This window comes from Bradyrhizobium sp. Ghvi, from assembly GCF_900115265.1.
Lineage (GTDB): Bacteria > Pseudomonadota > Alphaproteobacteria > Rhizobiales > Xanthobacteraceae > Bradyrhizobium.
In genome coordinates this window covers 110,135-166,514 of sequence record NZ_FOVU01000001.1, presented here as the reverse complement: position 1 = coordinate 166,514, position 56,380 = coordinate 110,135, and the positions used below count along the sequence as shown (strand labels likewise).

Sequence of the window (56,380 nt, the reverse complement as noted above, 5' to 3'; positions counted from 1 at the left end):
AAGCCGCCCATGCCGCCGCCGGCCGGCATGGCGGGCGCGGCTTCCTTCTTCGGCATCTCGGCGACCATCGCTTCGGTGGTCACCAGCAGGCCGGCCACGGAGGAGGCGTCCTGGAGCGCGGTGCGCACCACCTTGGCGGGGTCGATGATGCCCTTCTCGATCATGTCGACATAGTCCTCGGTCTGGGCGTCGAAGCCGAAGGTATCGGACTTGTTCTCCAGGATCTTGCCAACCACGATGGAGCCCTCGACGCCCGCGTTCTCGGAGATCTGGCGAATCGGAGCTTCCAGCGCCTTCAGCACGATGTTGATGCCGGCCTGGACGTCGGCATTGGCGTTGGTGAGACGGCCGACGGCCTTCTTGGCGCGCAGCAGCGTGACGCCGCCGCCGGGGACGATGCCTTCCTGCACCGCGGCGCGGGTGGCGTTGAGCGCGTCCTCGACGCGGTCCTTCTTCTCCTTGACCTCGATCTCGGTCGCGCCACCGACGCGGATCACTGCGACGCCTCCGGCAAGCTTGGCCAGACGCTCCTGAAGCTTCTCACGGTCGTAGTCCGAGGTGGTCTCCTCGATCTGGGCCTTGATCTGGCCGACGCGGGCCTCGATGTCCGGCTTCTTGCCGGCGCCCTTCACGATCGTGGTGTTCTCCTTGTCGATCACGACCTTGCCGGCGCGACCGAGCATCTTCACCGTGACGTTCTCGAGCTTCATGCCGAGATCTTCGGAGATCAGCTGGCCGCCGGTCAGGATTGCGAGGTCCTCGAGCATGGCCTTGCGGCGATCGCCGAAGCCCGGCGCCTTGACGGCGGCGACCTTGAGGCCGCCGCGAAGGCGGTTGACGACCAGGGTGGCGAGCGCCTCGCCCTCGACGTCCTCGGCGATGATGACGAGCGGCTTGCCCGACTGCACCACGGCTTCGAGCACCGGCAGCATGGCCTGCAGGCCGGAGAGTTTCTTCTCGTGCAGGAGGATGTAGGCATCCTCGAGCTCGGCGGTCATCTTCTCGGGGTTGGTGACGAAATAGGGGCTGAGATAGCCGCGGTCGAACTTCATGCCCTCGACGATGTCGACTTCGGTGTCGAGCGACTTGTTTTCCTCGACGGTGATGACGCCCTCGTTGCCGACCTTCTGCATCGCCTGGGCGATCATCTTGCCGATGGCGGTGTCGCCGTTGGCCGAGATGGTGCCGACCTGGGCGACCTCGGAGGAGGCGGCGACCGGCTTGGCGCGCTTCTCGATGTCCTTGACCACGGCATGGACCGCGGTGTCGATGCCGCGCTTGAGGTCCATCGGGTTCATGCCGGCGGCAACCGCCTTGGCGCCTTCGCGCACGATGGCCTGGGCCAGCACGGTCGCGGTGGTGGTGCCATCGCCGGCGAGGTCGTTGGTCTTGGAGGCGACCTCACGCACCATCTGGGCGCCCATGTTCTCGAACTTGTCCTCGAGTTCGATCTCCTTGGCGACAGTGACGCCGTCCTTGGTGATGCGCGGAGCGCCGAACGACTTCTCGATGACGACGTTGCGGCCCTTCGGCCCGAGCGTCACCTTGACGGCGTTAGCGAGAATGTCGACGCCGCGCAGCATGCGATCGCGCGCGTCTCCGGAAAATTTGACGTCCTTGGCAGCCATGGTCTGCAATCCCTAATGTGTTCGTGGTGTGTCGTTGCGTTGTGGTATCAGGCGGAACGATGGATGCCCGGACCTGACGATCCGGGCATGGCATTCAGTGGCTGTTCAGCCTGACGGCCTTAGGCCATCACGCCCATGATGTCCGACTCCTTCATAATCAGGAGCTCTTCGTTGTCGATCTTGACCTCGGTGCCCGACCACTTGCCGAACAGCACGCGGTCGCCGACCTTGAGGTCGATCGGGATCAGCTTGCCAGCTTCGTCACGGCCGCCGGGGCCGACGGCGACGACTTCGCCCTGGGACGGCTTTTCCTTGGCGGTATCGGGGATGATGATGCCGCCCTTGGTCTTTTCCTCGGCGTCGATACGTTTGACCACGACACGGTCATGCAGCGGACGAAATTTGGACTTAGCCATGACGTTTCCCTTTGGAGGCTCGCTTTTCGATAAGCAGCGGAAGTGGGTGAGGGCGGCGCTCCCGTTCCCCCTCTTCCCGAGGATCGAACGGCGCGCTTAGCAATCGGTCTTTCCGAGTGCTAATAGTGCGCAGGGGATATGGCTTGGCTGCGATCCTGTCAAGCAAAGGTGGTTAAGCGATTGTTGAGGCGGATATAGGATGGTGGCACTGAAAAGTCGTTCGGGGGAGAGGCGTATCTTAGGACGTCATTGCCCTGGCTGCGGTTTTGCGCTTGGCTGCGGAAGGGGTGCGGCCATGGTCTTGTTCGGGGGAATGCCATGATCAGTTCGGCTCACGCGCGCACGGTTGCCAATCTGGCGGCCGCCTCTTGCCTGGCGCTGCTGCTCGGCGCCTGCGGCGGCGGCATGAGCCTGCCGTCCTTTTCGCCGTCGCAGCCGGCGCCGGAGGCCGAGCCCGGTGTCGCGCCGGAAATGCCGGCCTCGATCCGCGCCGACGAGATCGTCGGGCGCTGGGGCCTCGCCTCGTTCCAGAACCCGGCCGACCGCGCCCGCACCGAGGCGGCCGCGCGGGCCCAGTGCAAGAACCCCTACGTGATCGGCGCCGGTTCCTCCGGCGGCGTGATCATGCATCTGGCCGACCAGGCCACGCCGCAGGAACTGCGGCTGAAGGGCTCGCCGAGCGGCAAGAATTACATCGGCCCCCCCGGCCCGACGCCGGGCGAGCAGGACCGCGAGATCGTCTCCTTCGACGGCCGCGTCATGATCACCCGCTTCGTCGACAAGGACGCCGCCACCCGCTACGGCAACATGGTCTACGTCCGCTGCGCGCCGCGGGCGTAGCTCTCTGTCATTCCGGGGCGATGCGAAGCATCGAACCCGGAATCTCGAGATTCCGGGTTCGGTCCTGCGGACCGCCCCGGAATGACGACACAAGCCAAAAAACAAAAAAACGCCGGCTTCCGCCGGCGTTTTGCTTTTCCGTAGATCGCCTTCGCTCAGTCGAACAGCGCGTCGATGTCGTCCTGCGAGGCATGGCCGACGTCGCCGGCAAGCTTCGGGCCATTGAGGAGCTTCTCGTCCTCGCTGCGGTTGTCGACGGGGGTCGGCACATGGGACTTGATCGCGTCGACGCCACCCCAGATGTCCATCATCGCATTGATGTGCTGCTCGATGAACTTCATCGTGTTCATGACCTTGCTGATGCGCTGGCCGGTCAGGTCCTGGAAGTTGCAGGCCTCGAAGATCGATATGACGCGTTCCTGAATGTCGTCGGCGAGCCGCTTCTGCTGGTCCACCGAGTCCACCTTCGACATCGCGCTCGCGGCCTGGTCGATTGACTCCGCGGCTTCGAGGATCTGCTGGGTCGCCTGTTCGGTGCCGCCGACCACCGCGCCGAGTTCGCCATTGACCTTGGCCATCTCGCCGCCGTCGAAGCTCTTGCCGTGCAGGGTCGCGATCTCGCGCTTGGTGCGGTCGATGGCATCGTGGATGAGGTCGAGCTCGACCTTCAGCTTCTCGCACTGCTCGATCTGGGCGCGGTAGGTGTCCAGCAACGCGCGCGTATCCGCGACTTCCTGCGCGACGACAGCGTCGCTCGGCGGCAGCGCGGCATGGCTGCCTCTAGCCATCTGTGCGCGGATCGCACGCAGCTCGGTCATGATTTCGCTGTGCATCGGACCTGTTTCTTCAGTTACGTCCAGAATTGGCATCTCGCCACCGGCGATATCCTCGACACGAAAACGCTTGCGGTGAACAGCCATCAGGATACTCCCCCCACCTCACTCACGCGTCTTTGTAGACGGAAGCGATTTAACACGAGGTTCACAGCAGGAACTGTTGTGCGGCCGCGCGCGACGGCACGCAAACCGACGATTAACCATGAGGTTTCGCTCTTCATCGAAAATAAACGCTGATCGCCAAATTGCCTCTCGGCTCGCGACGTGGTGAATCGAAACGCCCGATACGTTTACCAAACAAAACGGAGTTTGCCTTTTATTGACCACGTCGAGGACGCGGAGATCAGCCAGCGCGTTCGGCGGCGAATGCAACGAGACGAAACAGTACAGAGTACGTCGATGTTCAAGAAAATGCCTGTCGCGCTGCTCGGCAGCGCTTGCGCCTTTATTGTCGGCACCGATTGCGCCAGCGCCTTCGACAATACCGTTCCGAACGATCCGCCTGCGGTGCTCTACCAGCCGCATGTGCCAGCGGCCCCGGTGCGCGTGGCCTCCAACGGCAACATGGGCGGCGGCTTCATCGAGTTCCTGTTCGGCGACGGCCCCGGGCGCGGCCCGGCCTATGCGCCGCAGCAGCCGATCTATCAGCAGCAGCCCGCCTACAACGATCCGCGCCGCCTGCCGCCAATGGGTGAGCCGCAGATGCAGGGTGGATATCAACAGGGCGGCTATCAGCAAGGTGCCAGCTACCAGCAGGAGGCGATCGATCCGCGGCAGCGTCCGTTCGATCCGAAATTCGAGAAACAACTTGTTGACTATAGCGGCAAGGAAAGTGCCGGCACGATCGTGGTCGATTCCAACAACAAGTTTCTCTACCTCGTCGAGGGCAACGGCCGGGCGCTGCGTTACGGCATCGGCGTCGGACGTGAAGGCTTCACCTGGACCGGCGTGAAGTCGATCACGGCCAAGCGCGAATGGCCGGATTGGACGCCGCCGGCGGAAATGCTCGCTCGCCGTCCCGATCTGCCCAGGCACATGGAAGGCGGCCCGGAAAATCCGCTCGGTGCCCGCGCGATGTATCTCGGCTCCACGCTCTACCGCATCCACGGCTCCAACGAGCCCTGGACCATCGGCACCAACGTCTCCTCCGGCTGCATCCGCATGCGCAACGAGGACGTCATCGACCTCTACGGCCGCGTCAATGTCGGCACCAAGGTCGTGGTGATGTGAGACGTCGCGCAATCGATGACGGTGTCAATTTCCTGCGCAGCACCGTCTGGCGACGCTCGCCATCGAAGGGGTCGCGTGCCGCCGGTTGCGGCGTACCTTCCCCAGCTATGGTCAACGCGACCTGACAAAGCCGCCTCGACCGGGCCGAGGCGCAACGGAGCGGCGGTGACCAGTTGAGGCACGGGAATGCGGTGCACGCGCGGAGCGGCTCGATCGCTGCAGCGATAGCTCCGCCCTCCTGACGCGTTCCTGCAGTCCGTCCAACTCGTTCAAGTCGCTGATGAGACTCGTCGTCACGTCGCTTAAGGTCGCGATGCGTTGCTGAAGTGGACTCATTTTTTTAGATCCCGCCGACGGTCAAGGAATGGCAACACGTGTGTGGCATGAGGAACGTGTTCTTCCAGTTGAACACCCATGTCCGAATTTGGAAATCCGGGAGTCTACGGCTGCACGTCTCAGACAGTGGTTTCGTCTCTCATGTTTAACTCACGCGCATCGTCTCGGCGCGATGCAACAACCCAGCGCAATAGTCATATTGTATTCGAAAGCTTCTCTGCGCGATGCGCAGTTGCAGCGAACGGGTGAGCTCTGCAGCAAAAAAAGCGGCCGCCGAGAGGCGGCCGCTTTGCATTTACCGGGCGGATTGCTCAAGCGTAATCGCTGCCGCCGTCGTCGCCGCCGCCGAAATCGCTGTCGTCGGCCATGTCCACGCTGTCGTCTCTATCGTCGTCGTAGTTCTGGTCGTTATCGTCGCGATCGTTCGAAGCCTGGTCGAAGAAGCCCTGGCGCGAGTCGTCGCGGTTCGAGCCGATGTCATTGAGGCCGGCATCGCGGGCGAGCGAGTTGCCGGACTGGTCGCCGCCCCAGGGGCTACCGCGCTCCTCGATGATGGTGGTGTCGCCAAAAGCCTGATGCGATCCGCCGCCGCCCATCATGCCGCGGATGCTGGAGAGCAGCAGCGAGCCGCCGACCACACCGGCCGCGGCCGCTGCCGCCGTGCCCAGGAACGAGCCTCCGCCACCGCCGACCGGCGGAGCGCCGTAGCCCTGACCATATCCCTGGCCTTGCCCGTAAGCCTGACCATAAGGCGGCTGGCCGTAGCCGGGCTGGGCCTGCTGCATCGCCTGGCCGCTATTCCAGACCGGTCGCTGGTCGCGCGGCGGCACGTTCGGAACCGAGCCGCGCGATTGGCCTCCGCCGAACAGGGTGTCGCGCATGGTATCCAGGAAGCCGCCGGACTGGGCTTTCTCGGGCGCCTGCGCCGCTTCCAGCTCCTGGATACGGTTGTGGGCCCGCTTCAGCGCTTCGTCCTGCAGCAGCGTGGTTTGCACCAGCGCATAGACCGCGCCCGGCGCCTTGCGTAAGCCGTCCGAAATCGCGGCGATCGCGTCGGGATCGCGCGGTGCATTTTCCAGTTTCGAAAGCCGGTCGAAAAGCTCGTCGACGAGTTGGCGTTCCTGCGGCGTCATGGTCAGTCTCCCTCGCGCGAAACAAGCGCAAGCGGGATGTAGGGTTCCATTGTGGCCCCAACAGTGGCGGCAGGATTAAATTTCGGTATGCGACAGACTGTCCCGCAAGGCTTGTCGTTCAAGGCTGGCTTTCGCCGGTTTCATGCCAATGTCACCTTGCTGGTCGCGAGAAGCCGCGCGAAGGCGTCGCTGGCGAGATAGGCATGCTCGCGCTCGCGGACATCGGTCATGGGATCGAGGCCGGTGAGCACCTCGTCGACGTAGCCGGGATGGCACATCACGAGGCCACCCTCGGGAAGGCCCTCCAGGAATTGCTGCATCAACTCGCCGAAATCGGCTGGGCGCGTGAAATCATAGGCGCCGGCAAAGGCGGGATTGAATGCGAGACCGGCGCGCGCCGCGCGGCGGCGGAATTGCGCGCTGAGGACATCGAGCACCATGGCTTTTGGCGAAGCCAGCCGCTGCGCCAGAGGTAGGTCGCGTCCGCCCTGCCGAACCCAGGCTTTGGGCGCGATCTCGCTGACGGCCTCGACGAAGCCGTCGCGCACTTGCGGAAACAGCTGCACGTGCTGATGGCCGTCGACGAAGTCGGGCGCCCGGCCGAAGGCTTCCGCGAACGCCAAAAGCTGCGCTCGCACTTCGTTGCGAAAGAATTCGCTGTCGAGGCGCCGCAGCAATCCTGCACGCAGCAGCTTTGGAAACGCCATGAACATGTCGCCGTCCAAGGGGCGAAAATGCATGGTGAGAGGGCGGAACGGCGCCGACAGCGTCACATGCAGTCCGATCGCGCAGCGCGGGCTTGCTTTCGCGGAGGCCTGAAGCGCCTCGATCTCGCGCTGCTCGATCGCGGGGCCGACCATCATCACAGACGTCGCATTGAGGCGGGCGCGTTCGATCAGGTCGCGGATGGCGCGATTGACGCCGGGGCTGATGCCGTAATCGTCGGCGCAGAGCCAGATCCGCCGCGGCGTCGCCGCCGCGCTCATTCGGCCGCGGTCCTGTTGGATGCGTCGCCGACGGTGTCGGCGTCAAAATGCTTTTCGCTGTGCTCGGCGACGAAGTAGATCGGACGCGCCTTCAGCTCGGAGAGGATCTTGCCGATATATTCGCCGACGATGCCGATCATGATGAGCTGCACGCCGCCGATCGTCATCAGGCCGACCACGAGCGAAGGATAGCCCGGCACCTGCTTGCCGGTCGTGAAAACCTCCCAGAGGATCGAGAGGCCGAACAGGAAGGCGACGCCGGCGAGAACGACGCCAAGCAGGCTGGCGAGGCGCAGTGGCGCCACCGAGAACGAGGTCAGGCCCTCGATCGACAGGCCGAGCAGACGTGCGGCATTGAAGGTGGTCACACCATGGGCGCGCGCCGCAGGCTCGTAGTCGACACGGATCTGCCGGAAGCCGATCCAGCTTGCCAGTCCTTTGAAGAAGCGGTTGCGCTCCGGCAACTGCCTGAGCGCGGTGACCGCGCGCGGCGAGAGCAGGCGGAAGTCGCCGGCGTCTTCCGGAATCTTCTGACGGGCGCCCCAATTGATCAGCGCGTAAAAGCCGTGCACGGCGACCCGGCGCAGGAACGTCTCGTTGTCGCGATGTGCCTTAGCGGTATAGACGACGTCATAACCGTCATCGATCCAGTGCCGCACCAACTGCTCGATCAGCGCCGGTGGATGCTGACCGTCGCCGTCCATGAACATCACCGCGCCGAGACGCGCATGGTCGAGTCCGGCCATCAGTGCGGCTTCCTTGCCGAAATTGCGCGACAGCGAGACCACCTGGACGTCGACCGCGTCGGCCGGCAGGCTGCGTGCGATCGACAGCGTCGCGTCCGCGCTGCCGTCGTCGACATAGACGACCTCGCAACCGAGCCGATAGCGTTGCCGCAAGGTCTTGGCGAGATCGCAGATGCGCTGGTGCAGGGCGGCGAGGCCTGCCGCCTCGTTGTAAACCGGGACGACAATCGACAGCCCCTTCGCCGCGGCATTCGCTGCGGTGGTCGTCAGGGCGGAAACGTCAGAGCCCAGCGTCATCGATCAAGGTTCCCGAGGCGTTCAAGGTCATCTCAACAGCATATGGTAGCTGCCGTTTGCTGTCGCTACGCTGAACGGAACAGCTCAACAACTTTGGGGTTCACCGCCGCAGGAACGCCTCGAGCTTGGCGAACAGCGGATTCTCCCGGTCGAACACGTAGTCGAGCGAGACCACCGAGACGGTCTCGGCGCCATGCTCGCGCAGGAAGCTCGCCAGCGCATAGAGCTGGCCCGGCGGGCAGTGCAGCGTCAGCATGCCCGACGAGGTCGGTCCGCCGAACGGGGCTTCGACGCCGAACCGGCTGTGCGCTTCGCCAAGAAGGGCGGCATCGCATTGCCGGAATCGGGTTCGCACTTCGCGATATTTGTTGGCGCGCGCCCGTGCCGCGATGTGGTCGAGGATCACACGCGCGGTTTCCATCGCCTGCGGCGACCAGTCGGCGTGCTTTGAGGCGACCAGGTTGGCCTGGCTGCGCAACATCACGCCGTCGTCGAGCACGCGCAAGCCGTTGGCGGCGAGCGTCGCGCCCGTGGTGGTGATGTCGACGATCAGCTCGGCGCTGCCGGCCGCCGGCGCGCCTTCGGTGGCACCCGCGCTCTCGACAATGCGGTAATCGGTGATGCCGTGGGTCTGGAAGAAGGTGCGGGTCAGGTTGACGAACTTGGTCGCGACCCGCATCCGCATGTGATGCTGCTCGCGGAAGCCGGTGGTGACGTCGTCGAGATCCGCCATGGTGCGAACGTCGATCCACGCTTGCGGTACCGCGACCACGACGTCGGCATAGCCGAAGCCGAGCCCGTCGATCAGGGACACGTGCTTGTCGGCGTCTGCGATGGTCTCTCGCACCAGATCTTCGCCGGTGACGCCGAGATGCGCAAAGCCGCGGGACAATTGCGAGGCGATCTCGCTCGCCGAGAGATAGGCCACCTCGACGTTTTCGAGACCCGCGATCGTGCCGCGATAGTCGCGGGCGCCGCCGGCCTTCGACAGCTTGAGCCCTGCGCGGGCGAAGAACCCTTCCGCGTTTTCCTGAAGGCGGCCCTTGGAGGGAACGGCCAGAACGAATGGCGCGCTCATGGCTTAAGCTCCCACCTTGCGCCCGATCCGGGTCAGCGCGTCGACCCAGACCGAGAAGCCGACCGCCGGAATCGGAGCCGGCGATCCGAGCTGGGTCATCAATCCATCATAGCGGCCGCCGGCGACCAGCGGTTCGGCGCCGTTGCCCCTGTGATGCAGCTCGAATTCAAAGCCGGTGTAATAGTCGAGCCCGCGGCCGAACGCGGTCGAGAAACGCGTGGTCTTCACCTCGATGCCGCGCGCCGCCATGAAGCCGACCCGGCTTTCGAACTGGTCGATCGCGCCGGCAAGGTCGAGCTTTGCGTCGGTGGTGAGCGCGCGCAGCTCCGCGACGGCCTCGTCCGGATTGCCCGTGATCGAGAGGAAGCGCTTCAGCACCGCGATTGCTTCGCGCGGCAGCGCGCCGCCCTTCAGCGTCGACTGTTCGAGGAAGCGGTCCGCGATCTCGGCCGTGGTGCGGCCGCCGACATTGGTGGTGCCGGCTATCGACATCAGATCGGTGACGAAAGCCAGCGCCGCCTTGCGGTCGGAGCCGGCGAGCGCGGCCAGCACGCCCTCATATTCGCTGCGGGTCGCAGTGGTCGCAGCCGCCAGCCGCTCCAGATCCTGCTCCAGGCTGATCTTGCGGTTGAAGTCCTTGACCAAACGGCGGCGCCAGACCGGATAAAGGTTGAGCGCGTCGAGCAGCGCATTGAACAGCGCCACGTCTCCGGTGCGGATCTCGACGTCGCGCACGCCGAAGGCAGCGGTCGCCTCCAGCGCCAGCGCCAGGGTCTCGGCATCGGCGGCGGCACGGTCCTGGCGGCCGAACGATTCGATGCCGGCCTGGAGGAATTCGCTGGGCTGGCCACCGCGGTAGCGGAACACGGGACCCAGATAGCTGAATCCGGCCGGCTCGCCGGCGCGGCCGGAGGCGAGGTAGTCGCGCGCCACCGGGATCGTCAGGTCGGGGCGCAGGCAGAGCTCCTCGCCGGACAGGTCGGTCGTCAAATAGAGGCTCTTGCGGATATCCTCGCCGGACAGGTCGAGGAACGGCTCGGCTGGCTGCAGGATCGCCGGTTCGGCCCTGACGTAGCCGGCCTGCGCAAACGACAACAGCAGCGTATCCGCCCAGGCGGAGCCGGCAGCATTTGAGGTGGCAGTCGCGGTCATCACAGGGGTCCATCGTCCCGGTGGAACCGGGCAGGGGGAAGGGGAGACGAGTTGGCGCAGCCCTTAGCATGGCCCGAAACCGGTTTCGACCTCCAAAGGATCAATCGCTTAACGGCGGGGCAACGCACGGGATCAGGCGGTTTTGCCGCCCCAATCGCCCAGCACCGCCTGCACCAGCGCCAGCGCCGCCACAGCGGCGGTGTCAGCCCGCATGATCCGCGGGCCGAGCGCCAGCCGCAGGATCTTCGGCTGGCGCAGCAGCAGGGCCCGTTCGTCCTCGGCGAAGCCGCCCTCGGGTCCGATCAGGACGTCGATACCTTGTCCGGGCTCACGGGCGCTTTGCAGGCTCTGGATCGGGTTTTCGAGCTCGGCTGCCTCATCGCAGAAGATCAGCAGGCGGTCGGCCGGGCGCTGGCTGAGGTAACGCTCCAGCGGCATGGGTTCGGCGACAGTGGCGATGCTCAAAATGCCACATTGCTCGGCCGCCTCGACCACATTGGCGCGCATTCGCTCGGTGTTGACCCGGGAGGCTTGCGTGAACCGGGTCAGGACCGGCCGCAAGCTGGCAGCGCCCATCTCGATGGCCTTCTGGACCATGTAGTCGAGCCGGGCATGCTTGAGCGGGGCGAAGACGTAGGCGAGGTCGGGCAGGCGGTCCTGGGGCCGGGTCGGCTGCAGGATGACGAGGCCATCCGGCCGCTTGCGGCCTTCGATTGCGGCCTGCCATTCGCCGTCGCGGCCATTGAAGGCCAGCACCTCGGCCCCGGCGGAAAGCCGCAGCACATTGCCGAGATAGTTGCTCTGGTCGCGGTCGAGGGCGATCCTGGCGTCCTGGGCCAGGGGGGCGTCGACGAACAGGCGGGGGGCGCGAAAATCGTGGGAGGGCATTGGTCAAAAGTCCGATTTGCCGCCGTTCTTAACCGAAAGCGGTCGGTTCGGGGGCAAATATTGCCGAAATGCTGCGTCGGCGCGCCGCGCTCTTGCCCTATTCAACGGGTTGTTAAGCCTCGGCGGGAATCGTAAAATCGCGCGCACGCTGGTTGCGCTTCAATTGGAAGACGCCGAACCCCGTAAGCTCCTGCCGGAGAGACTATCTTGATAATCCGTCGTTTGATGGTTCCGATTACTGCCGCCATGGTCATCATGGGGGCCGCGGGCGCGCATGCCCAGGGATTCCCGGCGCCGCTGCCGGGCCAGGCCGCAGCCGATCCCGCATTTCCGCCTGTGAACGGCCGCGCGCCGGTCGCCTCCGTCGGCGCCCCGCCACAGGCCTCGTTCCCGGTCAACGGCGCAGCGCCCCTCGGTGGCGCCGGCGCTTTCAGCGCTGCCCCGCCGACGCAGGCCGGTCCGGGTGAAGATTGTATGAAGGCGTTCACGCCCCTCCGGGAGGAAGCCGAGAAGCGCGGCAAGTTGATCAAGGCCGCGAGCGACCGTCACGCTTCGCCTGACGAAGCTTGCAAGTTGATCAAGAACTTCGGCCAAGCCGAGCTCAAGATGATCAAATACGTCGAGTCCCATGCCGCCAAATGCGGAATCCCGCCGAGTGTCGGCGAGCAGTTGAAGGGCGGTCACAAGAATACCGAGGCTATGCAGACAAAGGTCTGCAACGTCGCCCAGCAGATGGCGAGCCAGCCGCGCGGCCCGGCGGGCCCGTCGCTGAGCGAGGTGGTGGGATCGGGCTCGGCGCCGGAAGTCAATGTCGGCAAGAAGGGCGGCAGCACCTTCGACACGCTCAACGGCAACGTCCTCACCCGATGAGCCACGTGCCCGCCGATTTGAAGTTCCTGCAGCGCCTGCCGTGAACTCCTTCCAGGAACTTCAAATCGATAAACGGCACGTGAGCTGTGATTCATAGCTAGTGCCCTTATAGTTTTCGAAGTTCGTACCGGAATCGCAGCGATGGAATACGAACTTCGAAAAGTGGGCACTAGCGCATCAGCCCGTGTTGCCGATTCGACCGGCAACTGGGTCGATACGCTCGCGCCGCAATGGGCCAGGCCGTATCTGCGCCTGGCCCGCTTCGACCGTCCGATCGGATCCTGGCTTCTGTTGATGCCGTGCTGGTGGTCGGCCGCTCTCGCGAGCGGCATGGCGCACGACGTCCGCGGCCTGCCGCTGATGATCGTGTTGTTCTTCATCGGCGCCTTCGTCATGCGCGGCGCTGGCTGCACCTGGAACGACATCACCGACCGCGACCTCGACGACAAGGTCGAGCGCACCCGCTCGCGGCCGCTGCCGTCGGGGCAGGTGACCACGAAGCAGGCGCTGACCTTCATGGTCGCGCAGGCCCTGATAGGGCTCGTTGTGCTGCTTCAGTTCAATCGCTTCGCGGTCTTGACCGGCATTGCTTCGCTTCTGATCGTCGCGATCTATCCCTTCATGAAGCGCATCACCTGGTGGCCGCAGATCGTGCTCGGGCTCGCCTTTTCCTGGGGCGCATTGATGGGCTTCGCGGTCACCTTCGGACGCATCGACGTCACTGCGCTCGTGCTCTATGCCGGCGCGATTTCCTGGGTGATCGGCTATGACACCATCTATGCGCATCAAGATGCCGAGGACGACGCGCTGATTGGCATCAAGTCCACCGCGCGCCTGTTCGGCGTACACACGCACCAGGCACTGATCCTGTTCTACGGCTTGTCGGTGATACTGATCGGTGTCGCTCTGGCGTCAGGCGATGCACGCTGGCCGGCCTGGTTCGGGCTTGCGGCTTTCGCCGTGCATCTGGGCTCGCAGATCATGCGCCTCAGGATCGACGATCCCGAGCTGTGCAAGCGACTATTCTATTCGAACAAATATGCGGGCTCGTTGCTGTTTGCGGGATTGCTGGCCGACGCGGTGATGCGGGCGGCCTAGCTTCGCTCAATTCCTTGCGATGATCTCGCGTTCTTCGCGATGAACCGGCAGCTCGCGCGTCATGGCGGTACGGCGGCGCATCAGGAATTTCGGACGGCGGGCGCGGATCGCATTGGCGCGGCGGCGGCGGGCTGCCGGTTTGCGGGCGCCTTCGTCGAGCTGCGGCAGCGCAAAGATCTCGCTCCAGATCGCCCAGGCTTGCGTGAGTTCGTCGCCATCGACGCCGACCAGCAGCGGAACGGACAAGGAGGGATCGCGATGGACCAGCACGAGGGCCTGCGCCTCGTCGTTGCCGCGCAGCGCCACGCCGGTGAAGTCGCTGACGCGCACGTTGATCGCCATCTGCATGCCGCGAACGGCACGGCGCAGCACGACGCGTTCGCGATGAAGCTCGATCTGCCTCGTGTAGCCGTCGGCGCGCGGATCATGCGCGTCGAAGCGGACCGGAAGGGAAAGAGGGTCGAGCCGCAAGTTGCGGCTCGACCCGGCGGGGTTGACCCCGCATGTTGATGTTTGACGCCTCACGGCTTTCATTCTCCCCGCCAGGATTATGTTCCCGGTCGATGCGAGGACCTTAGCGCAGGGCTTTCCGAAACCGCTTAAAAAGGCTGGTTAATCCAGCGTCACCGGGCCGCATGATTGACAAGACCTTGGCGCACATGATTGACGAGACGTTGCGCGAGAGCTGCGAATCTGAGCTTTCTGCGGGCGGAAAATGCTTGAAGTCCGCGCCATCAGGGCACATCTGTGGGTTCCGGTCCCGAACCCCCGCCTCAACAGGATTTCGTTTGTGAACCCTTCACCAAGCTCGACGCTTTCGCCCAAAGCCAACCGCGACCTGTTCGATCAGTCCGCCCTCTCGGATCTCGCTCAGCGTCTGGTCGAGGCGGCGAAGCGCGCCGGCGCGGATGCCGCCGATGCGGTCGCGGTGCGCGGCATCTCGCAAGGAGTCGAAGTGCGCGACGGCCGCGTCGAGGAGTCCGAGCGGTCCGAAGGCGACGATGTCGGCCTGCGCGTGCTGGTCGGCCAGCGCCAGGCCGTGGTCTCGACCAACGATGTCAGCGGCGATGCCGTCACCAAGCTGGCCGAGCGCGCCGTCGCGATGGCTCGTGTCGCTCCATCCGACAAATATGTCGGCCTTGCCGACCCCGCGCTGCTCGCGCGCGATTTCCCCGATCTCGATCTGCTCGATCCCAACGTGCCCGCAACCGCCGAGCTCGAACGCCGCGCGCTGGAGGCCGAGGCTGCTGCGCTTGCCGTGAAGGGCGTGTCGAAATCCGGCGGCGCCTCGGCGTCATCAGGCATCGGCGGCATGGTGCTCGTCACCTCCACAGGTTTCCACGGCTCGTACCTGCGCTCCAGCCAGGGTATTTCGGCGACCGCAATCGCCGGCGAAGGCACCAGCATGGAGCGCGACTACGACTTCACTTCGGCACCGCACGGCGCCGATCTGCTGTCGCCACAAGCCGTCGGCCGTTCCGCCGGCGAACGCACGGTGGCGCGCTATAATCCGCGCAAGGTCGAGACCTGCAAGGTGCCCGTGGTGTTCGACCCGCGCGTTGCGGGCTCGCTGGTCGGCCATCTCGTCGGGGCGATCAACGGCGCCTCGATCGCGCGCAAGACCAGCTTCCTCAAGGACAAGCTCGGCCAGCAGCTGTTCGCCAAGAACATCCGCATCATCGACGATCCCCTGCGCAAGCGCGGCCTGCGCTCGCAGACGTTCGATGCCGAGGGCGTTGCGGTGAAAACAATCGCGCTGGTCGACGAAGGCGTGCTGACGACCTGGCTGTTGGATTGCGCCACCGCGCGCGAGCTCGGGCTCACCACCACCGGCCACGCCCATCGCGGCGTTTCGTCCTCGCCGTCGCCGGGACCCTACAATCTGCATCTCGAAGCCGGCACACCGACGCCGGCCGAGCTGATCGCCGACATCGGCCAGGGCTTCTACGTTACCGATCTGATCGGCTCCGGGGTCAACGGCGTCACCGGCGACTACAGCCGCGGCGCCTCCGGCTTCTGGATCGAGAATGGCGAGCTCACCTATCCCGTCAGCGAGGTGACGATCGCCGGCCACCTGTTCGAGATCTTCAAGTCGATGCAGCCGGCCAACAATCTCGAGTTCCGCTACGGCATCAATGCGCCGACGGTGCGCATCGAGGGATTGACGCTTGGCGGACGCTGACTTTTCCGACGCAAACGTTCTGACGCGCGACGCAGCGCTGCTGCAAGACACGGTGCGGGAGGCCGGCGCACTGGCGCAGTCGATGTTCCGCACCGAGTTGAAGAAGTGGACCAAGGGCGCGTCCTCGCCGGTCTCGGAGGCCGACATCGCCGTCAATGATCTGCTCGAAGCACGCCTGCGCGGTGCCACGCCGGATTATGGCTGGCTGTCGGAAGAGAGCGCCGACGATTCCACGCGGTTGTCGCGGCGGCTGACCTGGGTGGTCGATCCCATCGACGGCACCCGCAATTATCTCAACGGCCATGACGACTGGTGCGTCAGCGTCGCGCTGATCGAGGATGCCTCGCCGATTCTCGCCGCCGTGTTCGCGCCTGTTACCAATGAGTTCTTCTTCGCCGCCCGCGGCCGGGGCACGCTGCTCAACGACATCCCGGTCCGGGCGACGCAAGGCGCCGCGCTCGATTTCTCGCGCGTCGCGGGCCCGAAACCGCTGGTCGAGCGGCTGAAGCCGTCACTGGGCGAGATCAAGCTGCATCCGCGAATCGGCTCGCTGGCGCTCCGCCTGTGCCGGGTCGCCCATGGCGGGCTGGATGCGGCTTTTGCCGGGGGCAACAGCCATGATTGGGACCTTGCGGCGGCCGATTTGATCGTGCAGGAAGCGGATGGTAGGATGAGCGGCCTCTCCGGAGATCCCATCCTTTATAATCGTCGGGAAGTGACGCACGGGGTGCTGGTGGCAGCGGGACGCGATCGTCATGCGAGCATTGTCGCGCATTTTCGAAACCGTCCCTTGCCCTGAAGCGCTTGTCGGCGTCCTTGTCGACCACTGCTTTGCCGGGCAGCCTCTTAGGAACAGAACTCATGCCAGATAGTGCCCCGCAGCAACTGCTTCATCTCGTGATCGGCGGCGAGCTCGTCGATCTCGAGCAAAACGTCTTCAAGAACCTCGACGAGGTCGAGATCGTCGGCCTCTATCCGAACTATGCCACCGCCCACGCCGCCTGGCGCGCCAAGGCGCAGAGCACGGTCGACAACGCGCAGATGCGCTATTTCATCGTCCATCTCCACCGTCTGCTCGACCCGAATCAAGAACCGGCGCGTTGAAAAGACTGCTTCGCAATACGCTGCGAAGCAGCTGGTTTCAGCGTGCCGTCGGGTTTCTGGCGGCCGAATATCTGCGTCTCGTCTGGCGGACCAACAAGTTCACCTTCGATCCGCCCGACGTCTATGACATCGTCGAGCCGCAGATCCCCGCCATCTTCGCCTTCTGGCACGGCCAGCATTTCCTCACCCCGTTCATCAAGAACAAGGACTCCTACCGCGCCAAGGTCCTGATCTCCCGTCACCGCGACGGCGAGTTCAATGCCATCGCGGTGGAGCGGCTCGGCATCGGCCTTATCAGGGGTTCCGGCGATCACGGCAGCGCTTTCCACCGCAAAGGTGGCGTCGGCGCCTTCAAGGAGATGGTGCGAACGCTCGAGGACGGTTGTAATGTCGCGCTGACCGCCGATGTCCCCAAGCGCGCGCGCGTGGCCGGGCTCGGCATCATCATGCTGGCACGGGAATCGGGGCGGCCGATCATGCCTTTTGCGATGGCGACCAGCCGCTTCATCCGGCTCAAGAACTGGGACCGCACCACCATCAACCTGCCGTTCGGGCGGGGCGCCCTGGTCGGCATCAAGGAAATCCACGTTCCCGCGCATGCCGATGCCGCCATGATGGAAACGCTGCGGCTGGAGCTGGAAGAGACGCTGAACGAGGCCACCCGCCGCGCCTATGCTCAGCTCGGCCGTCCGGGGCCTGCCGATGGCTAGTTCGCTGCCGATGACGCTGCGGATGTATCGGCGCCTGGCCACCGGCCTCGTGCCGCTCGCGCCCGCGCTGATCAAGCGGCGGCTGAAGCAGGGCAAGGAAGATCCCGCGCGCGTCGGCGAACGGCGCGGCCTGTCACGGGACGTCCGGCCGCATGGCCCGCTGGTCTGGATCCACGGCGCCAGCGTGGGCGAGGTGCTGGCCGCCGCCGCGCTGATCGGACGCCTGCGCGAACTCAACCTGCGCATCCTGCTCACCTCGGGCACGGTCACCTCGGCCGCCGTGGTCGCAAAACGCTTTCCGCCGGACGTCATCCATCAATACGTGCCGTATGATTCCCCGCGCTATGTCGCGCGCTTCCTCGACCACTGGAAGCCGTCGCTGGCGCTGTTCATCGAATCCGACCTCTGGCCGAACCTGATCCTGGCCGGCGCGGCGCGCCGGGTGCCGATGGTGCTGATCAACGGGCGGATGTCGCCGCGTTCGTTCCCGCGCTGGCGGCGGATGCACGGCACCATCTCGGCACTGTTGTCGCGCTTCGACATCTGCCTCGCGCAGTCGAAGCTAGACGCCGAACGTTTCTCCACGCTCGGCAGCCGCGACGTCGTGACGACAGGCAATCTCAAGCTCGACGTGCCGGCGCCGCCGGCCGATCCCGCCAAGCTCGAACGGCTGATGATGATGACGCGGGGACGCCCGATCATCGTCGCAGCCTCGACCCACCCGGGCGAGGACGAGATGCTGATTGCGGCGCATCGCGGGCTGGTCGGGATCTTCCCGCAGCTTTTGACCGTCATCGTGCCGCGGCATCCGGATCGCGGCTCCTCGATCGCGGGACTGGTCACGGCGTCCGGCCTGAAGCCCGCCTTGCGCTCGCGCGACGAGCTGCCGACGGCCGCCACCGACATCTATGTCGCCGACACCATGGGTGAGCTCGGCCTGTTCTATCGTCTTTCGCCCATCGTGTTCATGGGCGGATCGCTGATCCGCCATGGCGGCCAGAATCCGATCGAAGCGATCAAGTTGGGGGCGGCCATTGTCCATGGTCCGAACGTCTTCAACTTCTCCGATGTCTATGAGGCACTCGATCAAAGCGGCGGCGCGCGCGTGGCCGACACGCAGGAGGCGCTGGTCAAGCAGCTCGGCCTGTTGCTCGCCGATCCCGGCGTGCGCGACAAGATGCAGCGCGCGGGCGCTGGCGTGGTCGAGGAGCTCGGCGGCGCGCTCGACCGCACCATGGCGGCGCTCGAGCCGTATCTGATGCAGTTGCGGATCGAGATGGGAGCCGCCAATGCGTGAGCCGGCCTTCTGGTACCGGCCGCGTTCCCCGAAGTCGCTCCTGCTCAGCCCGCTCGGCGCGCTCTATGGCGCCATCACCGCGCACCGCATGGCGCGCAAAGGCTTTGACGCCGGCATCCCCGTGCTCTGCGTCGGCAATTACCATGTCGGCGGCGCCGGCAAGACGCCGACGGTGCTGGCGCTGACCAAGTTGCTGCGCGAGCTCGGCGAAACACCTGTCGTGCTCAGCCGCGGCTATGGCGGGCGCTTGCACGGCCCCGTCATGGTCGACCGCGAACGTCACACCGCGTCCGATGTCGGCGACGAGCCGCTGATGATGGCGCGTGATGTCCCCGTTGCGGTGGCACGCGATCGCCTCGACGGCGTTGCACTGGCGAAGTCGCAAGGCGCCACCGTGATCCTGATGGATGACGGCTTCCAGAATCCAAAACTGCTCAAGGATGCCTCGCTGATCGTGATCGACGGCGAGCGCGGCCTCGGCAATGGCAAGGTGTTTCCCGCGGGTCCCCTGCGCGCGCCGCTCAGAGCGCAGCTCGCGCGCACCGACGCGCTGGTGCTGATCGGCGACGGCCATGCCGCCGATCAAGTCGCGACGAAGATGTCCGCGCGCAACAAGCCGGTGCTGCGGGCGCATCTCAAGCCCGATGCGGCCTCGCTCGCGCAGCTGTTCGGCAAGCGCGTGCTTGCCTTCGCCGGCATCGGCGATCCCGAACGTTTCTTTCGCACGCTTCGTGCCTGCGGCATCGAGGTTATCAGCACGCGGCCCTTCGCCGACCACCACGTGTTTTCGCAAGCCGAGATTGCCGCGCTTGCCGCGGATGCCCAGCGCGAGCAGCTCACGTTGGTCACGACAGAGAAGGACCTCGCGCGCCTTCGCGGCCGCGAAGACGTGCAAAATTGCATCGTGCCGTTCGCTGTCCAGCTCGAGTTCGATGAACCGGAAAAGCTGCGGCAATTGATTGGTGATCATCTGTACAAATCGCGCGAGCGGCGATTCAGCGCGCGTTGATCTCGCACGTCGGGCAACGTCTCTGCCGTAACCCGAAGAAGCGACACGTCGCCGCTGCGAATCCTCTTCCGCGTGTACGGGAGTTGATGTAGCCTCCGAGCAGAGCCGCCACCGGGACGTGCCGAACTTCCGGGAATTATCGGCGGCGTTTATGCCCACGGCGGGCAATGTATCTTCATCATTTCAGACGCGATGGCCGTAACGACGAATTCGGAACGGCACGGAAAGCTATTGCCAAAAGCTCAGAGGAGAACATGCCATGCATTTTTGCCTCACCGGACAATACACACCACGCGCTCTCAATGCCATTTTGGAGAATCCTACGACCAATCGCCAGGAAGCGGCGAGAAAACTCATCGAGGCGGCCGGCGGAAAGCTGATTTCGATGTACAGCGTCGCGGCCGATGGCCCAGGCGTTCTGGTGATTTTCGACGTGCCCGACCCGGGTGCGGCCCCGGCGATCTCCGGTCTGACCGTGACGGCGGGCACCCTGCAGAACGTGAAATTGACGCGCTTGTTCACGCAGGACGAGATCAAGCAGGTGCGCCAGAACGCGGCGAAGCTGCGTTCTTCTTATACTCCGCCCGGAAGCTGACATCCGGATCTGAGGCGAAGCCGCCGCAATCGACCCAGGCGGCGGCAACGCTTCGCGTTTCACAGCAAAACATCACAACGCGAGACGAAGCTCTCTGATCGACCGCCGACCGTGCGCCGCGTGCTGGTCAGCGGCGGCCCGCGCTCAGGCGTCAGCAGTCGGTCATGCTCACCACGCCCCAGCGGCGATTAATCCGGCAATCGTCAGGCAAGAGACCGAAGCCACCATGAGAGTATAGAATTCGGGCGTATTCATTGTTGGCTCCCAAAACCGTTGCCAATTGCTTGGTCATGCTACGCGGGAGTGATCGCCGGTCTTCGGGCCGCTTCAGTTCGGCGCGCGATCGCGGCGATCTGTGTCCATCTTGTTATCGTCATCCCGATCTGCGGGATGATGCTTGGCGTCCAGAGCTTCAGCACCTTCAGGTGTGATCAGAAGCTGTTTTCGCATTTCAGCGAGACGGGCGCGGCAATATTCACGATAGAGCAGCTCGAATATGGCGGGCATGCGCACCCCCATCGTTTGACTTGACATCTTCCACCGCGAATTTTCTTGGTGATCGTAGCCCGCCAGATGGCTCTTCGATATGAGCCCGTTCACAGACTTCGCCAATTCCAAAGCTCGAAGGCCGTTTGGTTGACTTGATTGTCTGTACGATGAAAGAGCAGGGCCAGTGACCTAACATGCAATATAGCACCTCTCTGTTTCACCAGCACTTCGTCAAACAACTTGAGCGCGCCAAACTGCGAAAAAATTCCAACCACAGCGCGAAATGACTCACCACGGAGTGCAACGACTCCTCGATGTCACGCTGCAGTAGAAGAATCCGATAAACCTTTCAGCTCCGAGAGCGGCGCTTCAACAAACGATGATCGCACCGGCGCCGATCTCCTTGCGCTGGGCAAACCCGCTGACGCTCGCCGGCACCTCGCTATTCAGCGGACATTCATCGCCAACCTTCTATCGCTCTCATGCGATCCCCGGAGACTGCGATGAAACTGCCGATTGCGGCCATTGCCGCCAGCCTTGTATGTCTGATCGTTGCGCCGGTGTTTGCGCAAACGACGACGGCTCCTGCTGCTCCCGCCACAGTGCCGGTTCCCGCGACCAAGCGCATGGCGTGCCTCGGCGCGACACAGAATTTGCAGGGGCAGGACAAGCGCGACCAGATGCAGCTCTGCATGGCGCAGGCGCGGCTCGATTGCCTGAAGCAGGCGATCGATCAGAAGCTCGTCGGCGAGGCGCGCAAGAGCGCGATCAAGACTTGCGTGGGCACGGATGGTTCCGCGCAGCAATAGCCACGTGGGCGGAGCCTCACGATTGCGGCTTCGGCGCGCCGGGAAAATGCCGTTGCAGCACGGCGGCCGGCGTGGCGTAGGCCTCTTGCAGGTCCACGCTCCAGTATTTCAGCTCGTCGAGCGGGATCCGCGTGTCTGATATGGCGCAGCGCACGAACGTTCCCGGCGAGATCACGCGGAAATCGCCGTCGAGATATTGCACCTGCGCTTCGCCATGGCCCGAGGGGCCGAACTTGTTCAGCACGGTCGAAAGTCTCCGTGGATGGCCCTTGAGGGGCACGATGTGTTGCCGTGGATGTAGCATAGATAGGGCGGCTTGTCCGCCCGTTAAACCCACTCGTTTGTGATGTTTTGCCGCCGTTTACGCATGATAGTGCTTGAGGCCGTGCGGCACCTCCTGCGACTGAATCCGATGCGCCCCGTCCTTTTCGCCCTGTTCCTGACGCTTTCGATGACATCAGCGCAAGCCGCGCAGGTAGCCGCGCCTGCGCAGGTGGAGATACCGCTGTCCTCGGGCGTGCTGCATGCGCAGCTGTTCAAGCCGGAGGGGGCGGGTCCCTTCCCGACCGTGATCGCGCTGCATGGCTGTGGCGGCCTCGGCAGTCGTTCCGATTCCGTCCTGCCGCGTTATCGCGATTGGGCCGAGCGCCTGCTCAAGGCAGGCAATGCGGTGCTGTTGCCCGACAGCTACGGCTCGCGCGAACTCGGGCCGCAATGCCGCGTCAAGGAGATGCACGTCAAGGCGCGGCGCGAGCGCGTCGTCGACATCGCGGCCTCGCGCGCCTGGCTGATGAAGCAGAATTGGGTCGCGCGCAACCGCGTCAGCCTGATGGGCTGGGCCAACGGCGCCAGCGCGCTGCTCTGGGCGGTTCGTCCGCAAGCCGCTAGCCGCGATGCGGCACCGGATTTCCGCGCCGCGATCGCGTTCTATCCGGATTGCCGGATCTCCGCCGGTCTCGGCTGGAGTACGCGGGTGCCGACGCTGCTCTTGATCGGCGCCAATGACGACGTCTCCTCACCGCCGGCCTGCCGCCAGATGGTGGAGGGCGCGCATGGCCGCAGCGCACTCGCGCGCATCGTGGTCTATCCCGGCGCCTATCACGATTTCGACCGCGCCAACACACCGGTGTACGCCGCCAGCGGCAGCACGGATGCCGCCGCGCCCGAGCACGGCCATCTCGGCACCGATTCCGAAGCGCGCGCGGACTCGCAGAAGGAAGTCGCGGAGTGGCTGGCGCGATAGAGCGTGATCCGGAAAAGTGTGCAGCGGTTTTCCGAAAAGATCATGCTGCCACGCCGTAGCTCGCTAGAAGCGAAGGCGGGCGCCATAGTTCGACCACGATATCGGCTAAACGCATCTCTCATGCGCAACCGCATCGTCCTCTTCTCATCCGCGCTGACCGTCTTCACGGTCGCGGTGTTCCTGTTCGAAGCCCACGCCGGCTCGCCGGAGCGCGCGCCGGATCATTGCGGCTTCTGGACCACGATCGACGCGGGACTGTCCTGCCGCTGAAGGGCGCTTCTTAGTTCCGTCACCCTGAGGTGCTCGCCTCTTCAGCGAGCCTCGAAGGGCGACGGCCCGTCTGCATCTCGGCTGTTCATCCTTCGAGGCTCCCGGCGCGATGCTTTGCATCGCGCCACTCGCACCTCAGGATGACGAGCTAGCTCAGAGAGCTGCGGTAGCAAGGAGGTTCTTGCCTTAGAACAAGCTGCCCTGGTCCACCGGCTTGGCCACGCGCTTCGGCGCCGGCTTGGTCTCCTGCGGCGCAGCCTTCGAGGGCGCACGCTTGGCCACGGGCGCCGGCCGGTCCGCATCCGCGGTTGCACCCACGCGCCCATCCGCGAACTCGATCTCGACGCGCGCTCCGGGACCCACGCTGTCAGCCGAATGCAGCGGATGCCCGGCCTCATCCCGCACCAGCGCGAAGCCGCGGGCGAGCACGCCGCGATAGGACAGCGCGGAGAGCAGCTTGCCGCTGTTCTCGACGCGGGCGTCCAGCCGCTGCAGCAGCGTCACCAGCGCGCGGCCGGCGCGCTCGGCGAGACGATGCGTGCGCTCGCGCTGGCGGGCAATCGCGTTGCGCTGGGCTAGCGCATTGGAGAGCTTTGAGGCGCGCAGGCGCATTTCCAATCCGGCAAAGCGGTCGCGCCGTCGCCGCAGCAGCGAGCGCGCGGACAGGCCGAGCCGCTCGCCGCACACGGTGAGGCGATGATCGGCCTGCGCGATCTGGCCGTGCAGCACGCGTAGGGTCAGTTTCGAGCTCGCCGCGGTGAACCTGCGGAAATGTGCATGCGTGTTGGCCTTCAGCCCGCGGGGCAGGGCGCTGCCTGCCGAATCCAGCCGCTGCCTCGGGATCGCGAGCAGGTCTGACGCGGCCGGCAGCGCGCGCGCGGCCGCGCGCAACTCGTTGCGGCGGCTCTCATGGCCACGCTGCCAGCACGCCCGCGTGCGCCGCGCCAGATCGGCGACCTCGACGAACAGATCGCTGCGCACCGGCACGGCCATTTCGGCCGCCGCCGTCGGCGTCGGCGCGCGCTTGTCGGCGACGAAATCGATCAGCGTGATGTCGGTCTCGTGTCCCACCGCCGAGATCAGCGGGATCATGCTCTCGGCCGCTGCCCGCACCACGATCTCCTCGTTGAACGACCAGAGATCCTCCAGCGAGCCGCCGCCGCGCGCGACGATCAGCACGTCGGGCCGCGGAATCCTGCCGCCCTCCGGCAGCGCGTTGAAGCCGCGGATCGCGGCCGCGACCTGCTCGGCCGAGCCTTCGCCCTGCACCTTCACCGGCCACACCAGCACGCGGCGGGGAAAGCGGTCCTCCAGCCGGTGCAGGATGTCGCGGATCACGGCGCCGGTCGGCGAGGTCACGACGCCGATCACCTCGGGCAGCCATGGCAGCAGCTGCTTGCGCGCCTCGTCGAACAGGCCCTCGGCCGCGAGCTTCTTCTTGCGCTCCTCCATCAGCGCCATCAGCGCGCCGATGCCGGCCGGCTCCAGCGCCTCGATCACGATCTGGTATTTCGACGAGCCGGGATAGGTCGTGAGCTTGCCGGTCGCGATCACCTCGAGCCCCTCCTGGGGCTTGAAGCGCATGCGCCCGTGCACGCCCTTCCAGATCACCGCCTCGATCTTGGCGCTCTCGTCCTTCAGCGCGAAATAGCAATGGCCGGAGGAATGGGCGCCGCGAAAGCCCGAGATCTCGCCGCGGACCCGGACATGTCCATAGGTGTCCTCCACCGTCCGCTTCAGGGAGTGGGAGAGCTCGGAGACGGTGAATTCAGGCGCGTTGTGAAGAGGTTCCGCAGGCGGCATCTGGCAAACGATTCGGCATTTTGGGGTCAGGCCCGACGTTAAGGATTTTCGCCTGAGAGCGCCATCTAGGCTCTTGATCGAAAGAGTACTCTGCAATATAGAGTTCTCTATTGATGATCCGGTGAAGGAGTTTCGACCATGGCGACGCAATTGCTGCGAGGTGCTCTCGGATTGCTCAAATGGGGTCTGTGCGCGGTTGGCGCCGTCGCTTTGATCTTCACCGCCTTGATCGCGACGCCGCTGCAGCGGCCCGCCGAGTTGCGCTCCGTCTCCGAGTCGCGCAAAGGCGTGGATATGTCGACCCTGCCGGCGCTGGAGCGTTTCCAGGCCCGCGACGGCACCTGGCTCGGCTACCGCCACTATCAACCCAAGGGGACGGAGACCGGCCGTGGCGCCATCTTCATCCACGGCTCGTCCGGCTCCTCCGGCACCGTCAATCACGCCCTGACGGCAGCGCTGGCGGCGCGCGGCGTCGAGACCTGGGCGCTCGACACCCGCGGCCACGGCGCCTCCGGCACGCGCGGCGACATCGGCTATGTCGGCCAGCTCGAGGACGATCTCGTCGATTTCGTCGCCCATGTCCGCAAGAGCGCGCCCGATCTGCCGCTGACCCTGATTGGCCATTCCGCCGGTGCCGGCTTCTCGCTGCGCATTGCCGCAACGCCGATCATCCAGGACCTGTTCGTGCGCACCGTGCTGCTCGCGCCCTATCTCGGCTATGACGCGCCGACCAACCGGCCGCACTCCGGCGGCTGGGCCAATGCCGATGTCCCGCGCATTCTCGCCCTTACCGCCCTGCGCAAGCTCGGCATCGACTGCTGTGCGCAGCTTCCGGTGCTCGCTTTCGCGGTGCCGCCGAATTCGGAATGGATCCTGACGCCGGCCTATTCCGACCGCCTGATGCGCAATTTCGCAACCCGCGGTTATCGTCTCGACCTTGCGGCCACGACCCGCCCGATCACGATCTTCGGCGGCGCGGAGGACGAGATGATGATCTCCGAAAACTATGCCGCGGCCGTGCAGGCGATCAAACCGGCGGTCGAAGTCAAGCTGATCGAAGGTATCAACCACATGGGGATCGTCACCAATCCGAAGGCGGTCAATACGATCGCCGAGGACGTGGCGACGCGCGGGAGCGGCCAATCATGATCGACCGCAAGCAGGCTGCGGCAGCACTGGCCGACATCGACGACATCGTCCAGCGCCTACGGCAGTCGCAGCTCTACGAGCTGGCGAGCCTGGCGGCGATATGGTGGGGCGTTCTGGTCTTCGCCGGCAATCTCGTGACTTGGGCCTGGCCGTTCTACGCAAAATACGCATGGCCCGCCGTCGACATCCTCGGTGTCGGCGGCCTCGTCGCGATCCGGTTGCTGGCGCCCTCGCGGGCCCAGCCGGCGGGCTTCGACGTGAGGATCGTGCTGGTGTTCGCGCTGTTCTTCGCCTTCGGCAATATCTGCACCAATTTGCTCGGCCATTTCGGCCCGCGCGAGCTCGGCGCGTTCTGGCCGATCTATTTCATGCTGTTCTACACGCTCGCCGGCCTCTGGTTCGGCTACGCCTTTGTGGCGATCGGTCTCGGCATCACCGCATTGACCCTGATCGGCTATTTCACCATCGGCGCGGCCTTCCCGCTCTGGATGGCCTTCGTCAACGGCGGCGGCCTGATCCTCGGCGGCCTCTGGATGCGGCGGATCTGATGGCCGAGCTCGACGACATCATCCACCAGCCGCTGCGCCTGAAGATCATGGCCGCGCTGAACGCGCTGCCCGTGTCGACAGGTCTGGAGTTCTCGCGGCTGAAGAAGTTGACAGGCGCCACCGACGGCAATCTCGGGGCGCATATCGAGACGCTGGCGAAAGCGGGCTATGTCTCGGTGGAGAAGGCGTTCGTGGGGAAGAAGCCGCAGACCACGGTCACCGCCACCGCGGCGGGCCGCGGCGCGTTTGCGCGGCACGTGGCAACGTTGCAGGAGATCATTGCGGGGAAGCAGGTTTAGCAGCCGCATCGTGCCAACGCGCTATGAGTCAGCGAACACGACGATCGTGCAACTCGTGCTTAGGCCTCGCGCTCGAGGCCGTAGCAACCCGGAAGGCCGACAGCTCCGAATCAAGAAGCGCATCGGCGAAAGGACGGCCCGCTGCGGCGGGCCGTCCCCGTAAAGCCGGTCAGGCTGGCTGAGAAGCGAGCGCAGTCTGACGGAGCATGAGATAGTTGTAGGTCCCGTAACCCAGGCCCACGCCGATGAACCAGGTGAAATTGGCCAGCACCGACAACGACGGGACCAGTGCACAGATCGCCGGCACCAGTGCGGAGGGAATGATCGCCATGATTGCGTTCCTGTTGTACCCGCCCTCGTACCAATAACGTCCGTTCTCGCTGAGGGTGTAGAGGTCGTCGACGACGATCTGCTGCTTCTTCACCATGTAGAAGTCCGCGATCAGGATTCCGAACAGCGGGCCGATGAACGCGCCGAGGATGTCGAGCGTGTAATGGATGACCTGCGGATTGTCGTACAGGTTCCACGGCGTGATGAAGACCGAGCCGACCGCGGCGATCATGCCGCCCATCCGCCAGCTGATCCGCTGCGGCGCGACGTTCGAGAAGTCGAAGGCCGGCGAGACGAAGTTGGCCACGATATTGATGCCGATGGTCGCGATCATGAAGGTCAGCGCGCCGAGGACGACCGCAAATGTGCTGTCGATCTTGCTGACGGTTTCCACGGGGTCCGTGATCATGTGGCCGAACACCGGCAGCGTGGCCGACGTCGTGACGACCGTGAGCACCGAGAAGCCGAGGAAGTTGACCGGCAGGCCCCAGAAGTTGCCGGTCTTCACCGCGCCAAAGCTCTTTCCGTAGCGCGAGAAGTCGCCGAAGTTCAGCATCGGTCCCGAAAAATACGAGACCACCAGTGCGATCGCGTTGATCATCACGGGCAGCGCGTCCCAGCCGGAATATTTGACCTCGCCGAGCGTGAGCCCGATGTTGGCGATGCCCGCCTTCGCGATGAGATAGACCGCCAGCACGATCATCACGACATACACGGCCGGGCCGGCCCAGTCGATGAAGACGCGGATCGCCTCCATACCGCGCCAGAACACGATCGCCTGCAGCACCCATAGGAACATGAAGCAGGCCCAACCGAGCGCCGACAGGCCGACGAAACCGTGCTGGCCGACATCGGCATAGGGCGCCAGCGCGGGAAAGAACTTGAGCGCCACCACCATGAACGCGCTCGAGGCCAGGTAGGTCTGGATGCCGTACCAGGCGACCGCGATCAGGCCGCGAATGATGGCCGGGATATTGGCGCCTTTCACGCCGAACGGCGCGCGGCAGATGACGGGATAAGGCGTTCCCGTGACCTGGCTCGGCTTGGCGACGAGGTTGCAGAACAACTGCACGATCATGATGCCGACCAGCAGCGCGATCAGCACCTGCCAGCCGACCAGTCCGAGCGAGAACAGGCTTCCCGCGGTGACATAGCCGCCGACACTGTGCACATCGGACATCCAGAATGCGAAAATATTGTACGCGCCCCAGGTCTGTTCTTTGAGCGGCGCAAGGTCTTCATTGGTCAGGTCCGGATGATAGCCGGGCTTGATGATAACGCGGGCATGGCCCTCGGAAACAGCCCCTGCGGGGCTTTCGGGCAGTTTGGGACTCATAGTCTTCACCCTCCAAGCAACAATGATCCGCGCATTCGATGACACACGCACCGCGCGGCTTCGCCCCGAAATGCAAGCAGCGTGCCATTTTTTTAACGATCGATCAAACAATTATAACGCTCGATAAATCAGCTTTTACGATCGGAAAGGGCGGCCGGCCGGGCTGGATCCGCCGCCGGCAAAGCCTAATAAACGCGCAGTGCCGCCGGCCCTGGGCGGACCCGAAGGATGATCGGGAACAAATGACGCTGACTTTCCGAGTGCGGCCTTCCGGCTCTGGAGATCATTGCGGGGAGGCAGGTGTAATCGTCTGGGATGCCGATAGCTGTGCCCTCTCGCCTTGTGGGAGAGGGCCGCGAGGGCAGTAGACGCAGACTCACTGGGGTGAGGGGTTCGCTCCTCATCGAAAGTCTCTCCATGGAAAGAGACCCCTCATCCGGCGCTTCGCGCCACCTTCTCCCACAAGAGGAGAAGGGAAGAGCAGCTTCGTCGCGCTCGCGCGGCATGTTGCGACTGCAGGAGATCATTGCGGGGAAGCAAGTGTAGCGCGCCGCACTGTCATGCCAACGCGCGCCTCTGTCATTCCGGGGCGTCGCGAAGCGACGAACTATGGCGCGCAATTGCGCGCTTGAGAATCCATTCATCCGCCAACCCTGGGGCCCGATGGAGTCTCAGCTGCGCAATTGCGCGCCATAGCTCGCGCTACACGCGCCGGGATGACGGGGAGGAAGGCACTCGCCTCCTGAGTTCGAAACCGCGTTCGCGCAAATCAACGCGCGGTAACGCATCGTGACATCCCTACTATCAATGGAATGATCGTGTCTCACTTCAGGGGTGCACAGTAATGGGTTGTGCCTAGCAGCCGCGGCAGATGCTCTTTATCTTCTTCTCCAGGGCCTTGCCGGCGGGATCGCGAGGCGGATCGACGGCAGGCTTCGTGGAGTCAGGCAAGCCTGTCGCTGAGGCGGCGTAACGCGGATGCTGCCTGTGGTGTCTGGCCAGGGCAGGCTCATTCAACGCGGTCGCCGCGATGTAAGCGATGCACAAGGTGCCATTCAGCAGTTTTTGCAAATCTTCCCCACGATCTTGTCGGCGCGGTTGTTCTCTTGATCGATCTTGTCGTCACTGCCCCTTTCGTCCTGTGTCATCGGCCTGCCGATGCCGCCCGCGGGTGCCGTGGCTTGCGCGTTTGCGGGCGAACCCGATGGGGCTGCCGTGCCGGCCGTGTTCGTGCCGGGCGCCGCTCCCGTCGTCAGGCCATTCCCGTTCCCGGTTGGAAGATCTGCACCTGATTGGGCGGGCGAGGGGCTGTTGACGTTGCCGCCCGCAACGTTTCCGGCGGCCGATCCATTGTTGAGGTTAGGTGCCGTCGTCGCGTTCGCATTTGCACCCGTCCCTGCAACACCTGTCCCTGTCGCGCCGATCCCGCCTGAACCGGATGGAGATGTTACGGCTGCACCCGCGCTCCCGGACGAGGAGGCCGCGCTCCCTGCGCCGCCGGCTGAAGATGATGCTCCGCCTGCGCCTCCAGCGCCACCACCACCACCTCCTCCTCCTCCTTGAGCGAACGCGGAGCAGGGAATGACAACGGCCATGACGAGGGCAACACGGGAGATGTTCATGATGGCACTCCTTTGAGCCATCAAGCCATCCGCCATCGGTACGTTCCAATTCGCGTCTCGCCGTGAGCAGCGCGTCTCACATCGCGCGTCCATCAAAGCAGGCAGAGGCTCCCGGAACCGGGCGACTTATGTCCGCGTTGCGCCATGAGGAGGACTGTCATGGCTAAGAAGGCGAGGAAACAAACCGCCCGCGGGCGCAAGCAGGACCGCAGCCGCGTGGCCGGCGAGCAAGACTACGAGGTCCAATACGAGGCCAGGAAAACCGGACGATCGGCCTCGGCCGTCAAGAAGGCGGTCAGAAAAGTCGGCAATACCAGGAAGAAGGTCGAGAAGAGGCTGGGGCGATAGTCCCATGTCGCAGCCCGCGTCACCTCAGCGATCGCGGCTACGTCGCCACATCGAGGGATTGGGGCCCTACCAGTCCCTGGTGCTGCTTCTCATCCCGGCCAGTATCGTCGAGCCCTTGAAGCTCGGCGCCGTAGCGATTGCGGGCGAAGGGCATTGGATCACCGGCACCGCCGTCATCGTTTGCGCCTACGCGGCCAGCCTGTTTCTGGTCGAAAGGCTGTTCAGGATCGTCCGCCCGAAACTCCTCACGCTGCCGTGGTTCGCTCGCCTCTGGAATTGGCTGCTCTCCCTGCGCGCCAACGCCCTCGGATGGCTCCGCCGCTGAGCCAGAGCCGTTGGGGACGCTGGCCGCGTCGCAATGACAGGGAATTCGCAGTTGCGGTCACGGGACGCCAAATGGGCAGCGAATGCTGGGGCTTCGGAATTTTGTGTGCTGTCAGCGTAATTTCAGCTGATGCTTTGGCGACGGGGTTTAGTGCACTGTCACGTTATTTCGCGACAAAAGAGTAACCGTGCCGCAAGACGATGACTTTCGAAAAGCATAGCCAGCATCCCGATATATCGATTGACCGGCACGTAAAGGCCCGCGTTGTGGAGCTGGGACAGACGCTTGCAGGCAAGAATTCGATCTATCTCGATGTGCGATATTGGCTGTTTCTGCGGCAAGCGCAGTTGGCCAACGATGACTCCTCCCCGAAAGGTAAACTACTCCTCTCGCTTCGAGAGGCCGTGAAAGGCGGTAAGGTTTTTTGCCCGATTAGCGAATCTGTATTTTTGGAGTTGCTGAAGCAATCTGATCCGGAATCACGGCTGCGAACGGCCAAATTAATTGATGAACTCAGCCTTGGCGTGTCGTTGCTGAGCCAACGTGAACGCGTCGCGACAGAGCTAGCGCATTTCCTTTTTTTGGGACAGAAGGGTGCCGATGTTTATCCCCTGCGGCACCTAGTGTGGACCAAACTGCCCTACGTCCTCGGGTTCTTGCATCCAACTGAAATCGCGATCGATGCCGCAAATCTGCTCGCCATTCAAAAGGCGTTCTTCGATAAGATGTGGACTATCAACCTTGTGGAAATGATGGAGATGTTCGGGCCCGGCCCGCTGCCGCTTGATCCGAAGTTGGACGCCATCGCGGCTAAGCTGAACGCTGGGAATGTAGAGCATGCAGTTAAGATTAAGAGTTTTCAGCAGGCGTTGACCGACGAACTGAGTGGTGTTGCGGACTTCTGCGCCGATACGGCAGCGGATATCATGGGGGAGATAGCGGTCAGGCAAGGCTATAGCGCGCCATCTCCGAACAGCGATGAATGGAAGCGTACGCGTCAGATGTACGCAAATTTGGTGTTTCACGGGCTGCAAGCAAAACCTAGCTTACGCCAAAAGCTTCCTACGTTGTACATTGAGGCGTGCCTTCATGCCGCAACTCGGTGGGACAAGACGCGTCGCGTTGCGGGAAATGATATTTATGATTTCAACCATGCGAGCGCTGCCGTCGCGCATTGCCAAGCCTTCTTTTTACGGAAGGTCCACTAAAGGCGCTGCTCGGCCTAAGGCATCACGGCCTAGGCAATGATTTTAACTGCCGGGTGGCTTCGGATGTCCCGGAGGCGGTCGACATATTGAGTGATTTGGTTCGGTGATAGTCGGTAATTGAAAATCTCCAAGCGGGCAGGGATATCTGTCTGACCTCAAGTTCGCTGGCTGAGCGGTAATTCTCGATCTTTCTTGCGGCTCCGGTGGATTATTTTTCGGCTCGTCGGGCCCCTGTCGGTCTGCTGTCGTGGTGAATTTGGGCCGAAACACCCAAAATCTATCGTCATCCGCAAGGGAGTGAATGATGGAATTTGAGAATATCTGCGATATCCGGCGGCTGACCGATAAGGAGGTCGGCGCCATGGTTGCCATGCAGCGTGGCGGACATGGCTGGACACAGGAAACCTTGGCCGAAATTGCTAAGGTCACGGTGCGGACCGTGCAGCGGGTGGAAAAAGGCGATCCTAGCAGCCCCGAAACCCGGCGCGCCCTCGCTCGGGCGTTTGAATTCTCGGACATTGATTTCTTCAATAAATCCCTACCTCTGCCGAACCCCGAGAAGATGAAACAGGAGAAAGAGCGCCTCGACCGGGAAACTGTTGAGGTCACTATCAAGCCGTTAAGCACGGGGTTGGAGATTCGGGAGCTTGCCGAGATCTGCGATGCGGCAGCATTCGACCGGTGCGGCACTGTTGATGAGGAAGCAGAAGAGTATTTTGCTGTCTTGCAGGATAACTTCCGTGACTATGGCGATGTAAAAGATTGCTGCTCGGCAACGCAAAAGCTCGACGTGAACAAGAGTTTCCTTGAGGTGATCGAGGATTTGCAGAAAGCGGGCTTTGTGCTCGGCAGCGGGACCCGCCGCCTGCGGTTTGTAAGTCAGCAATGGGCCAGTCAAGAGCCTGTGCGGTTCACGGCAGCTTACATCGTCATAGCGCCCATCGATGGCCTGCCCTCGTCCATTCGAGTGCCGCGTTCTGCCCGGATGGGGTTTTGAGTAATCATGAGCGATAAAATGATCTCCGAACTTACACGGCGCAACCTGTTCGATGAATTGCGCGTGCGCAATACCGCCTGGTCAGGCCGGCTTGGTGAATCCGATTTTCTGGACCGGATTTTTCCTCTGAAGGACCTGCCTTCACACGATCACCGCCAAAGCAACATGATGGGCGATATCTGGATGCATCGGGAGCACTTCGTCGATTGGCCTGATGATTGGGTCTATGATGATGGCCGCCTCGACCTGATGCATTGCAAGGACGAACTGCTGCTATCGTTCCTTTGCGAAATGATTCATCCGGTCGTGCGCTCGGATGAGAAGGAAATCGCGGACCTTCTCGATGTGTTCAATCGCCATCTTGCCGGGGACGGATATGAACTTAGCCCCAGTACCTACATATCGGGTAAGCCGATTTACGCCGCGCGGTTGCGGCACGCGGGAATATCGCAGGTCGCGATTGCTCGGAAAGTGGCGAACGAGCTCTCCTCGGAATACATCGCTGGGCTGATTACCCGGATGGAGACAGCCATCGAGCGCGACCCCGCCCTGGCTATCGGTTCTGCAAAGGAATTCGTCGAGTCGATCTGTAAGGGAATTCTGATCGCATGTAAGCTGCCTCCAACGGGGTCGGAGACATTGCCCCAACTCGTCAAGGCGGTACGGGAGGCGCTTGATCTGTCGGTTTCTGCAAGGACAAGCGACACGCTCAAGCAAACCTTAAGCGGCTTGGCTTCGATCACCCAAGGGCTTGCGGAACTAAGAGGGCAACTCGGAAGCGGTCACGGCCACCACCCGGGCACCGAGAAGCCCGCGCCTTATATAGCGCGGTTGAGTGTCAACGCCGCGATCGCGCTTGGCGTCTTTCTGTACGATGCTCATCGAGAAGTGGGCTGATAAGTGCTTGCGATTACGGTGACAGTGCTGGATTGCACCCCCTGAAGTGAGCCGCGAGCAACGAAAGGCCATGCTAACGTTTGGCTTTAGGTTCCTTAGTTTCTTCCCATTCTCTCTTAAGAATCTTTCTTGCCAGTTCAATCGTCTCATCCGCCGACGTTATCCAAGAAAATTCTCCCTCGGGGAACTGACCGGGGTCCAGCAAATTGAGAAGTGCCTGCAGGAGCTGTCATCCTCATTCTTTGTTGGGCTAGTATCGCGTGGGTTTATTCGCATCCTTATTCGATAGAGGATAACATACGCCTCATTTTGTACTGGGCGCACCTGCTCCTTTTCAAATTTCGCCTTCGAGGCTTGGTCGGGTAAAGCGTTGAATTCTTCGTACAGTCTGATCCAGCGGTGCGCTGCGCCCACAAAATTGGCGATCTCAGATCGTAGCTCCTCTATCCACTTCACCCGAAAACTCGGAAATTTTGACCGCTCGGCTCAGATCACCAGCCACTCGTGCTGCGGCTCTACCACCGAAGAGCAGGGTGAGTGCTGTTGTAGCTAGGGCCACAAACCCAGCGAGCGCGCCGACAGCAAGTGATGTATACAACGTTGATAGCTGATCCCGCGTCATGCAATCAAAGATAGCGTCGCGCGTTACTTGTCGAGTTTATAATTCCCGCCGCGAGGACATCCGGTGCCACCCTCTCCCGCAAGAGGAGAAGAGAAGCTGCGCCGCCACCGAATGCCGGGGGAGTGTCGGCCCCACCCCCTTGAGCCCCACCCCGATTCGTGCGACCTCCGGCGCCAGCAAAACCCCTCATTTTCCGAGCCTTCGATGCACATTCTCCTGCTTGGTTCCGGCGGCCGCGAACATGCTCTGGCGTGGAAGATCGCAGCCAGTCCCCTGGTGACCAAATTCTGGTGCGCGCCCGGCAATGCCGGCATCGCGCGGGAGGCGGAATGCGTGGCGCTCGATGTCGCCGACCATGCCGCGGTGATCGCGTTCTGCAAGGCCAATGCGGTCGAGCTGGTCGTGGTCGGCCCGGAGACGCCGCTGGCGGCCGGCATCGTCGATGACCTCAGCGCCGCCGGCATCAAGGCGTTCGGGCCGAGCAAGGCGGCGGCGCAGCTCGAGAGCTCCAAGGGTTTTACCAAGGCGCTGTGCACCGAGTTCGGCATTCCCACGGGCGCCTACCAGCGCTTCACCAACGCCAAGGATGCGCTCGCTTACGTGCACAGCCAGGGCGCACCGATCGTGGTGAAGGCCGATGGCCTCGCCGCCGGCAAGGGCGTCGTCGTCGCGAAGTCAGTGCGCGAGGCGGAGGACGCCATCGCCATGATGTTCGAGGGTGTCTTCGGCGAGGCCGGCGCGGAGGCCGTGATCGAGGAGTTCCTGCCGGGCCGCGAGATCAGCTTCTTCGCGCTCTGCGACGGCGTAACAGCCATCCCGCTCGCCTCCGCCCAGGACCACAAGCGCGTGTTCGACCACGACGTCGGCCCCAACACCGGCGGCATGGGCGCCTATTCGCCGACGCCGCTGGTGACGCCTGCCATCCACGACGCGATCATGGCCAAGATCATCCTGCCGACGGTCGCAGGCATGAAGCAGCGCGGCACCCCGTTCCGCGGCGTGCTCTATGCCGGCATCATGCTGACGACGCAGGGCCCAAAGCTGTTCGAATTCAACGTCCGCTTCGGCGACCCCGAATGCCAGGTGCTGATGCTGCGCATGATGAGCGACATCGTGCCGGCGTTCCTGGCCTCGGTTGACGGCCAGCTGAAGAATTTTGATCTGCGCTGGTATCCGGAATCCGCGCTCACGGTGGTGATGGCGGCCAAGGGCTATCCCGGCGATTATCAGAAGGGCACTGAGATCGAGGGGCTCGATGACGCGGCCAAGGTCGACGGCGTCGAGATCTTCCACGCGGGCACGACTGCGAAGGACGGCGCCATCCTCGCCAATGGCGGCCGCGTGCTCAATGTCTGCGCGCTGGGGGCTGATGTGACGGAGGCGCAGGCGCGCGCCTATCAGGCGGTCGACCGCATCAACTGGCCGGAGGGTTTTTGCCGGCGCGACATCGGCTGGCAGGCGGTCGAGGCGGAGAAGGCGAGGGGCTAGCCCCTGTCATTCCGGACGGCGCACAACGCGCGGCGATCCGGAATCTCGACACTTCCGTCACCGCGCCGCCACATCCACATTCCAGAAATGCGCAATCAGCAGACGGGCTTAGCCGCCCCGCTGATAATACCGCTACTGTGCATGGGGTTGTTTTCGACTTTTTGTCGGGAGCAGGCCCCGGACTGACCTCACCCAAGGATGCAACAAGATGTCCGATCTCGCCGACCTCTATCCCGGCTTCGCCTCCGAATGGATCAACACCTCTTTCGGCCGCATCTTCGCCCGCGTGGGCGGCAACGGTCCGCCGCTGCTCCTGCTGCACGGCTTCTCCGAGACGCATGTGATGTGGCACCGCGTCGCGCCCGAGCTTGCCGACCAGTTCACGCTGATCATCGCCGACCTGCCGGGCTATGGCTGGTCCGACATGCCCGAGAGCGATGCGCTGCACATGCCCTACTCCAAGCGCGCGATGGCCAAGGCCATGGTCGAGATGATGGAGCGGCTCGGCCACGTCCACTTCGCCCTCGCCGGCCACGACCGCGGCGGCCGCGTGTCGTATCGCCTTGCGCTCGATCATCCCGGCCGGCTGTCGAAGCTCGCCGTGCTCGATGTCCTGCCGACCTATAATTACTGGGAGCGGATGAACCGCGCCTACGCGCTGAAGATCTATCACTGGACGTTCCTGGCCCAGCCCGCGCCGCTGCCGGAGACGCTGATCTCGGGCCAAGGCGAATTCTTCCTGCGCTTCAAGATGGCGAGCCAGACCAAGTCGCGAACGCTCGACGCGATCGACCCCCGCGCGCTCGCGCACTACATCGCCCCGTTCCGCGATCCCGCGCGCGTGCATGCGATGTGCGAGGACTACCGCGCCGGCGCCTATATCGACTACGACCTCGACAAGGCCGATTTCGACTCCGGCAAGAAGATCACGGTGCCGATGCTGGCGCTGTGGGGCGGCGCCGGCGTGGCGCAGGCCGCCGCGACACCGCTCGACGTCTGGAAGCAATGGGCGACCCATGTCGACGGCATGCCTGTCGATTCCGGCCACTTCCTCACCGAGGAGAACCCCGAGGTGACGGCCCGGGCGCTGCTGTCGTTCTTCGCCGGCTCCTAGCGCCGCTCGCGAAAGAACTCCTTGAGCAGCCGCGCCGCCTCGCTCTCGCCGACGCCGGAATAGACGTCGGGGGCGTGGTGGCAGGTGGGCGAGGCAAAGAACCGCACGCCCGATTCCACCGCGCCACCCTTGGGGTCGGCGGCGCCGTAATAGAGCCGGCGGACCCTTGCAAAGGAGATCGCGCCCGCACACATGGTGCAGGGCTCCAGCGTCACGTAGAGGTCGCAGTCGACCAGGCGCTCGCTGCCGATCTTCTTCGCCGCCTCGCGCAGCGCGACGATCTCGGCATGGCCCGTGGGGTCGTAATCCGTCAGCGTCCGGTTGGCGGCGGTGGCGATGACCTCGTAATTGCGGACGATGACGCATCCGATCGGGACTTCGCCCGATTTTCCGGCGTTTTCGGCCGTTTTCAGCGCCAAATCCATGAAAGAGGGGGCTTTCAAGCCTCGTATCATCCGAAGAAACCTGCTAGTAGCTGCGCCTTCAGCAGAAGTGCTTAACCTGATTTGCCTGAGCATGCGGCTCGGAACGAGCGCGCACAATGCGTCTGGCCTCCCCCGTAGGTGAGATTATTCATGCCTCGCGACAGCGACAAAGACAACGATTCCCGCGGCCGGCGAGGCCCGGCCAAAGGCGGCCGCAGCGGCAAGCCCCGCGGCCCCGACAAGAAGTTCGCCAAGCGCGGCTTCGAGGGCAAAGGCGACCGCGACAGCCGCCCGCCGCGCGGTGATCGCGATAGCCGTCCCTTCCGCCGCCGCGAGGACGACGATGCACCGCGCCGCGATTTCTCCGACCGTCCCCGCTTCAAGCGCGACGAGCGCGGTGGCGAGGGCCGGGGCGAGCGAAGCTTCAAGCCGCGCGGCGACCGGCCGTTCTCGAAGCGCGGATCGCGCGATGGCGAGGAGCGCTCGTTCAAGCCGCGCGGTGATCGCCCGTCCTATGGCCGCGACGACCGTCCGCCGCGCCGGGATCGCGACGATGCCCGTCCCGCCGGACGCTTCGGCGACAAGAAGTTCGGCGACAAGCGGCCGCGCGGCGACCGTCCCGAGCGCAAGTTCGAGGGCGAGCGGAAGTTTTCGCGCGACCGTGGTGAGCGCGGCGATTCCGAGCCGTGGCAGAAGCGCGACGATCGCCCCCGCAGCGACCGTCCGCGCAAGAGCTTCGACAAGGATTTCGGTGGCCGCGATCGCAGCGAGGAGAAGCCGTGGCGTCAGCGCGATGACCGTCGCGACGCCGGCCGCGGCGAGGACCGTCCGCGGTTCTCGCGCTCGCGCGATGATCGCGCCTCCGGCGATCGTCCATTCCGCGACCGGCCGAAATTCGATCGTCCGCGCGAGCGGCCGGAAGGCCGCATGGACTGGCAGGAGCATCCGCGCAGCGAAGGCCGCTTCCGCGACCGCCCGCGCCGCGACAACGAGGACGACAGCCGCATCTTCGAGAAGCGTCCGGCCTTCGGTGGCCGCGGTGCCTATCGCGCGCGCGAGCGTGATTTCGAGGGGCGGCCGCGCCGCGAGGAAGCGCCGAAGCCGAAGAAGGCCGGCGAGCGCATCGCCAAGGCGCTGGCGCGCGCGGGTCTGGCCTCGCGCCGCGATGCCGAGGAGATGGTCACGCAGGGGCGCGTCACGGTCAACGGCCGCGTCATCAACTCGCCGGCACTCGACATCACCAAGAACGACGTCGTTCTGGTCGACGGCAAGCCGTTGCCTGAGCGCGAGCGCACGCGGCTGTTCCTCTATCACAAGCCGCGCGGGCTGATGACGACGCATGACGATCCCGAAGGGCGTCCGACCGTGTTCGACAATCTGCCCGAAGGCCTGCCGCGCCTGATCAGCGTCGGCCGGCTCGACTTCAACACCGAGGGCCTCTTGCTGCTCACCAACGATGGCGGCCTCGCGCGCACGCTCGAGCTGCCGGACACCGGCTGGCTGCGTCGCTACCGCGTCCGTGCCCATGGTGACATCACCCAGGCGCAGCTCGACCAGCTCAAGAACGGCATCGAAGTCGAGGGCGTGAAATACGGGCCGATCGAGGCGACGCTCGAGCGCGACCAGGGCGCCAATGTCTGGCTGGTGTTCGCGATCCGCGAAGGCAAGAACCGCGAAGTGCGCAACGTCTGCGCCCATCTCGGGCTCGAGGTGAACCGCCTGATCCGCGTCTCCTACGGTCCGTTCCAGCTCGGCGAGATCCCCGAAGGCCAGGTCGAGGAGATCCGCGCGCGCGTGCTGCGCGAGCAGCTCGGCGACAAGGTCATCGAGAAATCGGGCGCACAGTTCGACGTGCCGAAGAAGTCATCGTCGGGCGAGGGCGAGAAGACCTCCAAGCGCGCGGTGATCGCCGACCGCAAGGGTCGCCGCGTGCTGGTGCAGCGCACCGGCAGCGACGAGGCGCGCGAACGCAACGAGGAAGAGGCCAACGGCTACGGCCCGCCGCGCCGTCCCAAGCGCGGCTATCACGGCAAGCGCGACCTGACGCCGCGGGAGGACTGAGTTGCGTGTCGTCGGCGGCCGCCTGAAGGGGCGCAACCTCGCCTCACCGTCTTCGCGCGACATCCGTCCCACCGCGGATCGCCTGCGCGAGTCCGTGTTCAACATTCTCGTGCACGCCTACGATAATCCGATTCCGGATGCGCGCGTGCTCGATCTCTTCGCCGGCACCGGTGCGCTCGGCATCGAGGCATCCTCGCGTGGCGCGAAGTTCACGCTGTTCGTCGACAACGGCGCAGAGGCGCGAGCGCTGCTGCGTAACAATGTCGAGTCGCTCGGCCTCGGGGGCGTCACGAAAGTCTATCGCCGCGACGCGACCGATCTCGGGCCCGCGCATCCGGTCGAGGCGTTCTCGCTGGTGTTCCTCGATCCGCCCTATGGCAAGGGTTTTGCGGAGAAGGCGCTCGCGTCCTTGCGCGACGGCGGCTGGCTGACGCCGGGTGCGCTGCTCGTCGTGGAAGAAGCGAAGGCTGCGCAATTCGCGACGCCGGAAGGATATGAGGAATTGGAGCGGCGGGCGTATGACGATACGGAGTTCGTGTTTTTGCGTAGGGCGGATTAGCGCAGCGTAATCCGCCACTGATCGTCTCAGCGGAGAACAGAAGTGGTGGATTGCGCCTTCGGCTAATCCACCCTACGACACCGTCACCGTCGCCCGAACAGCTTCTCGACGTCGCTCAGCTTCAACTCGACATAGGTCGGCCGGCCGTGATTGCATTGGCCGGAGTTCGGCGTCTCCTCCATCTCGCGGAGGAGCGCATTCATCTCCTCCGGCCGCAGCCTGCGGCCGGCGCGCACGGAGCCGTGGCAGGCCATGGTGGCGGCGACATGCATCAGGCGACGCTCGAGCGGAAGCGCCTCGTCCCATTCGGCCATGTGCTCGGAGAGATCGCGGAGCAGGCCGCCTGCATTGGTCTTGCCCAGCAGCGACGGCGTCTCACGTACCGCGACCGCGCCGGGACCGAAGGATTCGATGGCGAGGCCGAATGAGGCGAGCTCCTCGCTGCGATCGAGCAGGCGCTCCACCGTAGCCTCGTCCATTTCGACGATCTCGGGGATCAAGAGGATCTGCCGCTGCACGCCATTGTCGGCCAGCGAGGCCTTCAGGCGCTCATAAACGATGCGCTCATGCGCGGCGTGCTGGTCGACGATGATGAGGCCGTCGCGGGTCTGCGAGACGATGTAGGTCTCGTGGATCTGCGTGCGCGCCGCGCCGAGCGGGCGGTCGACGAGATCGGCCACCAACTGTGTTTCGATCCGCACGTCGGCGCTCGGCGCGCCGACATCGAACGCGGCCTGCGCGCGCTCGGCGAAGGCGGGCGCGGCGGAGCCTTCGAACGACGGCATCGGTGCGACCGGGGCGGCTGGCGAAGCGCGCCAGTCCCAGCTCGCCGGACGCGGCGGGCTGAAGGCGGGGCGGAATGAGGACAACGCGCTCTCGCCGCTGTTGGCGGCGGTGCGGCGGCCCTCGCGCGCAAGACCTTCCTTCAGTCCGTGCACGATCAGCGCGCGGACGAGGCCAGCGTTGCGGAAGCGGACCTCGGTCTTGGCCGGATGCACGTTGGCATCGACTTCGCGCGGATCGAGCGTGACGAACAGCGCCAGCACCGGATGCCGATCGCGGGGCAGATAGTCGGCATAGGCCCCGCGTACCGCGCCCAAGATCAGCTTGTCGCGGACGGGTCGACCATTGACGAAGAGATACTGCCCGAGCGCGTTGGCCTTGGTCAGCGCCGGCGCGGCGGCGTAGCCGGCGACGACCACGCCGTCGCGTTCGGCATGAACCTCGAAGGCATGGCTGCGGAACTCCGCACCGAGGATGTCTCCGAGCCGCGTCAGGCGTCCGGCCGCGCCGGGCAGCGCCGCGGCCCAGGTGACCGGTGCGCGCTCCTCTCCCGCAAGGGTGAAGGCGATGTCGGGCCGCGCCATCGCGAGGCGCCGCACCACCTCGCGGATCGCTTCGGCTTCCGTGCGGTCGGTCTTCAAAAACTTCAGCCGCGCCGGCGTTGCATAGAAGAGATCGTTGACCTCGACACGGGTGCCATGTGCCAGCGCCGCCGGCATGATCTCGGACTTCTCGCCGCCCTCGACAGTGAGGGCCCAGGCGTGCGGCTCGCTGGCATGACGCGTGGTGATCGACAGCCGCGCAACGGAGCCGATCGAGGGCAGCGCCTCGCCACGGAACCCGAGGGTGCGGATCTGGAGCAAATCCTCGTCGTCGAGCTTTGAGGTTGCATGGCGCTCGACCGCGAGCGCGAGATCCTTCGCGGTCATGCCGCTGCCGTCGTCGGTGATGCCGATCCGCCGCCTGCCGCCGCCATCGGTGAAGACGTCGATCCGGCTCGCGCCGGCATCGATCGCGTTCTCGACGAGTTCCTTGACGACGCTCGCCGGACGCTCGACCACCTCGCCGGCGGCGATGCGATTAACGATCTGTTCGGGAAGTTGGCGGACGGGCATGGGCTCACTCGGCGAATAACCCAGTCTAACGCCGCCGGGCAACAAATGCATGGGGAAGGTCGAGCTTCCCACATACCAAATGTAGTCCATTTTCAGACTTGAGCGGTCCTTGTGAATGCGACGCGCTTTCGCGCGGTGCCACATATGAGGAGCGCAATTCCGTGAAAGCGCCGCGGAATCCCTAAACGATCACCACACCGGACAGTTTGCATCGTGGGTGCGCCGTTCGCACTCTCGAGGCGATGAAATGGTCCGGTCCAGACGAACGGCGTGGGGAATCGCCGAACCGTTCATCGCAAAAATCCAGGAGAAATGGATGAAGTTGGTGAAGACCTCTGCAATCGCATGCGCCCTCGCAGCCCTCGTTGCAACGCCCGTTCTCGCGCAAGGGACGTCATCTGGCACCAGGCCCGGCGGCACCGTGCAAAGCAAGCCCATGCAAGGCGGTGCTGGCTTGGGCAGCGAGGATGAGGACCTCGGCGCAAAGCAGGGGGCTGCCGGCGAAAAGGTCGGCATGAAAACGACCAAGGGTACGAAGGGCACCGCCGGGACAACTGGTAGCGCGACACACAAGGGGCCGGCCGATGATGCGGCTGCGGGTGGTGCTGCGACCGGCAAGCGCTACTGACGCGAGCTTGCGAACGCAATCCTCCGGTCGCTTTGCGACCGGAGCTTCTTGCTTGATCAATCGTCGAAGCGGCCGCCGCGGCCGGCCTTGATGTCGCTGCGGCGTTTCTTGCCCTCGAGCCGGCGCTGCTTGGAGGAGAACGTTGGCCGCGTCGCACGGCGCGGCGTCGGCCGGATCATTGCCTCACGCAGGATGTCGACGAGACGGTCGATGGCGTCCTGCCGGTTGCGCTCCTGGGTGCGGAAGCGCTGGGCGTGGATCACGATGACGCCATCCTTGGTCATGCGCTGGCCGGCAATGCGGGCGAGCCGAATCACCGCATCCTCCGGGATGGTCAGCTTGCGTGTGTCGAAGCGCAATTGGGCCGAGGTCGAGACCTTATTGACGTTCTGGCCGCCCGGGCCGGAGGCACGGACAAAGCCAATCTCGATGTCGTCCTCGTCGATGACGAGATCGCGGGATATCCGCAGCATGATGGCACCAATTGCGATGTCACGACATATCGCGGATCGTCTGTGTTCGGCAATGGTACATCTGGAAACGCAAATGGCCGGGCGAGCCCGGCCATTTCAGGAAGGATCGGGAGATCTCAGTTTGACTTCGTAGCCGGTGCTGCGGCCGGTTGTGCGGCAGCCTGTGGCGCACGACCGACGACGACCGTCAGGAGCCCCTGGCCCCACAGCCGCTTGGCGGCGGCCTTGGCGTCGTCCAGCGTCACCGCGTCGACGATGGCGTTGCGCTTCTCGATATAGTCGATCGGCAGCTTGTCCTGCTGATATTGCAGCAGCGCCTGCGCGAGCTTGGAGGAGGTGTCGAGCGCCAGCATCTGCGAACCCTTGAGATAGGACTTGGCCTCGTCGAGTTCCTTCTGGGTCGGGCCCTCGTCGGCGATCCGGCGCACTTCCTTCTCGATCGCATCCATGGTGTCGCCGGCGCGGTCGGCACGCGTGCCGGTGTTGCCGATGAAGATTGCCGAATGCTCCATCCAAAGCAGTGATTCGAATACCGAATAGGCCAGGCCGCGCTTCTCGCGAACCTCGCGATAGAGCCGCGAGGACAGGCCGCCGCCGCCGAGGATGTGATTGACCACGTAATAGGCCATGAAGTTGGGGTCGCTGCGCATCACGCCGGGGCCGCCGAAAGTGATCACGGTCTGCGGCACGTCGAGCGGCACAAAGGCGCGTTGCGGCGGCTTTGCGGCCTCGACATCGGGGACCGGCACGAGATTGGCCTTGGCGGGCAGGCTGCCAAAGGTGTGATCGAGCAGCTTGCCGAGCGTGGCCGGATCCACGTCGCCGACGACCGCGATCTTCAGCGTGTCCTTGGCGAGCACACGGCTGACATAATCCTTCATGTCGGCGACCGTGATGGTCGGCACGCTCTCCAGCGTGCCGTTGGTCTGCCGCCCATAGGGATGATCGCCGAACGCCATCTCCAGGAATTTTTTGCTCGCGAGCGAGGTCGGGTTGGTGGTGTCGCGGCGCAGGCCCGAGATGACCTGCGAGCGGATGCGCTCGACATCATCAGTGTCGAAATGCGGCGATGTCAGTGCCGAGCGCAACAGGTCGAAGGCCTCGTCCTTGTTGTCGCGCAGCATGCGCAGGCTGCCGCGGAAGGTGTCGCGAGTGGCGCTGAAGGACAGTTCGATGGCGCGGCGGTCGAGCCGTTCGTGGAACGTCTTGGAATCGAGATCGCCAGAGCCCTCATCGAGAAGGTCGCCGACGAGATTGGCGACGCCGGACTTGTCCTTGGGATCCTGCGCCGAGCCGCCGGCGAAGGAATATTCCATGGCGATCAGCGGTACGGTCGCGTCCTGAACGAACCAGGCCTCGATGCCACCGGGCGAAACCAGGTGCTGGATCTTCGCCGCGGCTTGTGACGGTGAGATCGAAGCGAGCGCGAGTGTCGCGCCGATGACGAACGACAATGCGAAATGGCGAGCGCGAACGAAGGAATGAGTCACGAACGCTTCTCCTCGCGCTTGGCGGCACTGGTGTCCTTGATCAGATAGCCCGTCACCGAGCGCTTCTTCTCGAGCCATTTCTGCGCGGCAGCGCGAACCTGCTCGGCGGTCACCGCGCGGATGCGGTCGGGCCAGCTCCTGATGTCCTCGATCGACAGGCCCGTGGTCAGTGCGCCGCCGTACCAGCGCGCCAGCACCGCCTGATTGTCCTGGGCGTAGATCGCCTCGGCGATGAGCTGGGTCTTGACCCGTTCGAGATCCTCGGCGCGGATCGGGTTCTGCGCGATATCGGCTATGACGCCGTCGATGACCTGTTCGATGTCGGCGAAGCTGACACCTGATTTCGGCGAAGCCGAGATTGCGAACTGGGTCGGGTCGAGCGAGATGCTGGAGTAGCTGGCGCTGGCCGAGACCGCGAGCGGCTTGTCGACCACGAGTGCGCGGTAGAGATAGGAGTTGCTGCCGCTGCCCATCAACTGCGCCAGCACGTCGAGCGCGGCGCTCTCGCCGGCCGCGGCCGTCGTTGCCGACGGGACCAAATAATAGCGGCGTAGACCCGGCTGCTCGACGCGCGGATCGGACAGCGTGACGGTGCGCGGCGCCGCCGGCTCCGGCTCTTGCGGGCGGATGCGACGCGCGGGGATCGCGGGCTGGGCCGGGATGGGTGCGAAATTGCGTTCGACCAGCGGGCGCACGTCGGCGGCCTCGACGTCGCCGGCGATCACCAGGATCGCATTGTTGGGCGCGTAGAAGCGGCGGTAGAAGGCCAACGCATCCTCGCGATCGAGCTTCTCGATCTCCTGGTGCCAGCCGATCACCGGCCGGCCGTAGGGATGGTTGAGATAGAGCGCGGCCATGATCTGCTCGTTGAGCCGCGCATCCGGATTGTTGGCGACGCGCATGTTGTACTCTTCGAGCACGACGTCGCGCTCGGGCAGCACGTTCTCGTCCTTGAGGATCAGGCCGGTCATGCGATCGGCCTCGAACTCCATCATAGTCGGGAGCTGCTCTTTCGGCACGCGCTGGTAGTAGTTGGTGTAATCGACGGAGGTCGAGGCGTTTTCGTTGCCGCCGACGCGGAGCACGGTCTGGGAGAATTCCCCGACCGGATGCTTCTCGGTGCCCTTGAACATCAGATGCTCGAGGAAATGGGCGAGACCCGACTTGCCTGGCGTCTCATCGGCCGAGCCAACCTTGTACCAGATCATCTCCGTGACCACGGGCGTGCGGTGGTCCGGGATCACCACGACCTGAAGGCCGTTGGGAAGCGTGAAGCTGGCGGGCGGCGCCGATGTGACCGTCGTCTGGGCGAGTGCGCTGCCGACGTTGAGGGCGGATGTCGAGAGCAGCGCGGCGAAGAGAAAGGCAATCGATCGGTGTGAGGACATCACGATCCTTGTGAAAGCCCGGACCCCGACGCCCGGGCGTGAAAGCACGGCATGCTACACCGCGCGGCTTGGAGCTTCGGGTCACGAAGCAGAGAACGCCGTCGACTTGTACTTAAAAATAGGTCATCTGCCGCATCCGGCCTACACCGGATGATTGCGGCGGGTCCGTGCGCGCCTGCAACGGACAAGGAGCTTATTGCTCCTTCTCCTTGCCGGACCTGACGTCGAAATAGGTCCGCTTCGTATTGTCTTCTCCGGCGCCGTAGGCGTAGTTCGGTGACGGCGTCTGATAGCCCGGCGGCGGCTCGACCAACGACTGGCGCGGCGGCTCGCTCGTGAACTGCTTGGCCTCGCCTTTGTTCCCCGTAATCATGTTCCACAGGCCGCCGGTATAACCGAGCTGGGCCGGGCTGAGTGTCGGATTGTTGGTGTTGGTACCCGGCTGGACCGGATCATTGCTGGTCCTTTCGGCGGCCGCCGTCTTGTGGGCGTTCAACTCGGCCGGCGACAGCGGCAGGCCATTTTTCCAGAACTCCGACGGCTTGTTGCCCGCCTTCTTCCGCGCGGCGATAGCCTCCTTGCGGCGCTTCTCGTCCGGATCCTTCGGCCAATTGGGTGCGTTCTGGGCTTCAGAGCTGGGCGGCGGCAGGTCGAGTTTGGGCGGCACCACCAGCGGTGACCGCTCGCGGTACTCGATGCCCTTTTTCTCCATGCTCTTCGCACCCAGGCCGGACATCAGGTTGTCAATGAGCTTCTCTTCGAAGGTCATGTCGTCGTCATCGTCGTCATCACCGGCGCGGACCGGGCCTGCCGACATGACGAGACCAATGCCGAGTGCGACGGCTGACAATTTCAGCGCCAGCCAAAGTCTCCGTCGGGGGTCTCGACCCATCGAACCGCTGGTCTCGGAGCTGCACATACTTTTACCTGTTCCATATTGTGGCAGTCGTGTCGCGTCTCGCGCGACGACCCCTCGCCAAAGCAAGGTTCCGCCTCCGGCCCGTATCAGCCGGGATCAGGGCGCTTTTGCGGCGGGTATCCCCAGAAAGGAATCATACAATAGGGCCGCTACCCCAGCAACGATGGCCACGTCCGCCAAGTTGAAAACGTACCAATTGTAGGTATTTCCGGCGATTTCGACGTGGAACAGGGCGAAATCGATCACCGCGCCATAGGCCAGGCGGTCGATGCCGTTGCCGATGGCGCCGCCAATGATCAGCCCCAGCGCCACGGTGGCGAGCCGGGTCTGTGACCGCGCCATCCAGATTGCAAGCGCGACCACCGCGACGACTTTCACGGCCATCAGCGCCAGCTGTGCGGCGTGACCATCGTTCTGGAGCCAACCGAAGCTGATCCCGACGTTCTTGGCCAGCACCAGGTCGAAGAACGGCGCTACCCGCACCGCGCCGCGACGGGCGAGGTCGAACACGTTCAGGAGCCATAGCTTCGAGGCCTGGTCCGCCACGAGCGTGACCATTGCCGCGAGAAGGCCGGCGCGGAGCGGGGTCATGGCTTGCCGATCAGACGCTCACGCCCAACGCCTTCCATTCGCGCAGCGCCTTAGCATCGCGCGGGGTGACGTCGGGATATTCAGGGTCTGCGCCCACCGTCGGCAGGATCTTCCAGGAGCGGGCGCATTTGGTGCCGACCGCTTTCTCGACCACGACCGCGACACCGGGCACCGCATCGAGACGGAATGCATTGGCCGGCGCCTCGCCTTCGCGCACCTCGTAATTCGAGGTGATGCAGATCTCGGCGAGATCGACGTCGAACAGCGTCGCTAGCATGTCGCGATCGGCGACATAGATCACGGGCGATGCCTCCAGCGAGGAGCCGATGTTCTTGGCGGCACGTTCGAGCTCGAGCGCGCCGGTGACGACGCGTCGAACGTTGCGGATGGTCTCCCATTTCGAGGCGAGCTGGTCGTCTCGGAATTGTTCGAGGTCCTCGGGAAAAAGAGTCAAATGGATCGAAGGCGCCGCATCGGGACGGAACATCCGCCAGGCTTCGTCGGTCGTGAAGCTGAGGATCGGGGCGAGCCACTTCAGGATGGCGTCGCACAGGATGTCGATCGTGGTGAGCGCTGCCTTGCGCGCCAGCGAGGATGGCGGATCGCAGTACAGCGTGTCCTTGCGGATGTCGAAGTAGAATGCCGACAGCTCCGAGTTCATGAAGGCCGAAAGGCTCGCAACCACGGTCTTGTAATCGAACGTGGCATAGGCTTTGCGAACCGTTTCGGCATGGCCGGCCAGCTCGTGCAGCATCAGCCGCTCGAGCTCGGGCATGTCGGCGTGGGCCACCCTCTCGCTCGCCTTGAAGTGATGCAGCGTGCCCAGCATCCAGCGGATCGAGTTGCGCAGCTTGCGGTAGGTCTCGATGGTGTTCTTCAGGATCTCCGGGCCGATGCGCTGGTCGTCGGCATAATCGGTGGCGCAGACCCACAGACGCAGGATGTCAGCGCCTGAATCCTTGATCACCTTCTGCGGCTCGACGGTGTTACCCAGCGATTTCGACATCTTGCGGCCGTTCTCGTCGAGCGTGAAGCCGTGTGTGAGCACGATGTCGTAGGGCGCGCGGCCGCGCGTGCCGGCACTCTCGAGCAGCGAGGAGTGGAACCAGCCGCGATGTTGGTCGCTGCCTTCCAGATACATCACGGTGTCGTTGCCGCCGTCGACCTTGCGGACGATGTTGCCCAGTTGCGGGAAATTTTGGCGATCCTCGAGCACGAAGGCGTGCGTGGAGCCGGAATCGAACCAGACGTCGCAGATGTCGTCGACCTTCTTCCAGTCCTCGGCGGCACGCGATCCGAGGAAGCGCTCGCGCGCGCCGTCCATGTACCAGGCGTCGGCGCCTTCTTCCATGAAGGCTTCGGTGATGCGCTGGTTGACGATCTCGTCCTGCAGGATCTCGGCCGAGCCGTCTGCCTTCTCGCGCACGAATACGGCGATCGGCACGCCCCAGGCGCGCTGGCGCGAGATGACCCAGTCCGGACGATTGGCGATCATGCCGTTGATACGGTTTTCGCCCGACGGCGGCACCCATTGGGTGACCGAGATCGCATGCAGCGCGCGGGCGCGCAGCGTGTCGCCCCTCCTCGCATGGCCGTCCTCGCTGATGTCCTTGTCCATCGCGATGAACCATTGCGGCGTGTTGCGGAAGATCACCGGCTTCTTCGAGCGCCAGGAATGCGGATATTGGTGCTTGAGGCGGCCGCGCGCGAGCAGCTTGCCGCCCTCGACCAGCGCCTTGATCACGGCCTCGTTGGCGTCGCCCTTCTCGCCCTTGTCCGTGAGCACGCGCTTGCCGACGAAGCCGGGGGCCTGTGCGGTGTAGGCGCTGTTCTCATCGACGGTGTAGGGGATCGCAGTCGAAATGCCGCGCGCATCGAGCTCGCGCGCATTGACCATCCAGACATCGAAGTCCTCGCGGCCGTGGCCGGGTGCGGTGTGGACGAAGCCGGTGCCGGTGTCGTCGGTGACGTGATCGCCTGATAGCAACGGCACGATGAATTCGTAACCGCCATCGAGGCCCCGCAGCGGATGGGCGCATTCCACGGCATCCAGCGTGTCGCCGGGGATTTCGCGTACTTTCTCATAGGCCGTGACGCGCGCCTGCTTGAACACGTCCGCGGCCAGCGCATCGGCCAGGATCAGGAGATCGCCGGTCTTCGCCCAATTGTCCGCGGGGGCATCCGTCACCTTGTAGAGGCCGTAGGCGATCTTGGGCGAGAATGAAATCGCCCGGTTGCCAGGCAGCGTCCAGGGCGTGGTGGTCCAGATCACGACGCTGGCGGAAGCGAGCGCGCCATGCGCGGGCGAGGTGACCGGGAATTTCACCCAGACCGTATCGGAAGTATGGTCTTCGTATTCGACCTCGGCCTCGGCCAGCGCGGTCTTTTCGACCACGCTCCACATCACCGGCTTGGAGCCGCGATAGAGCGTGCCGTTCGCCGCGAATTTCATCAGCTCGCGGGCGATCTGCGCTTCGGCGGGATAGCTCATCGTCTGATAGGGGTGATCCCAGTCGCCGATGATGCCGAGCCGCTTGAACTCCTCGCGCTGGATGTTGATCCAGTGGGTCGCATAGGCGCGGCATTCTTTCCGGAACGCCACCATCGCGGCGGAGTCACGGAAATCAGGCTTCTGCTTGCCTTTCTTGCGGTAGTTCTCCTCCTCGATCTTCCATTCGATCGGCAGGCCGTGGCAGTCCCAGCCGGGCACATAGTTGGAGTCGAAGCCGAGCATCTGCTGGCTCTTGGTCACGACATCCTTGAGGATCTTGTTCAGCGCGTGCCCGATATGGATGTTGCCGTTGGCGTAGGGCGGGCCGTCATGCAGCACGAATTTGGCGCGGCCCTCCGCTTCCTTGCGCAGCTTGTCGTAGAGGCCGATGTCGTTCCAGTATTTCAAGATCTCCGGCTCGCGCTGGGGCAGGCCGGCGCGCATCGGGAATTCGGTCTGCGGCAGGAACAGGGTTTTCGAATAGTCTTTGGCTTCAGACTTTTGGGACTTCTGCGGCTTTTCGGACATGAGATTGACTGGCTCGGAATGGCGCGGGAACGGATGGCGATGCGGAATCGCGGGGGTGAAACGACAAAATCCCGGTCTTGCGCCGAGCCTTCAGGCTCAGGCGGAAGCCGGGCCGCTAATCCCTATGATGCGCCGCGCAAACATGGGCTCTCCATAGCAGCCAGAGGGGGGAAGCGCAAAGGTCCGGCAGGCCGGTCTGGGTCCTCAATCGACCGTCCCAAGCCGCGGAAACGCATCCGGGGCGGCGGCCAGCATGGCGCGGGCGCGGGCGGAATCGTCGTCCATCTGGCGGATCAGGGCTTCGATGTCATTGAATTTCAGCTCCTCGCGGATGAAGCCGACAAAGGCGCAGTCCAGCACCTGGCCGTAAAGGTCGCCCTTGAAGTCGAACAGGAAGATTTCGAGGAGCGGGGCGCCATTATCAAAGGTCGGGCGGCGGCCGAAGCTCGCCACCCCGTTCAGACGCTCTGACCCGCGGCCGATCCGCACGGCGTAGATGCCGTGCTTGAGCCCGCAATTGGCATCGAGCCGGATGTTGGCGGTGGGATAGCCGAGGTCGCGGCCGCGCTTCTCGCCATGGATCACCTCGCCGGTGATGAACCAGGGTGCGCTCAGCATGGCGGTGGCCTCGTCGACGAGCCCCTCGGCGAGCGCGATCCGGATCGCGCTGGAGGATACCGGCCGCTCGTCGATATCGACATGCGGCTGCACGTCGACCTCGATGCCCAGCCGGGGCGCCTCGTTGACCAGGAGGCTCGGCGAGCCGACCCGGCCCTTGCCGAAATGGAAGTCGTAGCCAACCGCAATCCCGCTGACGCCGAGGCGCTCGATCAGCTCATGGTGAATGAAATCTTGCGCGCTGGTGCCGGCCCTGGCCTTGTCGAAGGTCATGACCACGGCACCGGCAAGCCCGGTCCCGGCCAGAAGCCGCAGTTTTGCCCGTTCGTCCGTCAGGCGAAATTGCGGCGTGTTGGGGCTGAAAAACCGCCGCGGATGAGGTTCGAAGGTCAGCGCCAGCGCAGGCCGGCCATGCGCCCGGCCCATCTCCAAGGCGGCGGCAATGACGGCCCGGTGCCCGAGATGGACCCCGTCGAAATTGCCCATGGCGACCACGGCGCCCCTGGGGATCACAGAATCCGGCGTAGTGTCGCGGATAACGGTAAATTGCGGGGCCATCAGGGGAATTCTCGAGCCGGCGGGGTCGGCCGGGACCGTGGCTTGAGCCGCCCATTGAAGTCAAGCGGGCCGATATGGCCGCGGCGGACATGATTTCGATCCGCCCCGGGTTACCCCAGTTAACGCGCTGTTTAACGCCTTGATGCTAAGTGCTTGGAAGGTGGAACTGAGGGCCCCGGCCCGTCAGGTCCGTTTTTGAATATTCCTGAGTATGCGTTGGGGGAGTCGAGATGGCGGTTGATTTGTCGATGCCGGTTCTAGTGGTGGACGACTACAGCACCATGATCCGTATCATCAGGAATCTGCTGAAGCAGCTTGGCTTCGATAATATCGATGATGCCAGCGACGGTTCGGCGGCGCTGAACAAGATGCGTGGCAAGAAGTACGGCCTGGTGATTTCCGACTGGAACATGGAGCCGATGACGGGTTACGACCTGCTACGCGAAGTGCGGGCCGATCCCAACCTCGCCACCACGCCCTTCATCATGATCACGGCGGAATCCAAAACCGAGAACGTGATCGCGGCCAAGAAGGCCGGCGTAAACAACTACATCGTCAAGCCGTTCAACGCGGCGACGCTGAAGACCAAGATCGAGGCGGTCTTCCCTGATATGGCGAGCGCGTAAGCCGCGCTTCGTCGGTCTCCAGCTCTCTCTCTGGTTTCGTCATGCCCGGGCTTGTCCCGGGCATCCACGTTTTTGGAGATGAAGGAAGGCGTGGATGGCCGGGTCAAGCCCGGCCATGGCGGCGTCTGCTTTCGACCGCTGTCGTCACCACTTCAATTCGCGCACCAGCGCTTTCGGCGGGTGGCCGAACAATTCCAGCACCGACTTGGGATCGAGCTGGTCGAGGCCCTCGAACTCCTCGGCATGGATGCCGCGGGTGACGAACAGGCAGTCGATGCCGAATTCGCGCGCGCCGGTCAGGTCGGTACGAACGGAGTCGCCGATCGCCAGCACCTTTTTCCTGTCGATCGGGTGGCCCTGACGCTCGCCGGCCAGCGCCATCGCGCGCTCGTAGATCGGCCGGTGCGGCTTGCCGTAGAAGATCACCTCGCCGCCGAGCTCGCGATAGAGCTCCGCGATCGCGCCGGCGCAATAGATCAGCCGGTCGCCGCGCTCGACCACGATGTCGGGGTTGGCGCAGATCAGGGTCAGCTTGCGCTCGCGCGCCTTCAGCATCATGCCGCGGTAGTCTTCCGCGGTTTCGGTCTCGTCGTCGTAGAGGCCGGTACAAACGATGTAGTCGGCCTCCTCCAGCGGAGCGGTCGTCGCATCGAGGCCGCGATAGATGGAGTTGTCACGCTCGGGACCGAGCCAGAACATCTTGCGGCCGGGATGCTCAGCGACATAGAGCCGCGTCAAATCGCCCGAGGAGACGATCGCGTCATAGGTTTCGTCGGCGACGCCGAGCTTGCGCAATTGCCGCTGCACGGAGTCGGCCGGGCGTGGCGCGTTGGTAATCAGGATCACCGTACCGCCGTGGCTACGATAGGTGTGCAGCGCCTCGCAGGCCTCGGGGAACGATTCCAAACCGTTATGGACCACGCCCCAGATGTCGCTGAGCACGACATCGACCCCGGCGACGAGTTCGCGCAGGCTTTGTGCGAAATGCAGCGTGGTCATGACGCGCACGGCCGATCAGATGCGGCGCGCGAGCGCTGCGTTGCCGGTGAGGCGCGATGACGGAGGGGCAGGCGTCGTGCCTGCGCTGGGTATACCGGGGCCATTGGATCCCTGAATGTCCTGCGCCTGTTGCGGCGAGGCCCCGCCGGTAGCAGATGCCCCTTCGGGCCGCAATGGCCGGGGCGGCGCGAACAGAAAGCCCTGGCCGAACCGCACGTCATAGTCGAGCAGGTCGACCACCGCGCGTTCGCCCTCGATCCGCTCGGCGATCAGGTCGATGCCGAAGCGGCCAAGCAGATCGGACAGGTCGGAGGGATGAATGTCCGAGCTCGATGCCTGCTTCGGGTCGAGCAGGAGAGAGGCTGGAACCTTGATGAAACGAACGCCACGGTCGGCGAGCTCGCGCGGCTCGATCCGCAAGTCGGTGACATGGTCGATCGAGAAGCGGAAGCCGCGCTGCGCCAGCGCCGCGAGATTCTCGGTCTCGGCGGGGCCGAGGCCGCGGAAGGTCGATTGCTTGAACTCGAGCACCAGCGACGGCGCCAGCGCCCGGTTCGCTTCGAGGAAATCGAGGCATTGCGCGAATGTGGTGGAATTGCCGAGCGTTGACGCCGCGATGTTACAGAAGACGCCGACATCCTTATTGCGCACCATCAGCCGGCGCAGCACCTGGACACAGCGCAGCAGCACCATGTTGTCGATGCGCCCGATCAGTCCGGACGCCTCGGCGATGCTGATGAATTCCTCGGCGGCAATCAATTGGTCGCGTTCGTCGCGCACCCGCGTCACAGCCTCGTAGAACCGCACCTTGCGCTGCGGCAGTGTGACCATGGGCTGGAGAAAGATGTCGATGCGGTTGTCGTCGACGGCGTTGCGCAGCGTCGCCAGCATCTGGGTCTGGTTACGGCCGTTGACGGTCTGAGCGGCGCTCGCGGTTTTGGCCGCCGGCGCTGGGGGCCGCGGCGGCGCAGGAAGCGGAGGAGGAGCGGCAGGCCGCTCCTCGAAGGGGGCGATCGGGTCAGCAGGCACTTCCGGCTCCAGCTTTCCGGTCGGAGTGGGGGCCGGCGCCGGCGCATGGCCAGCCAGCAGGTCCTCATGCGTGGACACCGTGGCGGCGAGTTGCCTGACCAATCCGCCGAGCTCGTTGATCTCACCGACCACCGACTGGACACGGTCGGAATTGGCCGAATTGGACGAGGCGATGCGGCCCTCGATCGCAGCTAATCGGCGCCCGAACTCGGCCACCTGGCGGGCGAGGTCGGCGGTGCCGCGCGAGAGATCGGCGATTTGGCCGCCAACATCGCTGCGATCGCGCAGCCGCATCGACACGGCGTTATAGAGGATCAAGAAGGTCAGCGCGGTCAGCGCCACGATCGCGGATTCGGTTCCGCTGATGCCGGCGACCGCATAGAGCACGAGCCCGAGCGAGGCCGCGACCAGAACCATGCAGATGGCGATGAAGATCGTCGAAATGCGAATCATGCCGCGCGTTACGCCTCAAGAGCTGACTGCCTCATCCGGGAAAACACGGGCCGCAATTCGCACCCGTCATGCCTCATGCTCCCCCTAGGCCAAGTGAGCTTAACATCATTGTTGATTCGAGGGGATAGCCGCGAGATCAGGACGGCGCAGCGGCGCCGACCGTATCGGCCGAGACCGCCTCGCGGCTGCCGATCGGCTTGGGCCGGCCGGTGGTCGTGTCGCGCAGGGTCTGCCGTTCGATCTCCGAATTCAGCTCGGCGCCGAACATGATGACGATCGCCGACATCCACATCCACATCATCAATCCGATGGCCGCGCCGAGCGAGCCGTAGGTCGCGTTGTAGTTGGCAAAGGACGAGAGATACCAGGAGAGCAGCGCCGAGCCTGCAATCCAGAGGATGGAGGCCGTCACCGCGCCGAGGCTCAGCCACTGCCAGCGCGGGGCATCGCGGCTCGGGGCGAAGCGGTAGAGGATGGCGAGCGCCACCAGCAGGATGAGGAACAGCAGCGGCCATCGTGCCAGCGCGACGATCAGCTTGCTTTCGGGGGCCATGCCGAGATGATCGAGTGCGAGCGGGAAGGCGACGACGGCCCCCACCATCAGCAGGAGCGCCACGATGCCGCCGACCGTGAAGGCCAATGACACGAGATTCAGCTTGATGAAGCTGCGCTTCTCGCGCTCCTCATAGGCAACGTTGAGCGCGTCGAAGATTGCTTTGACGCCCGCATTGGCGCTCCAGATTGCGAGCACGAGGCCGAACAGGAAGGTGGCGCCGAGCGCCGTGCTGCCCTTCGACACCACGCGTCCGACCTGCTCCTGGACGACCTGGAAGGTACCTTCGGGAAGCATCATCGCCAACTTCTGGAGATTGTCGCTGATGGTCGCGGGATTGGCGAACAGGCCGTAGGACGAGACGAGCGCCGTCACGGCGGGGAAGATCGCGAGCAGCCCGAAGAACACGACGCCGCCGGCGGTCGCGAGCAGGCGATCGTCGCCGATGCGTTGATAGGTGCGCCAGAAAATATCCTTCCAGCCGGCCCAGGGAATCGTGAAGGGGCTTTTCGCGCGGCGGCCATGGCCGGGCTGGGTCGCCGCGCGCGCCGGGTTCGTTTCCGGAGAGTTCGCTTCGTCGTTGCGGTGATCTTGCGGCGGTCCAAGCCGGAGCAACTCCGATTCCTGAAAGTAGCGTTCCGCCGAGAGGACGAAGACAGCCGTGGCGGCGACCAGCAGCCAAGAGTCGAGCTGCTCGGAGTGCCGCGCACGCATGTCAGGCGTCCAGTCCGTGATTGTGGCGCCGCCGACGCGCTGCCGTGAAGC

The 56,380-nt window shown here is 64.3% G+C and carries 55 protein-coding genes (2 of these 55 cut by a window edge); 28 read left to right on the top strand and 27 right to left on the bottom strand.

Annotated features, from left to right (window positions below; genetic code table 11):
* Positions 1-1,628, bottom strand: partial view of a chaperonin GroEL gene (groL, locus tag BM374_RS00810; protein WP_092288705.1) — the 5' portion only. 4 nt of this gene lie to the left of the window's left edge; 1,628 of the gene's 1,632 nt are visible here — the first part of the coding sequence; the start codon lies at positions 1,626-1,628; its stop codon lies beyond the left edge, outside the window.
* Between the two features lie 119 nt (positions 1,629-1,747).
* Entirely contained in the window at positions 1,748-2,044 is a 297-nt protein-coding gene (locus BM374_RS00805) for a co-chaperone GroES (protein WP_014491914.1), read from the bottom strand.
* 318 nt (positions 2,045-2,362) lie between these two features.
* Here BM374_RS00805 and BM374_RS00800 point away from each other — a divergent pair, with 318 nt between their 5' ends.
* The gene (locus BM374_RS00800; RefSeq protein ID WP_177248028.1) at positions 2,363-2,884 is read left to right on the top strand and encodes a hypothetical protein; all 522 of its coding nucleotides are present in this window, start codon (positions 2,363-2,365) and stop codon (positions 2,882-2,884) included.
* Positions 2,885-3,039: 155 nt separating this feature from the next.
* Here BM374_RS00800 and BM374_RS00795 read toward each other — a convergent pair whose 3' ends face one another.
* On the bottom strand, positions 3,040-3,804 hold the full coding sequence (locus BM374_RS00795) for a protein phosphatase CheZ (RefSeq protein WP_092288703.1): 765 nt from the start codon (positions 3,802-3,804) through the stop codon (positions 3,040-3,042).
* Positions 3,805-4,119: 315 nt separating this feature from the next.
* Between BM374_RS00795 and BM374_RS00790 the strand changes: the two genes are divergently transcribed.
* Complete coding sequence (locus tag BM374_RS00790; RefSeq protein WP_177248027.1) at positions 4,120-4,950, top strand: L,D-transpeptidase; 831 nt, start codon at positions 4,120-4,122, stop codon at positions 4,948-4,950.
* A 647-nt stretch (positions 4,951-5,597) separates the two neighbouring features.
* On the opposite strand, the gene BM374_RS00785 is transcribed toward BM374_RS00790, so the two are convergent.
* From BM374_RS00785 to BM374_RS00760, 6 genes are all read right to left on the bottom strand, one after another.
* Positions 5,598-6,419, bottom strand: coding sequence for a DUF2076 domain-containing protein (locus BM374_RS00785; protein WP_092288701.1), 822 nt, complete (start codon positions 6,417-6,419; stop codon positions 5,598-5,600).
* A 140-nt stretch (positions 6,420-6,559) separates the two neighbouring features.
* Positions 6,560-7,405, bottom strand: a complete 846-nt coding sequence (locus BM374_RS00780) for a ChbG/HpnK family deacetylase (protein ID WP_092288700.1) — start codon at positions 7,403-7,405, stop codon at positions 6,560-6,562.
* Positions 7,402-8,448 carry a glycosyltransferase family 2 protein gene (locus BM374_RS00775; RefSeq protein WP_092288699.1) on the bottom strand — a complete coding sequence of 349 codons (1,047 nt, stop codon included), beginning with the start codon at positions 8,446-8,448 and terminating at the stop codon, positions 7,402-7,404. The genes BM374_RS00780 and BM374_RS00775 overlap by 4 nt, the downstream gene beginning before the upstream one ends.
* Before the next feature lie 100 nt (positions 8,449-8,548).
* On the bottom strand, positions 8,549-9,526 hold the full coding sequence (gene hisG, locus BM374_RS00770; RefSeq protein WP_092288698.1) for an ATP phosphoribosyltransferase: 978 nt from the start codon (positions 9,524-9,526) through the stop codon (positions 8,549-8,551).
* Between the two features lie 3 nt (positions 9,527-9,529).
* A complete protein-coding gene (locus BM374_RS00765; protein WP_092288697.1) occupies positions 9,530-10,678 on the bottom strand; it encodes an ATP phosphoribosyltransferase regulatory subunit in 1,149 nt (382 codons plus the stop codon).
* A 132-nt stretch (positions 10,679-10,810) separates the two neighbouring features.
* Positions 10,811-11,566 (bottom strand): 16S rRNA (uracil(1498)-N(3))-methyltransferase, encoded by a 756-nt coding sequence (locus BM374_RS00760; protein ID WP_092288696.1) that lies wholly within the window; start codon positions 11,564-11,566, stop codon positions 10,811-10,813.
* A gap of 210 nt (positions 11,567-11,776) precedes the next feature.
* Between BM374_RS00760 and BM374_RS00755 the strand changes: the two genes are divergently transcribed.
* Together BM374_RS00755 and ubiA are read left to right on the top strand one after the other, a co-directional pair.
* A complete protein-coding gene (locus BM374_RS00755; RefSeq protein WP_092290090.1) occupies positions 11,777-12,436 on the top strand; it encodes a hypothetical protein in 660 nt (219 codons plus the stop codon).
* A gap of 141 nt (positions 12,437-12,577) precedes the next feature.
* Complete coding sequence (ubiA, locus tag BM374_RS00750) at positions 12,578-13,534, top strand: 4-hydroxybenzoate octaprenyltransferase (protein ID WP_092288695.1); 957 nt, start codon at positions 12,578-12,580, stop codon at positions 13,532-13,534.
* A 6-nt stretch (positions 13,535-13,540) separates the two neighbouring features.
* On the opposite strand, the gene BM374_RS00745 is transcribed toward ubiA, so the two are convergent.
* Complete coding sequence (locus BM374_RS00745; protein WP_092290088.1) at positions 13,541-14,059, bottom strand: DUF6101 family protein; 519 nt, start codon at positions 14,057-14,059, stop codon at positions 13,541-13,543.
* 265 nt (positions 14,060-14,324) lie between these two features.
* Between BM374_RS00745 and BM374_RS00740 the strand changes: the two genes are divergently transcribed.
* The 7 genes from BM374_RS00740 (at position 14,325) to BM374_RS00710 (ending at position 20,431) form a co-directional block, all read left to right on the top strand.
* Positions 14,325-15,716 (top strand): TldD/PmbA family protein, encoded by a 1,392-nt coding sequence (locus BM374_RS00740; RefSeq protein ID WP_092288694.1) that lies wholly within the window; start codon positions 14,325-14,327, stop codon positions 15,714-15,716.
* Positions 15,703-16,515: a 3'(2'),5'-bisphosphate nucleotidase CysQ gene (locus BM374_RS00735; protein ID WP_092288693.1), complete on the top strand. Its 813-nt coding sequence runs from the start codon at positions 15,703-15,705 to the stop codon at positions 16,513-16,515. The genes BM374_RS00740 and BM374_RS00735 overlap by 14 nt, the downstream gene beginning before the upstream one ends.
* 62 nt (positions 16,516-16,577) lie before the next feature.
* The gene (locus BM374_RS00730; RefSeq protein WP_092288692.1) at positions 16,578-16,820 is read left to right on the top strand and encodes a DUF4170 domain-containing protein; all 243 of its coding nucleotides are present in this window, start codon (positions 16,578-16,580) and stop codon (positions 16,818-16,820) included.
* Positions 16,817-17,530, top strand: a complete 714-nt coding sequence (locus BM374_RS00725) for a lysophospholipid acyltransferase family protein (protein ID WP_092288691.1) — start codon at positions 16,817-16,819, stop codon at positions 17,528-17,530. The genes BM374_RS00730 and BM374_RS00725 overlap by 4 nt, the downstream gene beginning before the upstream one ends.
* Complete coding sequence (locus BM374_RS00720; protein WP_092288690.1) at positions 17,493-18,827, top strand: 3-deoxy-D-manno-octulosonic acid transferase; 1,335 nt, start codon at positions 17,493-17,495, stop codon at positions 18,825-18,827. The genes BM374_RS00725 and BM374_RS00720 overlap by 38 nt, the downstream gene beginning before the upstream one ends.
* Positions 18,820-19,836, top strand: a complete 1,017-nt coding sequence (gene lpxK, locus BM374_RS00715) for a tetraacyldisaccharide 4'-kinase (protein WP_092288689.1) — start codon at positions 18,820-18,822, stop codon at positions 19,834-19,836. The genes BM374_RS00720 and lpxK overlap by 8 nt, the downstream gene beginning before the upstream one ends.
* Before the next feature lie 259 nt (positions 19,837-20,095).
* Positions 20,096-20,431 (top strand): GYD domain-containing protein, encoded by a 336-nt coding sequence (locus BM374_RS00710; protein WP_092288688.1) that lies wholly within the window; start codon positions 20,096-20,098, stop codon positions 20,429-20,431.
* 327 nt (positions 20,432-20,758) lie between these two features.
* Here BM374_RS00710 and BM374_RS00705 read toward each other — a convergent pair whose 3' ends face one another.
* Positions 20,759-21,031, bottom strand: coding sequence for a hypothetical protein (locus tag BM374_RS00705; protein WP_244552504.1), 273 nt, complete (start codon positions 21,029-21,031; stop codon positions 20,759-20,761).
* A 392-nt stretch (positions 21,032-21,423) separates the two neighbouring features.
* On the opposite strand from BM374_RS00705, the gene BM374_RS00700 reads away from it, so the two are divergent.
* A complete protein-coding gene (locus tag BM374_RS00700; protein WP_092288686.1) occupies positions 21,424-21,729 on the top strand; it encodes a hypothetical protein in 306 nt (101 codons plus the stop codon).
* A 16-nt stretch (positions 21,730-21,745) separates the two neighbouring features.
* On the opposite strand, the gene BM374_RS00695 is transcribed toward BM374_RS00700, so the two are convergent.
* Positions 21,746-21,973 carry a DUF2093 domain-containing protein gene (locus tag BM374_RS00695; protein ID WP_092288685.1) on the bottom strand — a complete coding sequence of 76 codons (228 nt, stop codon included), beginning with the start codon at positions 21,971-21,973 and terminating at the stop codon, positions 21,746-21,748.
* A 168-nt stretch (positions 21,974-22,141) separates the two neighbouring features.
* On the opposite strand from BM374_RS00695, the gene BM374_RS00690 reads away from it, so the two are divergent.
* Positions 22,142-22,972: a dienelactone hydrolase family protein gene (locus BM374_RS00690; RefSeq protein WP_177248025.1), complete on the top strand. Its 831-nt coding sequence runs from the start codon at positions 22,142-22,144 to the stop codon at positions 22,970-22,972.
* A gap of 120 nt (positions 22,973-23,092) precedes the next feature.
* Positions 23,093-23,242 carry a hypothetical protein gene (locus tag BM374_RS00685; RefSeq protein ID WP_177248024.1) on the top strand — a complete coding sequence of 50 codons (150 nt, stop codon included), beginning with the start codon at positions 23,093-23,095 and terminating at the stop codon, positions 23,240-23,242.
* Positions 23,243-23,428: 186 nt separating this feature from the next.
* Here the strand turns inward: BM374_RS00685 and xseA are convergent, their stop codons facing one another.
* Entirely contained in the window at positions 23,429-25,045 is a 1,617-nt protein-coding gene (gene xseA, locus BM374_RS00680; RefSeq protein ID WP_092288683.1) for an exodeoxyribonuclease VII large subunit, read from the bottom strand.
* Positions 25,046-25,183: 138 nt separating this feature from the next.
* On the opposite strand from xseA, the gene BM374_RS00675 reads away from it, so the two are divergent.
* Genes BM374_RS00675 through BM374_RS00665 form a run of 3 tightly spaced genes read left to right on the top strand, consistent with a single transcriptional unit; the run spans position 25,184 to position 27,041 of the window.
* Positions 25,184-26,194, top strand: a complete 1,011-nt coding sequence (locus tag BM374_RS00675) for an alpha/beta hydrolase (RefSeq protein ID WP_092288682.1) — start codon at positions 25,184-25,186, stop codon at positions 26,192-26,194.
* Positions 26,191-26,742 carry a hypothetical protein gene (locus BM374_RS00670; protein WP_092288681.1) on the top strand — a complete coding sequence of 184 codons (552 nt, stop codon included), beginning with the start codon at positions 26,191-26,193 and terminating at the stop codon, positions 26,740-26,742. The genes BM374_RS00675 and BM374_RS00670 overlap by 4 nt, the downstream gene beginning before the upstream one ends.
* Positions 26,742-27,041: a winged helix-turn-helix domain-containing protein gene (locus tag BM374_RS00665; RefSeq protein WP_092288680.1), complete on the top strand. Its 300-nt coding sequence runs from the start codon at positions 26,742-26,744 to the stop codon at positions 27,039-27,041. Before BM374_RS00670 ends, BM374_RS00665 begins: the two co-directional genes overlap by 1 nt.
* 169 nt (positions 27,042-27,210) lie before the next feature.
* Here the strand turns inward: BM374_RS00665 and BM374_RS00660 are convergent, their stop codons facing one another.
* A complete protein-coding gene (locus BM374_RS00660; RefSeq protein ID WP_092288679.1) occupies positions 27,211-28,707 on the bottom strand; it encodes an NCS1 family nucleobase:cation symporter-1 in 1,497 nt (498 codons plus the stop codon).
* A 1,781-nt stretch (positions 28,708-30,488) separates the two neighbouring features.
* Here BM374_RS00660 and BM374_RS00650 point away from each other — a divergent pair.
* The 7 genes from BM374_RS00650 to BM374_RS00620 all read left to right on the top strand — a co-directional run bounded on the left by BM374_RS00650 (position 30,489) and on the right by BM374_RS00620 (position 37,328).
* Entirely contained in the window at positions 30,489-30,677 is a 189-nt protein-coding gene (locus tag BM374_RS00650) for a DUF3606 domain-containing protein (protein WP_092290081.1), read from the top strand.
* Between the two features lie 4 nt (positions 30,678-30,681).
* Positions 30,682-31,002: a hypothetical protein gene (locus tag BM374_RS00645; protein WP_244552503.1), complete on the top strand. Its 321-nt coding sequence runs from the start codon at positions 30,682-30,684 to the stop codon at positions 31,000-31,002.
* Between the two features lie 200 nt (positions 31,003-31,202).
* Positions 31,203-32,210 (top strand): hypothetical protein, encoded by a 1,008-nt coding sequence (locus BM374_RS00640; RefSeq protein ID WP_092288677.1) that lies wholly within the window; start codon positions 31,203-31,205, stop codon positions 32,208-32,210.
* 304 nt (positions 32,211-32,514) lie between these two features.
* A complete protein-coding gene (locus BM374_RS00635) occupies positions 32,515-33,207 on the top strand; it encodes a helix-turn-helix domain-containing protein (protein WP_177248023.1) in 693 nt (230 codons plus the stop codon).
* 18 nt (positions 33,208-33,225) lie between these two features.
* A complete protein-coding gene (locus tag BM374_RS00630; RefSeq protein ID WP_177248022.1) occupies positions 33,226-34,104 on the top strand; it encodes an abortive infection family protein in 879 nt (292 codons plus the stop codon).
* A gap of 826 nt (positions 34,105-34,930) precedes the next feature.
* The gene (gene purD / locus BM374_RS00625; protein WP_092288674.1) at positions 34,931-36,214 is read left to right on the top strand and encodes a phosphoribosylamine--glycine ligase; all 1,284 of its coding nucleotides are present in this window, start codon (positions 34,931-34,933) and stop codon (positions 36,212-36,214) included.
* 208 nt (positions 36,215-36,422) lie between these two features.
* On the top strand, positions 36,423-37,328 hold the full coding sequence (locus BM374_RS00620) for an alpha/beta fold hydrolase (protein ID WP_092288673.1): 906 nt from the start codon (positions 36,423-36,425) through the stop codon (positions 37,326-37,328).
* On the opposite strand, the gene BM374_RS00615 is transcribed toward BM374_RS00620, so the two are convergent.
* Positions 37,325-37,783 (bottom strand): nucleoside deaminase, encoded by a 459-nt coding sequence (locus BM374_RS00615; RefSeq protein WP_092288672.1) that lies wholly within the window; start codon positions 37,781-37,783, stop codon positions 37,325-37,327. The genes BM374_RS00620 and BM374_RS00615 overlap by 4 nt on opposite strands.
* A 120-nt stretch (positions 37,784-37,903) precedes the next feature.
* Here BM374_RS00615 and BM374_RS00610 point away from each other — a divergent pair, with 120 nt between their 5' ends.
* Positions 37,904-39,814, top strand: a complete 1,911-nt coding sequence (locus BM374_RS00610) for a pseudouridine synthase (protein WP_177248021.1) — start codon at positions 37,904-37,906, stop codon at positions 39,812-39,814.
* Between the two features lies 1 nt (position 39,815).
* Positions 39,816-40,373: a 16S rRNA (guanine(966)-N(2))-methyltransferase RsmD gene (gene rsmD / locus BM374_RS00605; RefSeq protein WP_092288670.1), complete on the top strand. Its 558-nt coding sequence runs from the start codon at positions 39,816-39,818 to the stop codon at positions 40,371-40,373.
* Positions 40,374-40,456: 83 nt separating this feature from the next.
* Here the strand turns inward: rsmD and mutL are convergent, their stop codons facing one another.
* Positions 40,457-42,271, bottom strand: a complete 1,815-nt coding sequence (mutL, locus tag BM374_RS00600; protein ID WP_092290075.1) for a DNA mismatch repair endonuclease MutL — start codon at positions 42,269-42,271, stop codon at positions 40,457-40,459.
* A gap of 316 nt (positions 42,272-42,587) precedes the next feature.
* Here mutL and BM374_RS00595 point away from each other — a divergent pair, with 316 nt between their 5' ends.
* The gene (locus BM374_RS00595) at positions 42,588-42,899 is read left to right on the top strand and encodes a hypothetical protein (protein ID WP_092290074.1); all 312 of its coding nucleotides are present in this window, start codon (positions 42,588-42,590) and stop codon (positions 42,897-42,899) included.
* A gap of 56 nt (positions 42,900-42,955) precedes the next feature.
* On the opposite strand, the gene arfB is transcribed toward BM374_RS00595, so the two are convergent.
* From arfB to BM374_RS00560, 7 genes are all read right to left on the bottom strand, one after another.
* Positions 42,956-43,372: an alternative ribosome rescue aminoacyl-tRNA hydrolase ArfB gene (gene arfB / locus BM374_RS00590; RefSeq protein WP_092288669.1), complete on the bottom strand. Its 417-nt coding sequence runs from the start codon at positions 43,370-43,372 to the stop codon at positions 42,956-42,958.
* Between the two features lie 116 nt (positions 43,373-43,488).
* The gene (locus tag BM374_RS00585) at positions 43,489-44,862 is read right to left on the bottom strand and encodes a M16 family metallopeptidase (protein WP_244552502.1); all 1,374 of its coding nucleotides are present in this window, start codon (positions 44,860-44,862) and stop codon (positions 43,489-43,491) included.
* Positions 44,859-46,250: a M16 family metallopeptidase gene (locus BM374_RS00580; RefSeq protein WP_092288667.1), complete on the bottom strand. Its 1,392-nt coding sequence runs from the start codon at positions 46,248-46,250 to the stop codon at positions 44,859-44,861. The genes BM374_RS00585 and BM374_RS00580 overlap by 4 nt, the downstream gene beginning before the upstream one ends.
* A gap of 193 nt (positions 46,251-46,443) precedes the next feature.
* Positions 46,444-47,169, bottom strand: a complete 726-nt coding sequence (locus BM374_RS00575) for a hypothetical protein (RefSeq protein WP_092288666.1) — start codon at positions 47,167-47,169, stop codon at positions 46,444-46,446.
* A 96-nt stretch (positions 47,170-47,265) separates the two neighbouring features.
* Positions 47,266-47,760 carry a signal peptidase II gene (gene lspA / locus BM374_RS00570; RefSeq protein WP_092288665.1) on the bottom strand — a complete coding sequence of 165 codons (495 nt, stop codon included), beginning with the start codon at positions 47,758-47,760 and terminating at the stop codon, positions 47,266-47,268.
* A gap of 10 nt (positions 47,761-47,770) precedes the next feature.
* Positions 47,771-50,779 carry an isoleucine--tRNA ligase gene (ileS, locus tag BM374_RS00565; RefSeq protein WP_092288664.1) on the bottom strand — a complete coding sequence of 1,003 codons (3,009 nt, stop codon included), beginning with the start codon at positions 50,777-50,779 and terminating at the stop codon, positions 47,771-47,773.
* Between the two features lie 204 nt (positions 50,780-50,983).
* Complete coding sequence (locus BM374_RS00560; protein WP_092288663.1) at positions 50,984-51,955, bottom strand: bifunctional riboflavin kinase/FAD synthetase; 972 nt, start codon at positions 51,953-51,955, stop codon at positions 50,984-50,986.
* Positions 51,956-52,185: 230 nt separating this feature from the next.
* Here BM374_RS00560 and BM374_RS00555 point away from each other — a divergent pair, with 230 nt between their 5' ends.
* The gene (locus BM374_RS00555) at positions 52,186-52,581 is read left to right on the top strand and encodes a response regulator (protein ID WP_027551917.1); all 396 of its coding nucleotides are present in this window, start codon (positions 52,186-52,188) and stop codon (positions 52,579-52,581) included.
* A gap of 144 nt (positions 52,582-52,725) precedes the next feature.
* Here BM374_RS00555 and BM374_RS00550 read toward each other — a convergent pair whose 3' ends face one another.
* From BM374_RS00550 to BM374_RS00535, 4 genes are all read right to left on the bottom strand, one after another.
* Positions 52,726-53,580, bottom strand: a complete 855-nt coding sequence (locus tag BM374_RS00550; RefSeq protein WP_092288662.1) for a TIGR01459 family HAD-type hydrolase — start codon at positions 53,578-53,580, stop codon at positions 52,726-52,728.
* Positions 53,581-53,595: 15 nt separating this feature from the next.
* Positions 53,596-55,062 (bottom strand): EAL domain-containing protein, encoded by a 1,467-nt coding sequence (locus BM374_RS00545; RefSeq protein ID WP_092288661.1) that lies wholly within the window; start codon positions 55,060-55,062, stop codon positions 53,596-53,598.
* A gap of 136 nt (positions 55,063-55,198) precedes the next feature.
* Positions 55,199-56,329 (bottom strand): YihY/virulence factor BrkB family protein, encoded by a 1,131-nt coding sequence (locus BM374_RS00540; protein WP_092288660.1) that lies wholly within the window; start codon positions 56,327-56,329, stop codon positions 55,199-55,201.
* 1 nt (position 56,330) lies between these two features.
* Positions 56,331-56,380, bottom strand: partial view of a phage holin family protein gene (locus tag BM374_RS00535; RefSeq protein ID WP_092288659.1) — the 3' portion only. 538 nt of this gene lie beyond the right edge of the window; 50 of the gene's 588 nt are visible here — the last part of the coding sequence; the start codon falls outside the window, past its right edge; its stop codon occupies positions 56,331-56,333.

Coding starts and splice junctions, on each gene's coding strand:
- BM374_RS00805 (WP_014491914.1), bottom strand. CDS start 2,044: ATGGCTAAGTCCAAATTTCGTCCGCTGCATGACCGTGTCGTGGTCAAA.
- BM374_RS00800 (WP_177248028.1), top strand. CDS start 2,363: ATGATCAGTTCGGCTCACGCGCGCACGGTTGCCAATCTGGCGGCCGCC.
- BM374_RS00795 (WP_092288703.1), bottom strand. CDS start 3,804: ATGGCTGTTCACCGCAAGCGTTTTCGTGTCGAGGATATCGCCGGTGGC.
- BM374_RS00790 (WP_177248027.1), top strand. CDS start 4,120: ATGTTCAAGAAAATGCCTGTCGCGCTGCTCGGCAGCGCTTGCGCCTTT.
- BM374_RS00785 (WP_092288701.1), bottom strand. CDS start 6,419: ATGACGCCGCAGGAACGCCAACTCGTCGACGAGCTTTTCGACCGGCTT.
- BM374_RS00780 (WP_092288700.1), bottom strand. CDS start 7,405: ATGAGCGCGGCGGCGACGCCGCGGCGGATCTGGCTCTGCGCCGACGAT.
- BM374_RS00775 (WP_092288699.1), bottom strand. CDS start 8,448: ATGACGCTGGGCTCTGACGTTTCCGCCCTGACGACCACCGCAGCGAAT.
- hisG (WP_092288698.1), bottom strand. CDS start 9,526: ATGAGCGCGCCATTCGTTCTGGCCGTTCCCTCCAAGGGCCGCCTTCAG.
- BM374_RS00765 (WP_092288697.1), bottom strand. CDS start 10,678: ATGACCGCGACTGCCACCTCAAATGCTGCCGGCTCCGCCTGGGCGGAT.
- BM374_RS00760 (WP_092288696.1), bottom strand. CDS start 11,566: ATGCCCTCCCACGATTTTCGCGCCCCCCGCCTGTTCGTCGACGCCCCC.
- ubiA (WP_092288695.1), top strand. CDS start 12,578: ATGGAATACGAACTTCGAAAAGTGGGCACTAGCGCATCAGCCCGTGTT.
- BM374_RS00730 (WP_092288692.1), top strand. CDS start 16,578: ATGCCAGATAGTGCCCCGCAGCAACTGCTTCATCTCGTGATCGGCGGC.
- BM374_RS00720 (WP_092288690.1), top strand. CDS start 17,493: ATGCTCAGCTCGGCCGTCCGGGGCCTGCCGATGGCTAGTTCGCTGCCG.
- lpxK (WP_092288689.1), top strand. CDS start 18,820: ATGCGTGAGCCGGCCTTCTGGTACCGGCCGCGTTCCCCGAAGTCGCTC.
- BM374_RS00710 (WP_092288688.1), top strand. CDS start 20,096: ATGCATTTTTGCCTCACCGGACAATACACACCACGCGCTCTCAATGCC.
- BM374_RS00700 (WP_092288686.1), top strand. CDS start 21,424: ATGAAACTGCCGATTGCGGCCATTGCCGCCAGCCTTGTATGTCTGATC.
- BM374_RS00690 (WP_177248025.1), top strand. CDS start 22,142: ATGCGCCCCGTCCTTTTCGCCCTGTTCCTGACGCTTTCGATGACATCA.
- BM374_RS00685 (WP_177248024.1), top strand. CDS start 23,093: ATGCGCAACCGCATCGTCCTCTTCTCATCCGCGCTGACCGTCTTCACG.
- xseA (WP_092288683.1), bottom strand. CDS start 25,045: ATGCCGCCTGCGGAACCTCTTCACAACGCGCCTGAATTCACCGTCTCC.
- BM374_RS00675 (WP_092288682.1), top strand. CDS start 25,184: ATGGCGACGCAATTGCTGCGAGGTGCTCTCGGATTGCTCAAATGGGGT.
- BM374_RS00670 (WP_092288681.1), top strand. CDS start 26,191: ATGATCGACCGCAAGCAGGCTGCGGCAGCACTGGCCGACATCGACGAC.
- BM374_RS00665 (WP_092288680.1), top strand. CDS start 26,742: ATGGCCGAGCTCGACGACATCATCCACCAGCCGCTGCGCCTGAAGATC.
- BM374_RS00660 (WP_092288679.1), bottom strand. CDS start 28,707: ATGAGTCCCAAACTGCCCGAAAGCCCCGCAGGGGCTGTTTCCGAGGGC.
- BM374_RS00650 (WP_092290081.1), top strand. CDS start 30,489: ATGGCTAAGAAGGCGAGGAAACAAACCGCCCGCGGGCGCAAGCAGGAC.
- BM374_RS00645 (WP_244552503.1), top strand. CDS start 30,682: ATGTCGCAGCCCGCGTCACCTCAGCGATCGCGGCTACGTCGCCACATC.
- BM374_RS00640 (WP_092288677.1), top strand. CDS start 31,203: ATGACTTTCGAAAAGCATAGCCAGCATCCCGATATATCGATTGACCGG.
- BM374_RS00635 (WP_177248023.1), top strand. CDS start 32,515: ATGGAATTTGAGAATATCTGCGATATCCGGCGGCTGACCGATAAGGAG.
- BM374_RS00630 (WP_177248022.1), top strand. CDS start 33,226: ATGATCTCCGAACTTACACGGCGCAACCTGTTCGATGAATTGCGCGTG.
- purD (WP_092288674.1), top strand. CDS start 34,931: ATGCACATTCTCCTGCTTGGTTCCGGCGGCCGCGAACATGCTCTGGCG.
- BM374_RS00620 (WP_092288673.1), top strand. CDS start 36,423: ATGTCCGATCTCGCCGACCTCTATCCCGGCTTCGCCTCCGAATGGATC.
- BM374_RS00615 (WP_092288672.1), bottom strand. CDS start 37,783: ATGATACGAGGCTTGAAAGCCCCCTCTTTCATGGATTTGGCGCTGAAA.
- BM374_RS00610 (WP_177248021.1), top strand. CDS start 37,904: ATGCCTCGCGACAGCGACAAAGACAACGATTCCCGCGGCCGGCGAGGC.
- mutL (WP_092290075.1), bottom strand. CDS start 42,271: ATGCCCGTCCGCCAACTTCCCGAACAGATCGTTAATCGCATCGCCGCC.
- BM374_RS00595 (WP_092290074.1), top strand. CDS start 42,588: ATGAAGTTGGTGAAGACCTCTGCAATCGCATGCGCCCTCGCAGCCCTC.
- arfB (WP_092288669.1), bottom strand. CDS start 43,372: ATGCTGCGGATATCCCGCGATCTCGTCATCGACGAGGACGACATCGAG.
- BM374_RS00580 (WP_092288667.1), bottom strand. CDS start 46,250: ATGTCCTCACACCGATCGATTGCCTTTCTCTTCGCCGCGCTGCTCTCG.
- BM374_RS00575 (WP_092288666.1), bottom strand. CDS start 47,169: ATGTGCAGCTCCGAGACCAGCGGTTCGATGGGTCGAGACCCCCGACGG.
- lspA (WP_092288665.1), bottom strand. CDS start 47,760: ATGACCCCGCTCCGCGCCGGCCTTCTCGCGGCAATGGTCACGCTCGTG.
- ileS (WP_092288664.1), bottom strand. CDS start 50,779: ATGTCCGAAAAGCCGCAGAAGTCCCAAAAGTCTGAAGCCAAAGACTAT.
- BM374_RS00560 (WP_092288663.1), bottom strand. CDS start 51,955: ATGGCCCCGCAATTTACCGTTATCCGCGACACTACGCCGGATTCTGTG.
- BM374_RS00555 (WP_027551917.1), top strand. CDS start 52,186: ATGGCGGTTGATTTGTCGATGCCGGTTCTAGTGGTGGACGACTACAGC.
- BM374_RS00550 (WP_092288662.1), bottom strand. CDS start 53,580: ATGACCACGCTGCATTTCGCACAAAGCCTGCGCGAACTCGTCGCCGGG.
- BM374_RS00545 (WP_092288661.1), bottom strand. CDS start 55,062: ATGATTCGCATTTCGACGATCTTCATCGCCATCTGCATGGTTCTGGTC.
- BM374_RS00540 (WP_092288660.1), bottom strand. CDS start 56,329: ATGCGTGCGCGGCACTCCGAGCAGCTCGACTCTTGGCTGCTGGTCGCC.